This is a genomic window from Bifidobacterium sp. UTBIF-68 (assembly GCF_006408855.1).
In the GTDB taxonomy this organism is placed as follows: domain Bacteria; phylum Actinomycetota; class Actinomycetes; order Actinomycetales; family Bifidobacteriaceae; genus Bifidobacterium; species Bifidobacterium reuteri.
Genome location: NZ_JFAN01000028.1, coordinates 1 through 57,671, shown reverse-complemented (window position 1 = coordinate 57,671; position 57,671 = coordinate 1). Strand labels below are relative to the sequence as shown.

Annotated in this window: 43 protein-coding genes and 2 pseudogenes (1 of these 45 running past the window's edge); 30 read left to right on the top strand and 15 right to left on the bottom strand. The window is 62.8% G+C overall.

Annotation, left to right across the window (positions count from 1 at the left end; all coding sequences use genetic code 11):
- The 6 genes and pseudogenes from glgX to BW14_RS08595 all read right to left on the bottom strand — a co-directional run.
- Window positions 1–354 carry the start of a glycogen debranching protein GlgX gene (gene glgX, locus BW14_RS08615; protein ID WP_181162357.1) on the bottom strand. 1,776 nt of this gene lie to the left of the window's left edge, so 354 of the gene's 2,130 nt are visible here — the first part of the coding sequence; its start codon is at window positions 352–354; the stop codon falls past the left edge of the window.
- Window positions 355–425: 71 nt separating this feature from the next.
- Window positions 426–1,100, bottom strand: coding sequence for an NUDIX hydrolase (locus tag BW14_RS08610; protein WP_044088517.1), 675 nt, complete (start codon window positions 1,098–1,100; stop codon window positions 426–428).
- Window positions 1,101–1,163: 63 nt separating this feature from the next.
- The gene (locus BW14_RS08605; RefSeq protein WP_044088518.1) at window positions 1,164–2,075 is read right to left on the bottom strand and encodes a Nif3-like dinuclear metal center hexameric protein; all 912 of its coding nucleotides are present in this window, start codon (window positions 2,073–2,075) and stop codon (window positions 1,164–1,166) included.
- Between the two features lie 83 nt (window positions 2,076–2,158).
- Window positions 2,159–3,888 (bottom strand): annotated as a pseudogene (locus tag BW14_RS12575) (DNA polymerase); the annotation flags it as partial.
- A gap of 254 nt (window positions 3,889–4,142) precedes the next feature.
- Window positions 4,143–5,061: pseudogene (locus BW14_RS12570) on the bottom strand (5'-3' exonuclease H3TH domain-containing protein); the annotation flags it as partial.
- Complete coding sequence (locus BW14_RS08595; RefSeq protein ID WP_140462467.1) at window positions 5,051–5,836, bottom strand: ANTAR domain-containing response regulator; 786 nt, start codon at window positions 5,834–5,836, stop codon at window positions 5,051–5,053. The pseudogene BW14_RS12570 and the gene BW14_RS08595, both read right to left, overlap by 11 nt.
- 423 nt (window positions 5,837–6,259) lie before the next feature.
- Here BW14_RS08595 and BW14_RS08590 point away from each other — a divergent pair, with 423 nt between their 5' ends.
- The 18 genes from BW14_RS08590 to BW14_RS08505 all read left to right on the top strand — a co-directional run bounded on the left by BW14_RS08590 (window position 6,260) and on the right by BW14_RS08505 (window position 31,061).
- Window positions 6,260–7,639 carry a site-specific integrase gene (locus BW14_RS08590; RefSeq protein ID WP_140490265.1) on the top strand — a complete coding sequence of 460 codons (1,380 nt, stop codon included), beginning with the start codon at window positions 6,260–6,262 and terminating at the stop codon, window positions 7,637–7,639.
- Window positions 7,640–7,933: 294 nt separating this feature from the next.
- Window positions 7,934–9,358, top strand: a complete 1,425-nt coding sequence (locus BW14_RS08585) for a CHAP domain-containing protein (RefSeq protein WP_140490263.1) — start codon at window positions 7,934–7,936, stop codon at window positions 9,356–9,358.
- A 297-nt stretch (window positions 9,359–9,655) separates the two neighbouring features.
- The gene (locus tag BW14_RS08580) at window positions 9,656–10,312 is read left to right on the top strand and encodes a hypothetical protein (RefSeq protein WP_181162356.1); all 657 of its coding nucleotides are present in this window, start codon (window positions 9,656–9,658) and stop codon (window positions 10,310–10,312) included.
- Window positions 10,313–10,329: 17 nt separating this feature from the next.
- Complete coding sequence (locus BW14_RS08575) at window positions 10,330–10,659, top strand: DUF6112 family protein (RefSeq protein WP_140490259.1); 330 nt, start codon at window positions 10,330–10,332, stop codon at window positions 10,657–10,659.
- A gap of 120 nt (window positions 10,660–10,779) precedes the next feature.
- On the top strand, window positions 10,780–12,243 hold the full coding sequence (locus BW14_RS08570; RefSeq protein ID WP_181162355.1) for a type IV secretion system protein: 1,464 nt from the start codon (window positions 10,780–10,782) through the stop codon (window positions 12,241–12,243).
- A gap of 129 nt (window positions 12,244–12,372) precedes the next feature.
- Window positions 12,373–13,830, top strand: a complete 1,458-nt coding sequence (locus BW14_RS08565) for an SCO6880 family protein (RefSeq protein WP_140490254.1) — start codon at window positions 12,373–12,375, stop codon at window positions 13,828–13,830.
- An 11-nt stretch (window positions 13,831–13,841) separates the two neighbouring features.
- On the top strand, window positions 13,842–14,636 hold the full coding sequence (locus BW14_RS08560) for a hypothetical protein (protein WP_181162354.1): 795 nt from the start codon (window positions 13,842–13,844) through the stop codon (window positions 14,634–14,636).
- A gap of 90 nt (window positions 14,637–14,726) precedes the next feature.
- Entirely contained in the window at window positions 14,727–14,948 is a 222-nt protein-coding gene (locus tag BW14_RS08555) for a hypothetical protein (RefSeq protein WP_140490250.1), read from the top strand.
- Entirely contained in the window at window positions 14,929–15,126 is a 198-nt protein-coding gene (locus BW14_RS08550; protein ID WP_140490248.1) for a hypothetical protein, read from the top strand. The genes BW14_RS08555 and BW14_RS08550 overlap by 20 nt, the downstream gene beginning before the upstream one ends.
- Window positions 15,123–15,392 carry a hypothetical protein gene (locus BW14_RS08545; protein WP_140490246.1) on the top strand — a complete coding sequence of 90 codons (270 nt, stop codon included), beginning with the start codon at window positions 15,123–15,125 and terminating at the stop codon, window positions 15,390–15,392. Before BW14_RS08550 ends, BW14_RS08545 begins: the two co-directional genes overlap by 4 nt.
- Before the next feature lie 460 nt (window positions 15,393–15,852).
- Window positions 15,853–16,593 (top strand): CHAP domain-containing protein, encoded by a 741-nt coding sequence (locus BW14_RS08540; RefSeq protein ID WP_258186099.1) that lies wholly within the window; start codon window positions 15,853–15,855, stop codon window positions 16,591–16,593.
- A 19-nt stretch (window positions 16,594–16,612) separates the two neighbouring features.
- A complete protein-coding gene (locus BW14_RS08535) occupies window positions 16,613–17,083 on the top strand; it encodes a DUF4234 domain-containing protein (protein ID WP_140490244.1) in 471 nt (156 codons plus the stop codon).
- 162 nt (window positions 17,084–17,245) lie between these two features.
- On the top strand, window positions 17,246–17,584 hold the full coding sequence (locus BW14_RS08530) for a hypothetical protein (protein WP_140490242.1): 339 nt from the start codon (window positions 17,246–17,248) through the stop codon (window positions 17,582–17,584).
- A 29-nt stretch (window positions 17,585–17,613) separates the two neighbouring features.
- Window positions 17,614–18,588, top strand: coding sequence for a colicin transporter (locus BW14_RS08525; RefSeq protein ID WP_140490240.1), 975 nt, complete (start codon window positions 17,614–17,616; stop codon window positions 18,586–18,588).
- A 219-nt stretch (window positions 18,589–18,807) separates the two neighbouring features.
- Complete coding sequence (locus BW14_RS08520) at window positions 18,808–22,776, top strand: LPXTG cell wall anchor domain-containing protein (RefSeq protein WP_140490238.1); 3,969 nt, start codon at window positions 18,808–18,810, stop codon at window positions 22,774–22,776.
- Between the two features lie 155 nt (window positions 22,777–22,931).
- Window positions 22,932–24,587, top strand: a complete 1,656-nt coding sequence (locus tag BW14_RS08515) for an isopeptide-forming domain-containing fimbrial protein (protein WP_140490277.1) — start codon at window positions 22,932–22,934, stop codon at window positions 24,585–24,587.
- 12 nt (window positions 24,588–24,599) lie between these two features.
- Entirely contained in the window at window positions 24,600–25,523 is a 924-nt protein-coding gene (locus BW14_RS08510; RefSeq protein WP_181162353.1) for a class C sortase, read from the top strand.
- 15 nt (window positions 25,524–25,538) lie between these two features.
- A complete protein-coding gene (locus BW14_RS08505) occupies window positions 25,539–31,061 on the top strand; it encodes an SdrD B-like domain-containing protein (protein ID WP_140490234.1) in 5,523 nt (1,840 codons plus the stop codon).
- A gap of 180 nt (window positions 31,062–31,241) precedes the next feature.
- Here BW14_RS08505 and BW14_RS08500 read toward each other — a convergent pair whose 3' ends face one another.
- Window positions 31,242–31,952, bottom strand: coding sequence for a hypothetical protein (locus BW14_RS08500; RefSeq protein ID WP_140490232.1), 711 nt, complete (start codon window positions 31,950–31,952; stop codon window positions 31,242–31,244).
- Between the two features lie 251 nt (window positions 31,953–32,203).
- Between BW14_RS08500 and BW14_RS08495 the strand changes: the two genes are divergently transcribed.
- The 5 genes from BW14_RS08495 (at window position 32,204) to BW14_RS08475 (ending at window position 40,272) form a co-directional block, all read left to right on the top strand.
- Window positions 32,204–33,226 (top strand): IS1595 family transposase, encoded by a 1,023-nt coding sequence (locus tag BW14_RS08495; RefSeq protein ID WP_258186102.1) that lies wholly within the window; start codon window positions 32,204–32,206, stop codon window positions 33,224–33,226.
- 52 nt (window positions 33,227–33,278) lie between these two features.
- Window positions 33,279–33,464, top strand: coding sequence for a type II toxin-antitoxin system RelB/DinJ family antitoxin (locus BW14_RS08490; protein WP_140490230.1), 186 nt, complete (start codon window positions 33,279–33,281; stop codon window positions 33,462–33,464).
- Entirely contained in the window at window positions 33,461–36,550 is a 3,090-nt protein-coding gene (locus BW14_RS08485) for an N-6 DNA methylase (protein WP_140490228.1), read from the top strand. The genes BW14_RS08490 and BW14_RS08485 overlap by 4 nt, the downstream gene beginning before the upstream one ends.
- Window positions 36,551–36,860: 310 nt before the next feature.
- Window positions 36,861–39,806: a CAP domain-containing protein gene (locus BW14_RS08480; protein ID WP_140490226.1), complete on the top strand. Its 2,946-nt coding sequence runs from the start codon at window positions 36,861–36,863 to the stop codon at window positions 39,804–39,806.
- A 148-nt stretch (window positions 39,807–39,954) separates the two neighbouring features.
- Window positions 39,955–40,272, top strand: a complete 318-nt coding sequence (locus tag BW14_RS08475; protein WP_140490224.1) for a HigA family addiction module antitoxin — start codon at window positions 39,955–39,957, stop codon at window positions 40,270–40,272.
- 11 nt (window positions 40,273–40,283) lie between these two features.
- On the opposite strand, the gene BW14_RS08470 is transcribed toward BW14_RS08475, so the two are convergent.
- From BW14_RS08470 to BW14_RS08455, 4 genes are all read right to left on the bottom strand, one after another.
- Complete coding sequence (locus tag BW14_RS08470; RefSeq protein WP_140490222.1) at window positions 40,284–40,667, bottom strand: hypothetical protein; 384 nt, start codon at window positions 40,665–40,667, stop codon at window positions 40,284–40,286.
- A 200-nt stretch (window positions 40,668–40,867) separates the two neighbouring features.
- Window positions 40,868–41,035 carry an XcyI family restriction endonuclease gene (locus BW14_RS12565; protein ID WP_140490220.1) on the bottom strand — a complete coding sequence of 56 codons (168 nt, stop codon included), beginning with the start codon at window positions 41,033–41,035 and terminating at the stop codon, window positions 40,868–40,870.
- Window positions 41,036–41,113: 78 nt separating this feature from the next.
- Window positions 41,114–43,531 (bottom strand): N-6 DNA methylase, encoded by a 2,418-nt coding sequence (locus BW14_RS08460; protein WP_140490218.1) that lies wholly within the window; start codon window positions 43,529–43,531, stop codon window positions 41,114–41,116.
- Window positions 43,528–43,710: a type II toxin-antitoxin system RelB/DinJ family antitoxin gene (locus BW14_RS08455; protein WP_140490216.1), complete on the bottom strand. Its 183-nt coding sequence runs from the start codon at window positions 43,708–43,710 to the stop codon at window positions 43,528–43,530. The genes BW14_RS08460 and BW14_RS08455 overlap by 4 nt, the downstream gene beginning before the upstream one ends.
- A gap of 164 nt (window positions 43,711–43,874) precedes the next feature.
- On the opposite strand from BW14_RS08455, the gene BW14_RS08450 reads away from it, so the two are divergent.
- The 7 genes from BW14_RS08450 (at window position 43,875) to BW14_RS08420 (ending at window position 51,490) form a co-directional block, all read left to right on the top strand.
- Window positions 43,875–44,132 (top strand): hypothetical protein, encoded by a 258-nt coding sequence (locus BW14_RS08450; RefSeq protein WP_140490214.1) that lies wholly within the window; start codon window positions 43,875–43,877, stop codon window positions 44,130–44,132.
- 56 nt (window positions 44,133–44,188) lie between these two features.
- Window positions 44,189–45,862, top strand: coding sequence for an ATP-binding protein (locus BW14_RS08445; protein ID WP_258186098.1), 1,674 nt, complete (start codon window positions 44,189–44,191; stop codon window positions 45,860–45,862).
- A gap of 53 nt (window positions 45,863–45,915) precedes the next feature.
- A complete protein-coding gene (locus BW14_RS08440; RefSeq protein ID WP_140490212.1) occupies window positions 45,916–47,868 on the top strand; it encodes a type IV secretory system conjugative DNA transfer family protein in 1,953 nt (650 codons plus the stop codon).
- Window positions 47,868–49,175, top strand: coding sequence for a hypothetical protein (locus tag BW14_RS08435; RefSeq protein WP_140490210.1), 1,308 nt, complete (start codon window positions 47,868–47,870; stop codon window positions 49,173–49,175). The genes BW14_RS08440 and BW14_RS08435 overlap by 1 nt, the downstream gene beginning before the upstream one ends.
- A gap of 68 nt (window positions 49,176–49,243) precedes the next feature.
- Entirely contained in the window at window positions 49,244–50,248 is a 1,005-nt protein-coding gene (locus BW14_RS08430) for a hypothetical protein (RefSeq protein ID WP_140490208.1), read from the top strand.
- A gap of 43 nt (window positions 50,249–50,291) precedes the next feature.
- Window positions 50,292–51,089 carry a hypothetical protein gene (locus tag BW14_RS08425; protein WP_140490206.1) on the top strand — a complete coding sequence of 266 codons (798 nt, stop codon included), beginning with the start codon at window positions 50,292–50,294 and terminating at the stop codon, window positions 51,087–51,089.
- The gene (locus BW14_RS08420) at window positions 51,086–51,490 is read left to right on the top strand and encodes a hypothetical protein (RefSeq protein WP_258186097.1); all 405 of its coding nucleotides are present in this window, start codon (window positions 51,086–51,088) and stop codon (window positions 51,488–51,490) included. Before BW14_RS08425 ends, BW14_RS08420 begins: the two co-directional genes overlap by 4 nt.
- Here BW14_RS08420 and BW14_RS08415 read toward each other — a convergent pair.
- The 4 genes from BW14_RS08415 to BW14_RS08400 all read right to left on the bottom strand — a co-directional run bounded on the left by BW14_RS08415 (window position 51,487) and on the right by BW14_RS08400 (window position 57,041).
- Complete coding sequence (locus BW14_RS08415; protein ID WP_140490204.1) at window positions 51,487–51,801, bottom strand: hypothetical protein; 315 nt, start codon at window positions 51,799–51,801, stop codon at window positions 51,487–51,489. The genes BW14_RS08420 and BW14_RS08415 overlap by 4 nt on opposite strands.
- Window positions 51,744–55,952, bottom strand: a complete 4,209-nt coding sequence (gene mobF, locus BW14_RS08410; protein WP_140490202.1) for a MobF family relaxase — start codon at window positions 55,950–55,952, stop codon at window positions 51,744–51,746. The genes BW14_RS08415 and mobF overlap by 58 nt, the downstream gene beginning before the upstream one ends.
- Before the next feature lie 22 nt (window positions 55,953–55,974).
- Complete coding sequence (locus tag BW14_RS08405) at window positions 55,975–56,217, bottom strand: hypothetical protein (RefSeq protein WP_140490200.1); 243 nt, start codon at window positions 56,215–56,217, stop codon at window positions 55,975–55,977.
- 449 nt (window positions 56,218–56,666) lie between these two features.
- Window positions 56,667–57,041, bottom strand: a complete 375-nt coding sequence (locus BW14_RS08400) for a hypothetical protein (protein ID WP_140490198.1) — start codon at window positions 57,039–57,041, stop codon at window positions 56,667–56,669.
- Window positions 57,042–57,671 lie beyond the last annotated feature (630 nt).

The window sequence follows — 57,671 nt, the reverse complement described above, 5'->3', positions numbered from 1 at the left end:
GTCGTTCATCGCCGAGTTGTCGTCAGGACGGTTGAACCAGTAGGAGAACAGGCTTTCATCGCCATCGATGTTGCCTTCGATGGCCTTGGCGTACGGATCGAGCAGCAGTTTGTTCGGATTGCAACGCAGGCCATGCACCGGGTCGTACGGTCCATAGACACGATAGCCATAGCGCTGTCCGGGCTGCAATCCGGAAATGTAGTTATGCCATACGTAGGAATTCTGCTCGGTCATTTCGACGCGAGTCTCTTTGTCGTCGTCATCAAACAGGCACAGTTCCACTTTCTGTGCGACTTGCGAGAACAGCGCGAAATTCACCCCAGCGCCGTCGTAACTGGCCCCCAACGGGTACATTGATCCAGGTCTGATCTGCATAATTCAAGTATCCCACTTTTCTGTGATGGAAAATCGTTTGAAGTTGAACGTCAGGAGAACAAGGTGGGTTTATCCTTGTCCGAGTTTCTGGCGATGAGCCGTCGCAACGCCTCGTGCTGAATGGCGATCATCGAATTCGACGCCGTTATGCGTGTGGCGGCGAGGTCGCTCCAGGGGATCCACGCCGATTCCACATGCTCGTCCGGGTCGAAATGCCGCGCCTCACGCGTGAACGGACCAAGGTGCAGCACCATGATATGGGCCAGCTCGTCGGTCATGCCTTCGGAGGAATAGAAGTCGCCGACGTAGTCCACGCCCATGGTATGTCGATCCGGCACGACCCCGGTCTCTTCGGCGAGCTCCCTCAACGCGGCGTCGAGGATGTCCTCGCCTTCATCCATCAAACCGGCGGGAAGTCCATAGGCGAACATGTCCGAACCGGCCCGATATTCGCGTTCGACCAGATACCGGTCGGTGGACATGTCATGCACGAGCATGACCACGCATGGCGCATGCCTGAGGACCTGACGGCTGATCTCGTGCTTGCCGCCCTTCTTGTCGGTCAGGGCGATCGTCATATCGTCCACATGGAAGATGCGGCCTGTATAAACGGTGGTGCTGCTCACCACCTCGGCTGGGACATCCATGTCGATGCCGTCGGAGCTCTTGTCGAGACTGCGGTCAAGCCTGTGCCGCAGCTGCTCGTTCTTGTCATGGTTGAACATCATGTCTCCTTGCAACGGCCGGCTCATCGAAAGCAATCGCTCGGCCTACCCTACTCTAGTGGCTTATGCTCTCGGCGATGTTATGGACAGCGTCCATGGATCGGTGGTGTCATGAAGCCATTGAACGCCGACTTCCTCCCCGGTGGCCTGGGCTATGGCCTTCGGCACGTCCTCCATCGCATAGTTGAACCAGATGGATTCGATTGCGGCATGCGGCGTGTTGATGAGGTATGGCCTGACCTGGGCGTTCCCTTGTCCCAGTCCGATGCCGCGTGCGCGCATATCGGCTTCATAGCGCGCCTGTTCGATGGCGTCAGTGGTGGGATGATGCCGCAAGTCACTGGTCACGTAGACGTCAACGCCTGCCGCGCGCACCTCATCGAACAACGAATCACCTGATCCGGGGAGTACGGCGACCGTGTGCACCAGAGCATCCAAATCCCCGCACACCTGAACACCAAGGCGGGTTTTCATGCCATGCTCGGTCACCGCATCGAATACACGCTGGGCGAAATCACCCAACGGCAGCGGCTCCTGCAACGCGCCGATCCTACCCAATCCCACAGGATGGCAGGCAGAGGCATCCTCGATCGGCACCAGCGGGCGCTGATCGGTCAACCCCAGATAATCGGCCGCAGCATGGCCGACGCCGCGCCAAGCGGAATCCGCATTGGTATGTCCGACCCACAAGCCGCAGCCATGGGTATAGAGCTTGCGTACGATGTCTCCACGGAATCCGAGACCGCCTACCTCATGCACAGAGCGGAAGAACAACGGATGATGGGTGACCAGCAGGTCGGCACCGGCATCTATGGCCTTATCGACGATGGCTGATGTCGGGTCGGCGGCAAATACGATGCGCCGTACCTCGTGGGTCATGTCGCCGACGATGAGGCCGGGCTCATCCCATTGCTCGGCATATCGCAAAGGGTATAAGGTTTCCAGAACGTCGATGACCTGCTTGAGATTCGCCATACGCCTTATTGTACCGGCGTGCATAACGTATGTATGACGCACGCCGGTATGATCGTACGCGGTCCGGCTTTGCGGAGAACGAATCAGTGCGCGGCAAGCTGCCAATCGGAGCCCATGCCGCACGACACATCCAATGGCACGGCGAGATCGACCGCGTGCTGCATGGCATCCTTCACCAGTTCGGTGACCTGCTCCCCTTCACCCGGCGCGATCTCCACTACAAGTTCGTCATGGATCTGCAGGATGATACGGCTTTTGACATTCGCCTCACGCAGCGCCTGATCGGCACGCACCATGGCAATCTTCATGATATCCGCGGCGGAACCTTGGATGGGCGCGTTCAACGCGGCACGTTCGGCTGCGTCTCGCGCCACCCTGTTGGTCGAACGCAATGCCGGGAAGTAGCGTCTGCGTCCGAACAGCGTTTCCGTGTAGCCTTTCTCGCGTGCCGAGGAGACCAGGGATTCCAGATAGTCGTGCACTTTGCCGAACGTATCGAAATACAGGCTCTTCAACGCTTCCGCCTCGCGTGGGGCTATTTTGAGCTGCTGGGCCAAGCCATACGTGCTCAGACCGTACGCCAGCCCATAGCTCATGGCCTTCACATGGGATCGCTGATCGCCGGTGATCTGGTCGACCGGCAGTTTGTACACCATCGAGGCCACATACTTATGGAAATCAGCGCCGGAACGGAATGCCTCGATCAGCGCCTCGTCTCCTGAAAGGTCGGCCATGACGCGCAACTCAACCTGCGAATAATCGCAGCTCATCAACGCTTCGTATCCTTCGCCCGGCACGAATACGCTGCGAATCTCACGTCCTTCGGCATTCCGGTTCGGGATGTTCTGCAGGTTCGGATCCACGGAGCTCAGACGACCGGTCGCGGTGACGGTCTGTTCGAATGTGGTATGGATGCGCTCGTCATCCCTGTTCACCGCATCGAACAGTGTCTGTACGATCTGCTTGAGCTTGTTGGTCTCCCGGTGACGCAGCAACGCCCTGAGGAACCCATTCGCCCGCTCGTTGTCCACGGATTTGACGTACAGGTCCTGCAATGCCGACGCGTTGGTCGTGTATGAGCCTGATTTCGTACGTTTTGTGGGCTTCAGCCCCATGTCCTCGAACAGTACCTTCTGCAGCTGTTTCGGACTTTGCAGATTGATCTCGGCACCGGCATGGTTCCATGCCTCCTCCTGAGCGAACCGTGCATCCGCCGCGAATTGGTCGCGCATCGAGACCAGACGCATGACGTCGACCTTCGCCCCTGTGGACTCCATGCCGTGCAGCACACGGGAAACCGGAAGTTCGATGGCACGCAACAGCCAGCATTGCTCCCGTTCGTCAAGCATCGGACCGAATGCCGAGGCAAGGTCACGAATGATGGCAAGGTCCCGAAGCCGCTGTTCTTCGGCATTCGGCACATCCTGGTCCTCATCGAAGTCCAATGTACCTTGCGCAGGCTGATCGGCCTGGCTGTAGCTGACATCGAGGAAGTGCTCGGCTTCCTGGTGCAGATCATCGGCGTGGAAATCCGGCTGGATAAGGTATCCGGCGAGTTTGGTGTCCATCATGGGCAGGGGCATGTCCAATCCTGCCGAGCCCAGCATATGCAGCAGCTCCTTATAGCCGTGCACGACGATCCTGCCATGCGAAGAGGTAAGGAACTCCTGCAGCGCCTCTCGAAGATCATCGCGTATGGGTGTGGCTACCATCGCCGCGGAATGAGCCGTCGCTATGGACAAGGCCTGCAGTTTCGCCCGTCCAGGGCGTGCGTCGCCCCAAGCATGCACGGTCCACGCATGATTGGCGCATCATCATATGTAATGTGCCTGGCTTCAGGGTCGCAATCGACTTCAGGGATGAAGGATGCTACGGAATCCGGCACGGCGATAAGCTTCTGCTGCTGGCCCGCCCAGTCACGGAACTGGTCGGCCGAGCCGATGGCGACAGGCTCCGGAATGGCCGGCATGCCGGAACCTGCGGCTTTGTCGTCCTTGTCATCCTTGCCGTTCGATTGGGAGGCTGAGTCCGATGAACGAAGCGAAGAAGGAAGCCGGGTCGTGGAGGACTTGGCGTTGAAGGTTTTCAACACCCGGTTTTTGGTGCGTACACCGAACTCGAGCTCCTTGAACAATACATCGAGCTGTGCAGTGTCCACTTCGCCGAAGCGCAGGTCGTCAAGTCCCACATCGAGTTCCACGTCCCTGACCAGCGCATTGACCTTGCGGTTGAGCATGACCTGATCAATGCTGGAGCGAAGTGCCTCGCCTTTCTTACCGCCTATCTCCTCGGCATGCTCGCAGATGCCATCCAATGAGCCATACTGGTTGATCCACTTGGCGGCAAAACCATCGCCTACGCCAGGCACGCCGGGGATGTTGTCAGCCGTTTCGCCGCGTAAAGCCGCCAGATCAGGGTATTGTGCGGGCGTCACCTTGTACTTGTCCACAATGGCCTGAGGCGTCATGTGCTTGAGCTCTTTGAAATGATGCCCGGGATAGAGGACGGTGACATTGTCGTCGATAAGCTGGAAAGCGTCACGGTCTCCGGACAGCACCAGCGTATGGAAGCCTGCCTTGTCCCCCATGGTGGCGAGAGTGGCGATGATGTCATCCCCCTCGAACCCTGGTTTCTCGATATACGTGACGCCCAGGGCCTTCAGCATCCGTTGAATCAGCGGAAGCTGAGTGAGCAGCTCCTCCGGTGCGGCTTCACGCGTGCCTTTGTATTGGGGCAACATCTCATTGCGGAATGTACCGCCTTTGACATCGAAGGCGACACCGAGACGATCCGGCTTTTCCGCATCGATGACCTGAGCCAGCATGGACGCGAATCCCCAGACGGCATTGGTGGCCTGACCTTCCGAGGTGCTGAAATTATCTACCGGAAGCGCAAAAAAAGCGCGGAACGCCAACGAATGACCGTCTACGACAAGTAGTGTATCGTTGGTCGCCGCGCTTGCAGTCGTCTGCAAATCAGCGTTCATCCGTGCTCGCTGGCTTCGGATCGCCGTACTTGGCGATGATGGCCATGGCAAGACGCTTCTTCGGAATGCGCTGATCCATGGAGGTCTTCTGAATCCAGCGGAATGCACCCTGCTCGGAGAAGTCCGCCTTATCCATCAGCAGACCCTTGGCGCGGTCGACGAGCTTGCGCTCCTCCAAGGAGTCCTCGGCCTTCTTCAGCTTCTCCTCGGCCTCTTTGAGCTGGTCAGTGGTTTCGCGCAGTTTCTGCTCACTACGCTCGACATTGTCCAGAAGGTCGTTGATCTCAGCGAAACGACCCATCGCCACTTCCAAGGTAGGCAGCAGCTTGGATTCCTCATACGGCTTGGTGACATATGCCATGGCACCGGCGCCGGTGGCCTTCTTCACCAGATCGGTCTGGGAGAAGGCAGTGAGCATGACCACGGGGGCGATGTTCTCGTCGCAGATGATGCCGGCTGCGGCGATGCCGTCCATGCGAGGCATCTTGACATCCATGCACACCACATCCGGGCGATACTTGCGGGTCAGTTCCACAGCCTCTTCACCGTTGGCGGCCTGTCCGACGACTTCATAACCGTTGTCTTCCAGCATGGCGACCAAGTCCATGCGGTTGACGGCCTCGTCCTCGGCCACGACCACGGTACGCGGGGCATCCGCCGGCTTTTCCTTACGTCCTGCAGGAGCTTCTTCAGAAGCGGCGGCCCTCAGCTCTTCATCGGTGAGCACCTCGTCAACGTTGATGCTCGGCTCTTCAGACCTCATCCTTGCAGCCATGCCAACCTCTTTCCATTGCGATATTTCGTGTTTGCAGATGTTCAATATACCATGCGCTTACGCATGTCACACATTCGACCCACGTACACATCAATCATATCTTTTGGGTGCCCTCGGTGGGTCTCGAACGGTCTGATCGTGGCTTGCGTTTGAATGCGTCAGAGACCTGCCTCACTGTGTTCACCGTTCTTTTCGTCCTGTTTTCTCGTTCTACCCTGTCTCGTGCTGGTAGATGATGAACGATAACGGCATTCTAACATAGGTTTCAACATAGGTTTTCAGTATCCCCTTTCTTCGGGCTTTCTTTCTTTTGATTCCACTGGACTGTTCCCTCGTTCCTGTTTTCCTGTAGGGAGACGGGGATGGGTGACATTCGCCGGATGGGTTACAACTGCGGAGAACCTGATTGCGGAAGGAGTTCAGATGGTCGATCGCAATGGGCAGAAGACATCCAGACGGCGTAGTTTCGGATGCATCGTGGAGCGTAAGAACCGTGATGGCGAGGTTGTGGGCCTTATCGCCCGGTATGCGTCTCCTGTGGATGGGCGTCGTGTCTATCAGTGTTTTCCCGCGCATTCCTGGCGTCGCGCCGAGGATTGGTTGGACACGGAACGCCTGTATGTGGATCTGCACAAGCGTGGGATCGTCGAATGGATGTCCCCTCGTGAACGTGACGGGAAGACGGACACGCATGCGGTGACGTTCGCGAGTTTCGCGGATGGTTTCATAAGGCGTCATAGGCGGAAGGACGGGGCGGACCTTCAGGGTTCCACGAAGAGGAACCTGCGCAATGACGTGCGGCATCTCAATGAGGTGTTCGGGGATCTGGCGTTGACCGATGTGACGGAGGAGCGTATCCATGACTGGTATTACGGGGAGCATCCGAATGGTGAGTGGCAGTTCCGTTCGGAGTGCATGCGTCTGAAGATGATCCTGCGTGAGGCGTGTAGTCCTGGCGCGAAGGGGGCTCCCCCGTTGTTGGAGTCGAATCCGTTCACGTTGCCTATTCCCCCGGAGCCGGTCGCGGAGTCCTTGGATATCCCGCCGGTCACTCCCGGGGAGTTGTATCGGCTGTATTCCGCGATGCCTTGTTACACGCGTCTGTCCGTGTATCTCGCGGCGTGTGCGGGCGGCATGCGTATCGGCGAGGTGTGTGGTCTGCAGGACACGGATTTCGATCTCGAGCATGGTGTGCTGACGATCCAGCGCAGCGTGAACAGGGGCAGCGAGGATCTGGGGCCGACCGTCACCGGCAGGTTGAAGACGACTGGCTCCCGGCGCACGGTGCCGATCCCGGAATTGCTGAGGCCGTTGATCGTCGCCCACTTGGAGTCCCGTCGGGATCCTTCGAATCATATGTTCTTCCAGGCGAAGATCGGTGACGTGATCTCGCAGAACACCATCCGCAACCAGTTCATGAGGGCCCGGAAGGCCGCCGGACGCGAGGACCTGCAGTTCCGGACGCTGCGTGTCACCCATGCGACCGAACTGATGCTCAATGGTGGGAGTCTGAAGGAGACCATGGACGCTTTGGGGCATGTCAGGGAGCAGACCACGTTGAAGCATTACCTGCGTGTCGTGCCCGAGCATCAGCGTGATGTCTCCGATCGGACGGCCGCGTATCTGCTTTCCGCGGATCCGTCCCTCGCCCTGGCTTCCGCGTCCGGGCCGTCGGCGGCGGTCGCCGATGGTTCCGGCGACCCGTTGTCCTCGATCGTGCTTCTGCTCGGCCAGGTGGCGGATCTGCTGGCCGGTCATGCGGGCGGCAATCATGGTTTGGGCGAGGTCGTCCGGTCCGCTTGACGCCCGTCGGTCGCCGGCCCTGCATGATGGCCGACGGTATTCATGGCGTGGATTATCAACCGCGACATTATGTCGCGGTTGATAATGGTCCTCCTCGGCGCTGTCTCGGTTCCGCCTGTCGGCGTCTGCGCTTCGGCGGTCTTTGGGTTGTTTCTGTTTTTCTGTCGTTCGGGTGTGGGCTCGTTATCGGTTCGTGTGGGCTCGTTATCGGTTCGTGTGGGCTCGTTATCGGTTCGTGTGTGCCCGGGCCGGGTGTGGTCGCCGGGATTGTTGGTCCTATGGAAACGGGTTGTCATGGCTGATGGTGACGGGGATGGGAAGGGCCGGGGGGCCGCCGGCGCGGTCGCGGCGTTCGGCGGCGGCCTGTTCGCGGTGTTGTCGGTCGTCCTGGTGGCTCTTGTCTGTCTGATCGTCCTGGTGGTTGCGGTCCTGAAATCGGATTACGGCTGGTCGAATTGCACTGCGGGCGGCTCCTCGTGGGTCGAGTGGGCCCGTTCCGTGGCGAGGGATGATTCGCATGGGTATTCACAGCGTCATCGTGACGGTGATCCGGATTATGACTGCTCGTCGCTGGTGTGGGCCGCTTTGCGTCAGGCCGGGTTCGATGTGGGTTCCACGGCGTTCGCCACCCCGGGCATGGACGCGGTCCTGACGAAGGCGGGTTTCGAGCGTCTGGATTTCAAGGATGTGGCGTCGTTGCAGACGGGTGACGTGGTCTGGTCGGATTCGCATACGGAGATCTATGCGGGTGACGGCATGTTCGTGGGCGCGCATCACGACGAGCATGGCGGCATCGAGGGGACGGAGGCCGGAGACCAGACGGGTGACGAGATCAGCGAGACCGCGTCCCTGTCCGCGTCGTATACGCGCGTGTACCGGGCTCCGGCGGTCACTGGCTCGCAGGCGGTGTCGGGCGGCACCACGGATTCCGGTTGGGAGGGGTTGACCGTGGCCGCTGCGCGCAGGGAGTGGTCCGGGGTGCCGTATGACGTGTGCGACGCGTATCCGCCCGGGCAGTGCACGTGGGGCGCGTGCGTCCGCGCCTATCGTCTTGGCTGGAAGCATGTGGGTTCGCATTGGGGCAATGGTGCGGATTGGGCTCGGTCCGCTTCCGCTGAGGGGTATCAGGTGACGTCCTCGGCCCCGGTGGCCGGGGCCATCGTGAGTTTCCCGCAGGGCGTGCAGGGCGCCGACCCCGTGTATGGGCATGTGGGTGTGGTCGAGTCCGTGGATACGGCGGAGGGCACGGTCACTATCAGCGAGATGAATGTGAAGGGCCCCTTGTATTCGAAGCGCACCATGCCGATCGTGTCGGGCGCGAGCTACATCCTGCCCAAGGACTCGATCGATGGCGCGGGCGCCGTGGCGGCGGCGTGCACGGCGAACGAGACGGATGGCGACAGGGCGGACGTGGAGGCGGCGCAGCGTATCGCCCGCCGCAAGGTCAGGGAGCATGGCTGGGATGAAGCGCAGATGGAATGCCTTGTCCGATTGTGGGACCACGAGTCGGGGTGGCGTTGGGATGCGGAGAACCCGTCGTCCGGAGCGTATGGGATCCCGCAGTCGTTGCCGGGCTCCAAGATGGCGTCGTCTGGTCAGGATTGGCGGACGAACGCGGCGACTCAGATCGATTGGGGGCTCGGTTACATACAGGACCGTTATCAGACGCCGTGCGGCGCGTGGGGCGTGTGGAACAGCCGCAGCCCGCACTGGTACTGAACCTTTATCGGTTCATTGTCGTCGCTCGTGGGTTCCCGCGCTGTTATCGTCCGGTCTGCGGGTGATCGTATCGGAACAGGGCTCGTTCATTCTCTCTCACTCCCCTGTTTCCTCTGTCGGGATCCGCCCGTCTTCCGGTTGTGTTCGGAGGACGGGCTTTCCTTTTGCCTTGTCCGACGGATGTCTTTCCGATTCAGGGGAACCCGTTTCGGAGAGGCCTTCGCCGTGGCCTTTGACGGCCGTGCTACCTCTGTTATCGGCCTGTATGCTGCGGGGGTTCGTGTGTGGGGCTTGTCTGTGTTCTTTTTGAGAGGGGTGGTCGTCGTGTATGGCGTGAGCGTGGTTCTGGCTGATGACGGGCTGATCGGCCTGGTGCCGGATCCTTCCTGGGATGTGCAGTCGGTGAGGGATTTCGTGGGCGGTGTGGTCGCCGTATGCCTGTATGCGGCGATCGTGATGGTGATCATGGGTGTGCTCACCCTGCTGCCGGGTGTGATCACGAACAACATGATGGAGCGTGCGTTCTCATGGAAGCGCCTGTTGTGCGCGGTGCTGATCCCGTTGACGATCGGGGCGGCCACGTCGGGCCTGTCGTGGTCGTATCTGTCGTTCGGCTCCGAGGGGTTGCGGGCGAACGGCTCGTATCAGACCGATTCCGGGCGGCCTGATTATTCGCAGGCGTATGCGCGGACGGAGAAGCATAGCGATGACCTGTCGAATGTGGTGTCCCAGTTGGGTCGTGATGTCGCGTCGCGTATCGGCAAGGCCGCCGGGGACGCGGTGTCGAAGGGCTTGTCGTCGGGGTCCGCGTTGTGGGATTTCCTGTCGGGCGGAGACGGGAACGGGAACGTGTTCGAGAAGATCGGGTCGGGCTTGTCGTCCCTGTTCCATGTGTCGTCGGGTGTGGCCGTTATCGGTTCGGATCTGCGGTCGGCCCGAGTGTCGTGGTGGTGAAATGAAAGGAGGGCGAAATGTCAATTCACCCAATTATCGACGCGGCCAAGCATCTCGCATTGGAGGATCCTGATCTGGAAAAGCTCAAGGTCGCTCCGAACTACGAGTTCTTCCCGTTCATAGATCTGGTTCAGAAGATTGTGGGCGGACTGTGGGCGTTGGGCCTGTATGTGGCGGTGGGCGCCTGGATCGTCAGCGCCCTGGTGTGGATCGCGTCCAAGGCGATCCACAACAGCCAGATGCAGCAGTACTCCGGCATCGTGTTCGTGTGGATCGCGTTGGGCACGATGGTGCTGGGGTCGTCCATGGCGATCGTGAAGTACTTCGCCGTCCAGCCGTTGTTCTGATCCCTTCCTCCCCATGCCGGCCTTTGGGCCGGCATGTCCTGTGATGCGGGGCCGCGCCGTCGCCGGTGTCGGCCCCGTCCTTTTTCGTGTTCCGGTTTCCCGTGTCCGGGGGTGTTTCCTGTGGGTGAGATCGTCCAGGCTGTGATCGACCAGCTGATACCGTCGATGCTTGATCCGATGGGCAAGGCGTTGCAGGCGATGCTGATGGGCGCGTTCACGCAGGGTGCGGCGTCGATCAGCTTCTCCGAATGGAATGTGGCAATCACCGCGGCGAACCGTATCGGATGGATCATGGGGTTCGTGAACATGGCGGTGTGCATGGTGGGCGCGGTGCATGCGAGCATGCGGGCGAACGTGGCCGAGTCGTTGAAGTCGTTCGCGTTGAGCGTGCTCGCGTGGCCGTTGACCGCGATCTGCGTGAGCGTGATGATCACCGTGGAGGGTGTGGTCGGTCTGGTGACCGGACGCATGCTCCTGGTGGGAGGCTATTCGGTGAAGGAGCGTGGCGCGTCGGACATCATCGCCGCGATGTTCAAGAAGATCCTCACGTCGGCGAACGTGTCCGGCACGCTGCTGATGCTGCTCGTGTACCTGGTACTGTTCGTCGGCGTGCTGCTCCTGTGCTGCATGCTCGCCGCCCGTACCCTGTGCCTGATCCTGTTGGCCGCGGTCGCGCCGGTGCCGGTGATGATGGCGGGTTGGAAGGCGACGCGTCCTGCGATGCGACGCTGGCTGTCGGCCGTGGTGGGCGTGATGCTCGCGAAGCCGTTGGCCGCGCTGGTGGTCGTGGTGGGTTCCGCGCTCATGTCCCAGCAGACGACGAGCTCGTTCGAGGGCGGGAACCTGTGGGACCTGTTCGTCGGCATCGCCTGCATCTTCATGGCCTGCTATTCGCCGAAGCTGGTCATGCCGGTCGTCCAGTTCATCGGGGAGGACCGGAGCATGGGCATGCAGCAGGCCGCATCGCAGGCAGGCCAGAACGCGATAACGACCGCGGTGAGCGTCACCAAGGACGTGGTCATGAAGGCCGCCGCCATGGGTGCCGGCTTCGACGACGCGGTCAAGGAGTCGGGCGGACAGGGCCTGTCGCAGGGAGCGAAGGCCGGTGTGCGCATGATGGCCGGCCAATGGGGTCTGGCCGGCAGCGAATTGGGCACTCCCTCCTCCCCTGACTCCGGTTCCGGATCCGATTCCGGACGGCAGGGTGGCGGGGATGCTTCCGAGCCTGTCCGCGCGGACGCATCCCATGCCTTCCCGTCGGAAGCCGGTCCGGACCATACCGGCCCGCAGGTCTCGGTCGACGGGGCCGACCGTTCCGTGCCGCCGGCGTCCGCTCCCGTGCCGGCTCCCGGCCAGGGAGGCCAGGGTGGTTCCGGCGGCATGGGTGTGGCCGGCCGGGATGGCGCGGACGGTGTCGGCGGCGTGGGCGGTTCCGGCGGAGATGGCGGCGCTGGTGGTGCCGGTTCGGCCGGGGCAGGCGGCAATGGTCCCGATGGGCGTGAAGGCGTCCGCGGCGTGGGCGGCCTTGGCGGTTCGACGGGCCAGGATGGACAGGGTGGACAGTCTGGGCCGATCCTGGCCTGACCCCGCCGGTATCGGCCCGGCTGCCGGTGACCGTCACGGGGCCGGACCGCCCTTCTGTTTCCTCAGCGGCCGGCCCCTCCCCTTCCCCTTCTGATCCTTTCCCGTGATGTTGATTGGTGGTGGTTTCCCATGGCTTCCAATGATGGTGACGTGAAGGTCCCCATGGCGACGTTCTCGAGGCTGAGCGCCACGAACGTGCTGTTCGGGTGGACATGGCCGCAGATTATCGTCGGCCTGGTCGGCCTGGTCATGGTGGTGGCCGGCGGCGCTTCGGGGTTCAATCTGCCGGTCATGGCCGCTGGCGGCGTGGTCATGGCGTATGGTCTGCTCAGGTTCGAGGGGCTGAGCCTCCTGTCGTGGACGTATGTGTGGTTCTCGTGGCGTCGCCGGCGTCGTGACGGGTCGATGGCGTGGGCGGATTCGCCGTTGTCCGCGGGCAGGACGTCCGGCGTTCTGGGCGTGTGGTCGCAGGTCGAGGACCGTGCCCGTGTGATGGACGCGTCCTCGGTGGAGGTGGTGGGCACCCGGTTCGGTGACGCGTGTTTCCTCTTCGACCCGGACCGGCGGCGGGCTACCGCCGTGCTGGCGTTCAAGGTCGAGGAGTGGAGTCTGAGCACGGATGGGAGCAAGCGTTCTCGTGCCATGGCGTTGAACGATCTGACGATGACGTTGGCCGGCACTCCGGGCGTGGTCGAGTTGAAGGAGACCAGTCTGCTGATGCCGTGCAGGACGCCCGCTCCACCGGATCTGGATGATCCGGCGCTGCCCGGCTGGGCGCGCGGCGATCTGGCGGAATTGTGGTCGCTTCCGGAGATCGCGACCCCGTTGGCGTACGTGTCGTGGGTGAGCGTGGGCGTGGATGTGGATCGTCTCGTGGCGCGCCGGCGGGGCGATGCCGTGACCGAGCGGGCGCGTGTGGCCGGCGCGTTGGGCGATCTGGTGTATGACGTGGTGGCGCCCGCCCTGTTGGAGTGCGGCGCGCGTCGTGGCACGGTGCGTTGGTGCAGCCGCGCGGATCTGCGTGAGATGATCCGCAGCGTGTCCGATCCGGAGCATAACAGGGATCGTCAGCCGGTGCGCGCGGACGAGCCCACGTTGGGCGTGTGCGAGGAGAGCGATGACGGCGAGTACCTGACCCTGGAGTCGTGCGTGGCGCGTTCCTGGTGGGTGACTCAGTGGCCGGACCGTCCCGTCCCGGCCGGTTGGACGCGTGACCTGCTGACCGGCGGGAGGATGATCGCGTTGACGCATGTGTGGCGTCCCCTGTCGATGGAGAAGAGCGAGAAGGATCTGGCGGACAAGCAGTCCAGCATCATGCAGCGCAGCCGTATAGCGGACCAGAAGCGCCTGTCGAGGGACGAACGCCGGGAACGCCGGGAGCAGGCGCAGCGCGAGCTCGAACAGGATGCGAACTGGCCGGACACCGACCATCAGGGGTATATCACCCTGTTCGCGCCCGACAAGCCCACGTTGGACGTGCTGGAGCGTGGCCTGCGCATGGAGACCGGCAAATACCATCTGCAGTTGAACGCGTTGACGGGCCAGCAGGCGAAGGCGCTGGCCACGGTCCTTCCCTTGGGGGTGTGAGCATGCGTCGTATGGAACATGGCGAGGACCCGTTCGCCCCGATGACGTTCCATGGGGAGGATCCCGCCCCGGCGGACGGTGCCGGCGATGCCGATGGTGTGGATTGGCGTGCCGCAGGCCGTCGCATGGGCGGATGGCTCTCCCGGCATACGCCGTCGGCACGCCGTCCGATGACGGCGCTCATCGCCGTGTCCGCATGTTGCATGTTGCTCGGCCTGACGGTGCTCACGGTGCAGCGGTCCGCCGGCGAGAAGCGGGATCAGGCGTATGCGGCGTGCACCACGGCCCGTGACCGTTGGCAGGATGAGGCGTCCCGGTTCAGCCGTTCCGTGGAGGGCGTCCTGGATCCGCTTGACATGGACGCGCTGCGGGACGCGGATCCTGCGGGCGCGGAGCGCATCACCCGACTGGCAGCGGAACCCAGGCCTCCGGCTTCCTGCGAGGGGACAATGGGCGTGAAGGACCTCGAGACGGCGGCATCCTCGTTCGATGATGCGTCCGACTCGTTCGACGACCGCGTCTCCTCTCTCAGGAAGGCCGTCGCCGACACGTCCGCGTCCATGGAGGACACCGCACGCGCCAAGGCGCGCGAAAGCCTGTCCGAGGCGGCCTCCCAGGCAAGGGAGACATTATCCCGGACTGCCGGCGTGCAGCTGCGCGTCCCTTATCTGCGTGACCGTCTGTCCAGGCTTGTCGATGACGCGGATACGATGCTCGCCGATCACGAGGCGTCCGCCGATGACATGGACCGGCTCGCGTCGAACGTGGCGCATTCCGAGGAGTGGCTGCTCGACAGCATCCGCTGAACCGTGTCCCGTGGCGGCGCGTCCTCCTTATCGCCGGCCTGTCGGGTGATGGTGCCGTACCGTTGTTTCCCCGTGTTCTGGAGGCTGCCCATGAGTGGAAGGAACCATGGCTCCGCGTCCGGTCCGTCCAGGCCCGACCGGATCGTGTCGACGGGATTGTTCGACGAGCAGGCGATGGCGCGCATCGCCTCCCGTCCGGTCGTCCAGCCGAAGGCCGATGCCGCGCCCGTGCGTGGCAGTGATGGTCGCTTGTCCCTCGCGGATCGTGTGCTCGCCTGGTTTGTCGGTCGTGATGGACGCGCGGACTCGTGACCTGTGGGTGTGGCTGGAACGCCGGCGGGAGTCGATGGCGGCGAAGGCGGCGGAATGCCATGCGCAGGGTCTGCATATGACGGCGCAACGCTATGAGGGGATGATGGACGCGCTCCTCGACGTGAGGACCCACATCGAGTCGACGGAGCGTGGCCTGTCGGAAAGGGATGGTGTGTGATGGACGGTATGGTGACCGATACGAGGATCGACCTGGATTGCCCGGGTCTGCCGGGAGGCAGGTTCTCCTGCATGATGGTGAACGGCCCGGACGGGACCCCCGTGTTCTTCGTGTCCGTCGTGGGATCCCTCGCCGCGCAGGAGCGTCTGATCGACGGGGCCGGCAATCCCGTGGCGGCCTCCGGACTGGACCGGGAGTCCATGCGCAGTCTGCGCGACTGGTTGGACGACCGTCTGTCCGGACGGGTGACGCCTGGCCTTGTGTGATTTCCTTCCCTGGCAGGTGCGCCGGTATGTGCAATGGTGCCGTTCCGGTGCGCCGCAGCGCGAGCGACTGCTTGGATCCGGCTCCCCGGAGCCCCGCGTGTGCGGGCGATGCGGGAAACGTCGTTGCCGTGATGGCGAGCCCCTGTGCGGCTTCTGCCTGCGGTACGAGCATATGCCGGAATGCAGGCGGTGCGGGCGGAAGCGTTCCACGTCCTCGCCTGATGGATTGTGTTCGAGATGCCGTCACGCCCTCTCGTACCGGAAGGATCCCGCGTCGAAGGTGAAGGCGGGAAGGCCCAGGATCGGTTGAACCCTTCTTCCGGACGTGGCGCCGCTCCTTTATCGGCGGTCCTTCCCGTCCCCTGCGGGTGTGGGGCACGGATGGGGAGGCCGGCTCGCATGCCAGCCAGCCGCTCCCTCCGGTGATGCTTCCGTTCGGTTCAGGGAAGGTGGGCAGGCTGTGGCGCGTCATGCTGTCGTACCGCATGTGCGGGGCAGGCATTCCGTGGTGGGGGTGCGCACGGCTCCGCGGCGTCTCCTCCCCCTGCTCCTGTCCGTCATCCTGCTGGCCGCGTCCGCCATGTCGCTCATGCTGCTTCCCCGTGGAGTGAGCGCATACGCGGACGAACGCCGTATGCCATCGACGGCATCGGGTTTGACGGTGTCCGGCTCATGGGATGCATCACGGGGGCAGACGACGCGCGTCATGGCGTGGGGCTCCTCCGATGACTCGATAGACGTGTCCAGAGTGAGCCGCGCCCGGTCACCGTATCCACAGGTAGCTGATCTGATGGACGGGCGGGACCATGACTCCCTGCCCTCCGGGTTCGACCCGGCCCATGCGACCGGAGATGAGGGCAACGGGTACGCGTACGGCCAGTGCACTTGGTGGGCGTACACGCGCCGCCATGAGCTTGGCCTACCCGTCGGGAGTCGGTTCGGTGACGGCCGACAGTGGGCGGATTCCGCCCGTGCCTTGGGTTATTGGGTGGATGCGTCGCCGCGTGAAGGTGACATCGTCGTGTTCCGGCCCGGACAGGCTGGCGCTGACCCGGTGTACGGGCATGTGGCCGTTGTGGAGCATGTGGATGCGAGTGGGGGCATTCGGATCAGCGAAGCGAATATCAGTGGCCGGGTGGGGCCGTTCCAACGTGATCTGGATGCCCGCCAGGCCGGGGAGCTTGAATACATCCATTATTGAAGGGAAAGGAATCAGAGGGATGAGTAATGTGAACATCACGGTCACGCCCAATCCGGGCGTCCGGGCCGCGCAGCCTGCGCCGCCTGTACGGCATGCGGCGTTGAACACGAGGCGCAGCCTCCTCAAATACGTGCTGCTCGGCCTCGTCACGTTCGGAATCTACGACCTGTGGCAGATGGCCGAGATCACGAACACGGTGAACCTGGTCTGCACGCGCCGCGACGGGAAACGCACCATGAACTATCTGCTCATGTTCCTGCTCGTCGGCTGGCTCACCTTGGGGGTCGGCTGGCTCGTCTGGGGGCACCGGTTGAGCGCGCGCATCGGCATGGAACAGGCGGCCCGACGCCTGCCGGTCACGATGACCGCATCCACGTTCTGGCTGTGGAACATCCTGGGCGCGCTGATCGTCGTCGGCCCGTTCGTCTACACGTACCGGCTCCTGCACGCCATGAACGACGTGTGCGCCGACTACAACCAGCGCGGCTGAAAACGGAAAACACATATGTGAAAGGAGCCTGCCAAATGGCGGGCTCCTTTCACATATCCCCCTTTCTTCTGCCCCGTTATCGGGGGTTGCGGGGGTGGGTTGGCTGACGGGAGGCGTCTCATCGTCCATGCTCCTGTCGTGTGTGTCGATTGGAGGATTGTCATGAGTGTGTTGTCCGATGAGTTGGAGGAACGGTATCCGTTCGACAGGGATTCGATCATCGTCCCGTTGAGCCGTGTGCAGGCCGCCTCCGCGAGCCGGAAGGCGTATGCGGCGGGCAGGACCGCCCAGCCTACCGGCATGGAGGTCGAAGCGGGGGCCGAGGCGTTGTACACGGCGCGGCTGCATGCTTCGTCTGCGGCGGATCCGGCTCCTCTTCCCTTCTCCGGACTGCCCGAGCCGGTGCGCGCGCCGTATCTGGAGGAGGCTCGTCTCGTGCTTGCTGCGGCCCGTGGGGCCGTGTCCGTCGACAGCGTGCCGGCTGCGGGCGCTGTTGTATGATGCAACCATATGGATCCAAGGAGTGAATCATGAGTGGAGAGAAGGATATGCGGAGTACGAGCCGTCCCAAGTGGCTGGTCCCGGCCGTGGCTGCCGGAGTCGCGGTGATCGTGGTCGTCGCCGGCGTGGGTGGTTGGGCAGCTTGGTCGGCCCGTGAACGGTCGGCGGCGTCCGCGGCGTGCGCGACGGCGGCGGACCATACGCGGGAGGCGATGAACGCGTACAACCTGCTGCGTGACGGTGACGCCGCCGAGGCGTCGAAGACGGCGAAGGACCAGGTGAAGGACGCGAACACCCTGGATGTGCTGTCCAAGGCGTTGAAGGCGGAGGCGCCGGAATACGCGGGCTGCACGGCCGACAGCGTGAAGGGTTTGAAGGCTGCCGCGAACACGTTGGCCGAGCAGACCACATGGTACGAAACGCATGAGGATGATCTGTCGAAGGCGGTGAAGGCGGTCAACGAATCCAAGGCCGCGAAGACCCTGGACACGGCGCGCGCGAACCTGAAGGCGAAACTGGAGGAAGCGTCCAAATTGCTCGCGGATTCGGACGGCAAGGTGCAGGACAACGCGGTGCGTGACGTGTTGTCGAAGGCCATCGACGCCGGGAACAAGCTTGTGGACGGGAATGATCCGTCGAAGCTGGATGAGGCGCGCACATCGTTGGAGGATGCGGTCGGCAAGGTCAACGACAGCGTGAAAGCCAAGGCGGATGCGGATGCCAGGGCCGCGGCCGAGGCGCAGGAGGCCGCCGAAGCCGCCGCGGCAGCGCAGGCGCAGGCCTCCCAGTCGTCCGGCTATGGTTGGACGGGCGGCGGCTGGACCGGCTCCTCCGGTTCGGGCTGGTCCGGATCTTCCGGTTCGTCCGGTTCGGGTTCGGGTGGGCTTGGCGGGTTCCCCGGCGCCGATCCCAATTACCGCGGACAGGCCCACGGCACGGGCCGTCCGGTAGATGGCACGGAGTCCGCCTGCAACCCCGTCACCGGGGTGTGCGGCATAGGCTGAACCGTTCCGTTCCTCTCTTATCGCCCTCATGCTGGTTTTCTGGCATGGGGGCTTTCCTGTGTTCCGATCCTGTCGTCCTCGTCTTTCGCGCGTTATCGGCGTCCGTGTGGTGGCCGCGTGTGTGGGTGAAGGGAACGGGCCCGCATGGTTGTGGCCCGCACAGGAATGCACGGGCGGGTGTCCCCCGCGTCGTGCGACGATGACAGGGAGGAAAATCCTATGGGATTCGATGATCGCAGGCCGGGCCGTCGGGCCCGTGTCGGGCTGGCCGCTCTGGCCGCGGCGGCGACGCTCGCCTCGGGCGGGCTGGTCGCCGCGACCGCGTTCGCGGGCGGCGGCGGCGGCAACGCGGGCGGCGGCATGATGACGCCCGACGGCAATTTCAACTTGGTCTGGCAGTATTCCGACAACGACAACGGAGGGTTCGGCCCGTCCTCGGATTGGCATTCCACGGAGAAGGCCGTGAAGATCGACTGGTACAACCTGGGAGGCCAGGCCGAGCAGTTGATGCAGGAGGCCACCGCCGAGGCGGACAAGAACTGCTCCGACCGTTTCGACGAGGCGCATCCGGACCAGCAGGGGCAGGCCAACTGCCGTGTCGTGTCCGTGGGCACCGTGGGCCCGGCGAACTCGCGCACATGGACCGGCATCGGCGGCGCGACCCATGATCTTTGGATGGATGCCTGGCACAAGGTCGTGGACAACGTCCAGTTCTCCAACAACAAGACGAAGTACGTGACCAGTACGGAATTCTCGGATCAGGCGGGCTGGTCGGTGGACAAGCTCGCGGACACGTATGCGCCGGATTATGTGAACGGCGCGTCCACTGGGTCGATCGTGGTGATCGCGTTGAACCAGTACGAGCCGAAGGGCGAGCAGCCGCCGGCCGCGCCGGAGAAGACCATCGAGAAGGGCACGAGCGCGGATTCGATGGCGAACGAGACGGTCATCACGACCGGTACCGGCCGTCTGGGCACGAAGATGACGATCACGGACACGATCGACGCGCATGGCATGAAGTACACGGTGTCCGGGCAGAAGGTCGTGGATGTGACCGATGGCGGCAAGGACGTGAGCGGACAGTTCACGTTCAACACGCCTGACGGGCAGGCGGCGCCGGGCGACAAGGCGACCGCCACGTGGAACGGCGGCAGTCTGCCGGACGATCACAGGTTCGCGTATCATCTGACGATCACGGTCGAGGCCCCGAAGACCGACAAGGTCACGGACACGCCGTCGGTCACGTGGAACGACAAGGGCACCGGCCAGGCGGACGGGCACGAGTTCCCGACCTGGGCGCCGAACCCGGACAAGAGCTGGATCCTGTACCGCAACGGCAAGTGGCAGGCCGTGGTGGATCCTGCCGAATCGAACCGTACCGGCGCGGACGAGATGAAGTTCCTCGACGGGGACACGGTCGGCAGCGCGGTGAACGCGACCGTCGACCCGGACCTGATCGAGACGCCCACACGGTTCGTCCTGACCGACGACTGGGCGGCGGCCGACTATCTGGTCGACCCGCAGGACGCGTCCGATATCCGCGTGTACGCGCATGAGGCCGAACCCGATTCCACCGTCACGGTGGACGGGCGTGAGGTGAAGCATTACACGCAGACGTCCGTCGCGGACATCGCGAACACCGGCAAGGACGTCACCTCCATGTTCGACGTCCGGATCGACGGGACCGTGGCGACCGCCACGGCGAAGCCCGAATACCTGAAGACCCTCAAGGGCATGGCCAAGGGCCTGCAGGTGACCATGATCGTCCCGTTCACCGTGAACATGGCGAACGGGAAGGGCGCCGAACAGGTGCGCAAGGACTTCGGCCGCCAGCCGGGCGACGAGCTCACGTTCTGCACGAACCCGACCGACGGGAAGGATGACAAGGGGCCTGGTCTGACGAACAAGGGCAGCGAGGGTGTGAACGGCGTGACCGTCCCGACCAACGAGCCGCGCATCTGCGGCTACGTGCCGCCCGCTTCCAAGGACGTGATCGGCGAATCCTCCCAGGGCGGCGACCAGGCGAGCGTGGACGGCAAGACCGTGTATCCGGGACAGAGGGTCGAATACCAGTTGACCACGCAGCCCAAGCTGCCGGCCGACCTGGCGACCGAGGTGACCGGTGTGGCGTTCACCGACCAGTACGACCAGTATCTGCTGCCGGACAAGCAGACCGTCGAGATGATGGACCTGTCCACCGGCAAGGTCGTGCCGAAGTCCAAGTACGAGACCAAGTGGGATGAGGACAACCACCTGTTCCGCCTGTCCGTGACGGACAAGACGCTGCTCGGCCAGTGGCGCGCCGACTCCAACCCGCGCATCCAGATCCGGTTCGAGGGCACCGTGGCCGAGGACGCGCCCGCCGACCATCGGGTCGACAACAAGTGGGTGCTCACGATCAACAACAGTCTGACCCCGTCGAACGAGGTGTTCAACCTTCCGCCCGACTTCAAGCCGTCCAAGAAGGACACCCAGTCCGAGGGGCAGGGAGATCCGGCCGTCAGCATCGACGGGAAGACCATGCTCCTGGGCGACACCGGCAACTACACGGTCACCCTTGACGCCAACCAGAAGGACACCGCGTACAAGGTGTGGCGTCTGGGCGTCGTGGACGACTACGACGAGCAGTACGTGGACATCGACCCGTCCAAGGTCGAGGTCATCGGCTCGGACGGCAAGGACTGGACCAAGTCGTTCAACGTGCAGGTCCGGAATGGTGTCGTGTATGTGTTCGCCAGGACCGTGGACACTCAGGTGCCCGCGACCGGCGAGACCGTGAAGGGCGACCCGCAGCCCGAGGACCTGAAGGCGTATTCGGAGCTCACGGACAAGGACCACGACCCGTTGAAGGATCCGGCGATCGACCAGGCGCTGCTCGGCCGCTCCTATGAGATCGTCATGCCGTACAAGGTCGTCAAGGTCACCGACGGGTACGTGGTGAAGAACACCGCCACCCAGATCACCAACAACGTGAGCAGGAAGACCAACACGGTGTCCAACCCGTTGAAGCCGATCAACCCGGTGAAGGACGTGACCGTGAAGGTCGGCGGCGACAGCATCGACGGCAGGAGCGTGTACCTCGACAGCACGTTCCTCTACCAGCTGGATTCCAGCGTCATCCCCGCCGACCGCGCGTATCCGACCGTGGCGAACTGGGGCATCAGCGACCAGCTCGACCCGCAGTACGACAAGGCCACCGGCCAGTGGGCCGTGTACGCGACCCGCGACCTGTACCGTGACGGCAAGGTGATCGCCGCGAAGGGCGAGCGTATCGCCGGCAGCGGGTTCGACAGTTCCAAGCTGGGCGGCGACCTGTTCACCGGTTCGATCGACCCGGCCACCGGCAAGGTCGACATCCAGGCCACCCAGGCGTACCTCGACCTCGTGTCCAAGGACACGCAGCATGAGCAGGCGTGGCGCGCGTACATCCAGGTCAAGCGCGTGAAGGTCACAGAACGCCATGAGAACGTGTTCACCGAGCATTACAACGGCAAGGACCTCACGAGCAACATCGTGTGGACCCGCACCCCGGACCTCACCCCGTCCATCAGCATCGAGAAATGGGACAAGGCCAGCGGCTTCCCGAAGGGCGACCGCGACCAGTCCAAGGACGCGTTGAAGGGCGCGAAGGACGGTGACGTGATCGTGTTCACGATCACGAACACCAGCAAGGACGAGGACGGCCACGGCGCCTGGTACAAGGCGTCCGACCTGAAGCTCGAGGACCACACCATCGTGGGCGACGGCACCGTCACCGGCCTGAAGTATCCGGCGGGCTGGGACACGCTCGTCCTCAAGCCCGGCCAGAGCGTCGACGTGGAGGGCGTGCTCACCGGGTTCACCCAGGACACGCACACCGACCGCGCCAAGGTGACCGGCATCCCGCTCGTGGAATGCCCCGCCACCGACAACGACCCGTTCGGCACCCCCGCTGCGGGCGACGACGGTGAGGCGGACGGTCCGAAGCAGGTGACCATCGACGGCGTGACCCGCTGCGAGGACACCAAGGTCGAATCCAGGACCGACGACTGGAACGGCGAATCCGTCAGGCTCGCCATCACCGGTGCGGGCATCCTGCCCGCCATCCTGGTCGGCGTGCTCCTGCTCGGCGCAGGCGGCGCTCTCCTCGCCTTCACCGTACGGTCCAAGACGAAGGACGGGCAGCGTCCCGCCCACTCCGGCAAGTAATCCCATAAGGCCATCCACGGGGATGGCCCGTCACATGCGCCGCGCCCTTCCATGACCGGGCGCGGCCCCTGAACAATCCCATTCCCTTTCACAAAAACAGAGGGTTCCGTCGGGTCCGGACGATCCGGCGGAACCCTCAAGGAGGAGAAAAAACCATGTCCAGACAAGCACTCTTCAAGGCTGTGGCCGCCGTCGCGTCGGCGGTCTCCGCCATGACGCTCATGGCCGTCCCAGCCCTGGCGGCAGACACCCAGATCCCGTCCGCGTCCCTGACCAAGGTCCAACCGTTGACGGTCACCGCGTCGGAGGACATCTCCGCGAAGACGCTGAAGGCCGTGCCGCTCGCCAACTACAGCGCCGCCACGACGAACGGCACCGACATCACCGGATTCGACCTGTCCGACGCCGGACACGCATCGCAGGTCGACAAGGCCCTGACGTCCGCCGGCATCGCCCACGCGACCGAATACAACGCGTCCAACCCGATGCAATGGGTGTCGAAGAACCTCCTCGATTCCGCGTCCAGCCCGTATGCGGGCAAGCTGCGCAATCTCCTGACCGCCCTGGCGAAGGACGGTTCGCTCGCCTCGGGCTCCGACGCGGTCGCATTGGCGAAGGGTGCGAACGCGCAGACCATGACCGCGAACGTGCGCCCCGGCATCTGGCTCATCGTGGACGCGACCGCCAAGGGCAAGGCTTCCCTGCCGATGCTCGTGGGCACCGGCATCGACGGGAAGACCACTTTGCGCAACGGGGACGCGACGATGAAGCTCGGCACCGTGGAATACAAGCCGAACTCGACCACCGTCAGCAAGAAGATCCTGACCGGCGGACAGGAGACCGACTCCTCGAAGAACGCGATCGGCTCGACCGTCTCGTACCGTCTGAAGACGACCGTGCCCAACTGGACCGGCTATGGCAAGTTCCAGTTGAAGCTCTCCGACACCCTCGGCAAGGGCCTGACCTATTCGTCGGTCACCAAGGTGACGGTCGGCGGCGCCGATCTCGACAAGACCCTGTACAAGGTGAACGGTCCGACTGCGGACAACCAGCTCGAGATCGTGTTCTCGCCTGACGCCTCCGGCGTGAGCGACCTGATCGCGCACAAGGACAAGTTCCCTGTCGGCGCGGCGATCGTCGTGGAATACAACGCGATCCTCAACAAGGACGCGCTGATAAGCACCGGTCAGGGACTGAAGGGCAATCCGAACAGCGTGAGCGTCCAGTACTCCCACAATCCCAATGTAAGCACCGATCTGGAGACCGTTCCCGGCAATACCGTGAACACGTACACCGGACGCTTCCTCCTCGTCAAGCATGATTCCTCCGGCGCCCCGCTCGCCGACGCGACCTTCAACATCACCGCCGCCGGCGCGACGAGCCCGTTGAACCTGGTCCAGGTGTCCAAGGCGACCGACAACCAGTCGGCCAACGTCTACCGTCCCGCCCTGGCCGGAGAACAGGGGTCCCCGACCATCACCACCCCCGCATCCGGCCTTGTGACCGTACAGGGGCTCCAGGGATCCTATACGGTCGCCGAGAAGTCCAGCCCGTTCGGCACCGCCCTGCTCCCGTCCTTCACGCTCCAGATCGATGCCGCCAAGGATGGAAAGAACCAGATCGTCCAGTTCAATGGTGACGCGAACAAACTGGCCACCTCCACAATCGGACAGGAGACCGTGACCGTGGTCAACGTCAGGAACCTGGCCGAGATGCCCAAGACCGGCGCCGCATGGATGGCGGTCTTCGCCATCGGGGCCGGCCTGTGCGCCACGGGGGCCGGGCTGCTGCTGTCCCGCCGTCGCGTCTGACGGATGGTGGGCATGAGACATCATCCATCATCCGGACCCCGGTTCGATAGGAGGCTGGTCGCCGGCCTGCTGCTTCTGACGATGGCCTGCCTGCTGGCGACCATGCCGTTCTGCCTCATGCTCATCAACCAAAGAGCCGCCTCGACGGTCTCCGAATCCCATTCGCAGGCGGTGGGCCTGTTGAGGGAATCGGAGACGCGTGGCGAACTGGATTCGGCACACGAATACAACCGGCGGCTCTTCTCCGACGGGTCCACGGTCCTCGGCGAGGCCGTGGACCCCTGGTCGGGAAGCCCGTCATCCGTCAGCGAACAGGATGACGCCTACCAGTCGCAGCTCGACTCGCCTGCGGACGGGATCATGGCGACCATCTCCTATCCGAGGCTGGGAATCGACCTTCCGGTCCGGCACGGCACCTCGTCATCAGTGCTCGCGGCCGGCGCGGGCCACCTGTACGGTACGAGCCTGCCGGTCGGCGGCAACTCGACGCACAGTGTCATCAGCGCCCATTCCGGCCTGGCCGACCAGCTGATGTTCGACCGACTCAGCCTGAGACAGGGCAGGATAGGCGATGTCTTCTATATCAAGGTGGCCGGCCGGACGCTCGCCTACAAGGTCACGAGCATCGAGGTCATCGACCCGGGCGATTTCACCCGTTTCGCCATCGTCAAGGGACACGACCAGGTCACGCTGCTGACCTGCACCCCGTACGGCGTCAACAACAAACGTCTTCTGGTGACCGGGGAACGGGCGTCGATGCCCGTCCAGGCCCCGGAGCCGAAGGATGCGCCCGGGGATGATTCGGGCATCTGGATCATCGTGTGGATCATGGCGGTCTGGCTCGCCTCCATGACGGCCGCCTTCAAGGCCGTATGTTCGCACATCCGCCCCGGCGGCGTCAGACGTGCCGTGCGCGGTCAACATCTCATGCATTGAGGAAGAGGAGCAATAATGAAGAACACAGGCTTGACACGGGCCGTCTCGGCCCTGTCCGTCATAGCGACGCTCGCCCTCGGACTGGCGGCCGGCACTGCCGGCAGCCGGCCCGTCACGGCTTCGGCCGCGGAACCCAAACCGATGTACGCCACCGCCACGTTGAAACGCGTGTCCGACGGCACCGGCCACGGGACAGCGGCGCAGACGTTCATCAACTCGAGGAACGGATTCGCCACGGGCGACGATTCACCCACCGACGGGATAGTCTCGAGCGGCGACACCGTGGAGTATGATCTGCGGCTTTCCGTCACCGCCGCCTCGAAACGACGCCTGAAGGTCTCATGGAACCTCACGGACGCGCCGTACCTGCAGGCTGCCGACTCCCAGGGAGTGTTGACCTGCCAGTCCGGCCGTCTGGTCACCGGGGAGCCGCAGTCGGACGGCTCATGCATCTACACGGTGCCCGCAGGCGCGGTCGAGACGTTGGACCAGCGGATCACCCTGACCGCCAAGGACACGGGGGGTCTCGTCAAAACCGGGCAGAAGCCCAAGCTCACCGTGAGCCGCATGGACGGCGGCGAATCCGTCACGTTCCCCGCCGATGAGACCACGGTGGTCTCGGCCCCCGCCGCCGACCTGGTCGTGGACAACGGCGGCCTTCCCGACAAGCAGGACACCACGGAACGCCGCAACACCTGGGCGGCGTCCGGCACGCTCGACGGGTATTTCGACCTCAAGGTCAAGCCACTCACCTATCCGGGGTACACGTCGACCCATGGCGCCTCCACCGGCGGATCCTGGTCGGCCGACGTGGACGTCTCCCGGTTCCCCGCAGGCACCGTCTGGAAGCTCGACGGCGCGGCCATCACCGCCAACGGAGGGCATCTGCGTCTCACGGGACTGAAGGGCGACCATCGGCTCGCATACACGCTCCAGGCGTCGTCACTGTCCGGGGTCAAGGAGAACTCCATGGCCTACTATGACATCCAGGTCACCCCCGACCCGGGCTCCTTCGCGTCCGGTTCCGGCCCCGACGCATTGCAGAACATGGGCGTGGGCGACGAGCCCGGCCGCGGCAAGGGGCGGGACGAGTCGCCCGACCAGTCCACCGGCGCGATGAAGGGCTACCCATACGCGAACAACGATTGGAGCCGGGCCATCGTGTCACGCCCGCAGGATCCCGACGGCTACATCTACTGGAAGCGCCTCTACCGTCCTTCCACGCCGGGCAAGACGCTGTTCGACCCGGAGAACCTTGATTTCTCCAGATCCGACAGGGAGGAATGGATCTGGCATGAGGACGGCAAGACGCGGGGCGACTCCGTGGCCGTTGGAAGCCAGCTGAAGGTGGAGATGGGCGCCCTGGCCAAGAACATGCGGTACATGGTCGCCGGATACCATCCATGGATGCAGGACAAGTGGGATCCGTCCCAGCAGCGCTGGGAGGGAGGCTTCACCGTCCAGCAGGGCTCCACGCAGCTCGTCTACGGGCGCGACTACACGGTGCGATGGACCGAGCATGATCCCGGCGAATACGACACGGACAACGGGTCGACCACCGACGCGGCCTGGCATGACGGCATCCCGTCCGACTCGCAGTCCGACGTACGCGCCATCCGCGTCACCCTCAACCAGGGTTCGGGCGTCCGCTACGGGGACGGAGCGGAACCCATCATCGCGAACTTCATGCTGCGCGTCGTCTCCACGGCGTCCTCCGGCAACGTCCAGCTGAAGGACCGTCTGGACGCGGAGATCCGCAGCACCGGCGGCGGCATATCGCACGGATACGACGACGAATACGTGTGGGCCGTCGCACCCGCCCGCCCCGCCGCATCCATCACCAACGAGGTCAAGGTCACCGACTCCCAGGGCAACGAACGCAAGGCCGACGAGATCCAGCCCGGAGACTTCGCCGACTACACGCTCACCCCGAAGATGTCCCAGATACAGCTCTCCGGCACGTCGGTGAAACCCGTCGTCACCATCCCCTATCCGGTCGGCCTGACCGACCCCGAGGACACGGACGGCAACTGGCTTCTGACCGTCAACGGCTCGGGAAAGGCCCGTACGCTGACGTTCACCTGGAACGCCGACTCCGGTCTGCTCGTCCCCGCCCTGGACATGTTCGGAGCGGCCGAACTGCCGCAGATCACATTCCGCGCGAAGGTCGGCAACAAGGCGGCCGGCACCGTGACCGCCGCCGCCACACTGACCGCGGACACCGGCAGGAACGGTGTCATCCCCTCCTACAGCGTGAAGTCGAACACGGCGACCGCCCTGTTCTCAGTGTCCTCCCGGTCGGGCGAAAGCGGATCCCTGTCCGCGGACCCCGGCAAGACGGAGATAGGCGACCCCCTGCATTATTCGTTCAACTTCTACGCGCGAGGCGCCGGCCGTTCCGGACAGGCCGTCACCGTCATCCACGCCCCGTCGAACGACGACGCCCGTCTCGAGGGCACCGGTCATACCGGCATCGATGGCAGCTGGAACGACTACGACCGGGGACACTCCTCCTACCATGGGACATGGTCCATGCTCGACCCGGTCGCCCTGGACCAGGACGACTCCACCTCCACGACGGTCGCCTATTCCACGACCGTCGCATGGGACGACGACCCCTCCTCCTACCAGTGGAAGGCATGGGACCTCCTGTCCGATCAGGAGAGGAAGGCCATCACCGCCATCCGCGTGACCTCCGTGTTCGAATCCACAGGCGGGGCCACGACCGCCGCCGCCTCGGGCACCATCACCATCCGCCCCGACGGCAACCGCAAGGACGACCAATACAACATGTGGCCCGGCCGCACCCGGTTCACGAACGGCCACGCCATGGGCAACCTGCCCTGGGCCGACCGGAACACCGTGGTCGCCGCAAGCATCACCGGCACCATCTGGTGGGACCAGGACGGGGACACGGCCATCGACACCGACGAGCCGCGAGCCGAAGGCGTGCAGGTGTCCCTGTGGAAGGCCGACGGATCAGGCAACCCGATCGGAGACAAACCCCTGGACACCACGACGACCGGACATGACGGATCCTACGGCTTCACCCTGCTGCGCGCAGGCCACTACATGACCGAGGTGAAACGCGGCACGACCGGGGACGCGATACCCGAATCCGCTTCCACCTACTACGGGAAGGATGTCTCCGTATCAAACACGAGCTCCTGGCTCGGCAAGGTGAAAAGCCAGGCGCATGACCGTTCCGACGACATCGGACTCGAGATCGGCCAGGACCTGCCCGGCGTCGATTTCGGTTACATGAAACCCGATCCGAAGGTCACGCTCGACAAGACCCAGTCGAGACTCGACTGCGACGACACGGCATGCACGGTGAACTGGGACGTGAAGGTCACGAACGCAGGCAACACGACCCTGCCCGCCGACTCCACGATCACCGACCGCTCCTCCACCACCGTCAGGGACGTGAAGGCCACGGCAGGAACGGTCAGCAAGACCGAAGACCAGTACAGGCGATACACGCAGATAGCCGCCGGACTCGGTTATGCCCACGCCATCGACACGGAGGGCCGACTGTGGGCCTGGGGCACGAACTCCGTTGGTGATTTAGGCGACGGAACCACGACCGACCGCCTCAAGCCCGTGCAGATCATGCCCGGCCGCACGTTCAAATGGACATCGTCAACCAAGGCCATCGACTCCGACGGACACCTCTGGTCCTGGCGCTGGAATGTCAGAGGCCAGCTTGGCACCGGCACCAAAGACAAGAACCCCCATCCGACCCCGGTCATGATCACCCCGGAACGGACATACACAAAGGTCTCGGAAGACGGAGAGTTCGTCATGGCGCTCGACACCGACGGACACCTATGGGTCTGGGGCTACGGAAATGATATAGGCACCGACCCCGCCCCCTGGCGGCCTGCACAGGTCATGCCCGGCCGCACGTTCACGGACATCTCCGCATCTAATGTCACCGGCATGGCTCTGGACTCCGACGGCCGTGTATGGACAATGGGACGCTCCATCTCCGGCACTCTGGGCAACGGGCAGATGGAAGGGGAGCATTTCAGCGACATGGTGCAGATCTCGTCAAGCCGCACCTTCACCCAAATCCACATGGATAGTAGAAGTGCCTTCGCAATCGACTCCACCGGTCACCTGTGGGCATGGGGCGAGAACACCTATGGTAATCTCGGTGACGGCTCCACCACGAACCGTTCCACCCCCGTCCAGATCACCCCGACCCGGACCTACAAGTCTATCAGCGACTCCAGGGCCATCGACACCCAAGGCGGACTCTGGTCCTGGGGCTTCAACGGCTATGGTGCCGTCGGCGACGGCACCACCACGAACCGTTCCACCCCCGTCCAGATCATCAAGGACCGGACGTTCCTGTCCACCAACGACTCCTTCGCGATCGACACCCGGGGAAGGCTCTGGGCTTGGGGGCCGAACTATTTCGGCCAGTTCGGTACGGGCACGAAGGATAATGTCAAGCATTCCACGCCTTCCGATGTCACACCCCTCGAGGCTCCGGGCAACAGCGTGGACCCGACCGAGGTGCCTGTCGCCCCGGAATCCCAACGGGACGCCGACGGGATGACGGAACGCGTGTACACGCTCCCGTACGGGATCGCGCCAGGAGGACACATCATCCTCCACCTGACCGGTCGCGTCACCCGCACCGCATCCGCGCAGAAGATCTCGAACCAGGCATGGTTCGACTCGACGGACACCCCCTATCAGGGGACGCCGCACGCCAGACAGGAGAAGACAACCCGGCCCACGCCACCCGTCACGGCGAGACTGGACGAATCATCCCATGACATCACGGGCAACGCGTCCTGCCGGACCGGCTCCGACTATACGAAACCTGACATGGAGCACCTGTTCTCCAACGGCAACGAGGACTCGTGCGACCAGGTGGGCGGCTCCATCCCCGCGGCGCCCATCGCCCAGTCCCCGGATCTAGGCAGCATCTCCGGCATCTACTGGCGGGACACGGACCGCAACGGCGTCCGCGGCTCCACCGAGACCGACAGGATCGGAGGACAGACGGTGATCCTCGAGAGCCAGGCCGGCAACCAGCTCGACACGACCGTCACGAACGATGACGGCTCCTACAGGTTCGACCAATTGCAGCCGGGCACATACAGGATTCGTTTCAGCCGTGTCGACCGCAGCGACTTCACCAAGCCCGACGCAGACGACGCCCAGCCGGGCACGGATCAGAGTTCCGACGACTCCGATGCGTCGGTCTCCGACAGTGATTACGGTCTGGGCACCCCTCTGGTCGAACTGGCGAAGGGACGTATGGACAAGGATCATGTGGACGCCGGCGTCCTGCCGGAGAAGCCCCTGATCGGCCGCATGCCAAGCACCGGTCTGATGCTCCTGCCCCTCCTGCTGCTCCTGGGCATGGGCTGTCTCGTCGGAGCGGTCCTGCTGCTGCGTCCAAGCAAGCACGACTCCACCGACCCCGATGCCACTCCCGAGGCCCGAGGATCGCTACCGTCAACGGACCGTGATGGCGCTCCGCGCCATTCAGGCGATCATCACACCGATCAGGCATGACAACAGGTGAGGAGGGACGGACACGAACCGGTCGGACGTCGGCAAGACGTCCCCGAATCGGGGTCCATCCCTCCTCTTTTGCCATGTCGGCGGCATTCCTGCCGACAATCATGTTATCCGGCGAACGTCCACGTAGGCGGCATGGGACCCCCAGACGGCCCCGGCAGCCCCGATGAACCGTCATACGCCGGCCGGGCCTGTTTGATCTCCCCGACGGGCCGGTACTTCGAAACTGTGCAGGTCGAGGGCGAGGAGGGTTTCGATAAGCGGATCCTTCACACCCTTGGCCTTAGCCGCAGCCGCCTTCTTCTTCGCAACCTCGTACCGCCGGAACGGGCTGGTTTTGCAATCCGACGGCCAATCGTTCTTGTCGCGTTCGCCGTACTTGTCGATGGCCTTGGCCTCATCGGAGGTGAGCACCACGAGACGGTACGCGTTCGTCAGGTATCTGACCGACTCTGAATGCCAATCGCCATCGTCTTCGGCTTCTTCGTCGAGCTTGACGAGCTGATCCCACATGGCCTTTATCGGTGTGGCATGCTCAAGCAAGAGGCCTTTCACACTATTATTGTTTCTCTTGAACGATGCGAACGCGGCCGGGGACCATGGGATGAGTAACAGTTTCGACCCCATGTCGGGCTTTTTGCCCTTGCTGAACTCGGCCATCATGTCCTTGTGAAACTCGGTGCGCGGCGTCTCCCAGTATGTGGTGAGCGCCGTACGGGACACGTCGATCCCGTCGCGTTCGTATATGCCTTCCGTGTTCTGTCCCGCCAGCGCCTTGCACATGTGGATGATCCGACGCAGGTTGTCCACATCTTTCTTATCAATCGTTACATCAAGCGGGTCGAGCCTGCCCGCGAGCTCGTAATGCAGCAGATCCACTGTCATTTTTTCTGATTCCTCATCCACTGTCATTTTTCCTGATTCTTCTCTTTGGAAACCATACGACTCCGTATCATGGCATACCGGCAGGATCCCACACACCTGTCATTCGGACCGGTGTTCTGGGCATTTTTCATACGTTGTCGATCTGGCTCACAATGGGTGAGGGAAAAAATTTGGCTCTGTTAAACCAGAATTGACATAGCCGCCTAAAAGTCCAATACTGTAGTTACACTGAGACTACAGTATTGGAGGTGATGGCGATGAGGCTTGCCGATGCGGTACGCAGACAGCTCAAGGATATGGGTCCTGTCGAGCGTGAGAACGCGGTGCGTGAACTGCGCGAAGTCCTGTACGAGGACGCCTACGACACGATCACCATGCACAACGATGTACTCGCCTGTCCTCGTTGCGGTTCCGTCTCCCTCGTCAGGAAGGGCCATAACCCGGACGGCTCCCAGCGTTGGATGTGCAAGGATTGCCGGCGCACGTTCTCGCAGACAAGGGATACGCTGATCGGCCGGTCGAAGCTGCCGGCCGCCAAGTGGATGATGTACGTCGAATGCTTCGTGGACTGCCTTCCGTTGCGCGAATGCTCTTCTCGCTGCAAGGTGTCGTTGCGCACCGCGTGGCTCATGCGCCGCAGATTGCTCAAGTGCCTCGAACGGTTCCTTCCGAAGTTTATGGCCGGATCGGGCGTGTCCGTCCAGTTGGACGAGACGTATCTGCGCGAAAGCTTCAAGGGCAACCACAGGAAAGGCAAGTTCCGGCTTCCGCGTCCCGCCCGTCATCGTGGAGGCTCCCTGCGCAAGCGCGGGCTGTCGAAGGAGCAGATCTGCGTGATGACCGGCGTAGCCGATTCCGGCACGGCGTTCGCCATGTTGAGCGGACGCGGCGTCATCTCCAAGCGGCGCGCCGTCGAATCGCTCGCCGGATGCATCGGCAGGGGCGCGCTCGTCATGGCCGACGAGGCCGCCGCCTATCCGGGCGCGATGGAAGTATTGGGGGCCGCGTTCGAGCAGGTGGACGCGAAATCGCATCGCATCAACCGGGTCAACGCGCTCCACTCGAACCTCGACGGGTTCCTCACCGGATTCAAGGGCGTGAGCACGAAGCACCTGCAATCGTATCTGACATGGTTCCTGTGGCGACGCTCGTTCCGCGACGACCGGAACGACAGCATCATCCGTCAGGTGGACGCCCAGCCCTGCCCCGGCGTGACGCGCGACTGGACTCACGTGTTCCCGCCGTACATGGACTACTGGGGCATGGCCGCATAACGAATGCAAGTACACTGTACATATCTATGTAGCGAACAGGAAGGAGACGGGCATGGCGAACACACCGACCACGACCATGCGCCTCGACCCCGAATTGAAGAACGAGGCCATGAAGATATTGGAGCCACTGGGTTTGAGCATGACCAGTGCCGTCACCATATTCCTCAAAGCTGTAGTAAGGAAGAATGGGATGCCATTCGACGTGACACTGGACGACGAATCAGGAAAGGCGATATGAGCGAGGTTTTACTGTCGGAGACCGACGTGTTGGACAGCGTCGGGAAACTGTTGGATGCGGCTCGGGTCTCTGCAAACGAAGAACAACTCAAGATCAATGCGGAAACAATCCTTGAAAAGCTTTGCATTGAACATGGAATCTTCTGGAACTCGTACACTTACGAGCATAGTTTCGATTCCGGGCGCAGAAGGATCGACGCCGTTCATGGCTCCACAGTTATAGAATACGAGCCTCCACGCTCGTTCAAAGGGATGGATAATGCACAGCTGAAACATGCTCGAAAGCAAGCCGAAGAATACGTCGTCTTGCTTTCCGAAGAAGAAGGACGACAGATAAGCAGGTATTCACTCGTCGCATGGGATGGGGAGACGATAACCTTCGGTCGTCCTGCTGACAATGGTTTCATCTGGGAGCCGGCACGTCCGTTTGACAGTCTTTGTTTGAATCGTCTGCTGACGTTGATTGCTGACGGTGGGCGTCCGTTGGTCAGCCCGATGCTGCTCAAACAGTTCATCGGACCGGATACAGAAGTCGGTCGGCGCCTGCTCCCCGCGCTGTTCCGAGCCATACGTAGCGCCCAGACGGCAGAATCCCCGACTAGGACAAAACTGATTTACACCGAATGGACACGCCTTTTCGGTCAGGTCGACGGAACGGAAACGGAAAGATTGTCCCGTTATCTGGAGGACGCGAGCCGCAGCCACGGAATTGATTACAGAATCAACCCGCAAGCGTACGTTTTCGCACTGAGTACGTATATCGCGCTTGTGGCGAAAACCTGTGCAGTTTACGCCCTCGCCTCCCACTCCGATGAGGTCCTTAGCCCTTCCTCTGATCCGAGGACATTCCTAAGAAGTATTGAGACCGGTGAATATTTCAGAATGTTCGGCATCGAAAACATGCTCGGAACGGACTTTTTCTCTTGGTATCTCGGTGACGACGTAACGGAGAATCTGGACGAGCCGCTTGGCCTCCTCCTCGAACGACTACGAACCATCGATTTCGATGTCACGCAGAAAAGCCCTGAATCAGTGCGGGATTTGTTCAAGGGCTTGTATATGGGATTCACCCCCGCACCTATGCGACATGCGTTAGGAGAGTATTACACGCCGGACTGGCTGGCGTCACACGTTATGAATACGGCGGGTTGGTCCCCGACACAGTCTTTGTTGGACCCTACTTGCGGCAGTGGAACATTCATTTTGGAAGGGTTACGCCGACGGTTAGAAACCGCCTCGGAATCCGCGCCTGCACGGGAACTGCTGCACGGTCTGTACGGATTTGACCTCAATCCTCTGGCTGTGCTTACCGCCAGAGCGTCAATCGTCGTTTTTCTGTCAGGACGTTTCGACGCGTCCGATCCGGTATTGCTTCCGGTATTTCTGGCGGATGCGATCAACACCGCCGACCCAGTTGACGGTGTGTTCACTCATTCGATACTGACGGAAAAAGGGGAACGCTCGTTCTCCATCCCCGCATGTTTGGCTGAATCCGCTGATTTCTTCCCCGTTATGGATCAACTTAGGGTATGCATCGATGCGGGGCTGGAACGTCCTGACATCGAAACGTCGTTGAAGGCATTATCACCCGTAATACGTGGTTTCGAGGCTTCCTCTGCAACGGTATTCGAGCAGACCATTGAAGACCTGATAGACCTTCATCGCAATCATTGGAACGGTATTTGGTGCCTGATTCTGTTTGACCGAATCGAAGCCGGTTGCGTCAAGGACATCGACTTGGTCGTAGGAAATCCACCATGGGTCAAATGGAGCAACCTTCCCCGTCCTTACGCGGAATTCATCAAGCCTATCTGTGATCGTATGGACATCTTCAGCGAGGACGTATGGGTTGGCGGCATCCAATCGGACATCTCGACCGTTGTGACATACCACGCTTTGGAACGTTTTGTGAGAAAGTCGGGAAGCTTGGCATTCCTCATCACCGGAACGGTATTCAAGAACGAATCCAGCCAAGGATTCCGACGTTGGAAGCTCCGTCTCGATAACATTGATGAACCTATGACGGTGGAAACGGTGGAAGATTATGCCGCCCTCCGGCCATTCGAGGGCGTGGCGAACTGGCCCACCCTGCTGCTGATCCGACGCAATGGCAAGGCAACGAACTACCCGGTCAAATACCGACGCTTCACCAGCCCGAAGAGAGGAGCTGCGCCGAGCCTTGACTCTTATGACGATCTTCAGGCGATGCCCGTACCCGGAACCGATGCCGGTCCCTGGCTGGTGGGAACCGAAGAAGAGGTGAAGGCATGGCCGGATTTATTCAACGCTTCCGGAGAATCCGTCTATCGCGCCCGAAAGGGAGTGACCACCGACGTCAACGGTATCTTCTTCGTGACCGCACAGCAGGCATCGGACAAGAAAATGGTTCGTATTGCGAACGATCCTCGCAACGGTCGTCGACGCGATGTTACAGCAACGAGTGCCGTCGTGGAAAAAGACGATGTATTCCCGTTGCTCAGAGGCCGTGACGTGCATAGGTTCGTCGCCACTCCACAAGCGGGTCAATGCGTAATCGTTCCGCAACGGGGAATGTTCGGCGACGAGAGTCTGCCGACGAGCCGTCCGCGTATGTTCAAGTTCCTCAGTCAATTCCGAGCCATTCTCGAACAGCGGTCCAGTTACCGACGCTTCCAGCAGGGCAAACCGTTCTGGTCCATCTGGTCAACAGGCGAATACACTTTCTCGCCATACAAGGTCGTCTGGAAGGAAATGTCCGGCGGTGGTTTCGTCGCGGCATACGTAGACTCCAGTGAATTCTGTGGAGGAACGAAGATGGTGATACCTGACCATAAGGTCTACTTCGTTCCGGTAGAATCCGAAGACGAGGCTGCCTATCTGACCGCCTTCTTGAATGCCAGCATGGTCTCTGATGCAATCAACGCATACTCCTCGGCATTGAGCCTAGGAACAAGTGTTACAGACTACCTCAATATCCCCGGTTTCGATGAGCACAATGAGACCATGATGTTTATGGCTTCAATGGCAAAACGCTTCAAGCATGGCGATAAACCCACCCAAGAAGACGAAGCAACCTTGGACTCAATGGTCGGCAGGCTAATCAAGTAAGGATATGGCTGACGGGTCTTGCCTTTTGTCGGGCAGAACCATCAGCCATATTCATAAGTATGTCAATTCTGGTTTAACAGAGCCAAAAAATTTACCCTGCCCGGGAACCGTGTCTAGCATGAAACCGCAGGCCGATATCGGCGGCGTCGTGTCGTGGACGACATGTCGCTTGCGACACGAGAAACAATACTTATATTTTGTATTAGTAATGCATTGTATTAGTATTGTTGGCGGGACGAGGAACATCACTCCCCCTTATCCGCGCCGTCCCGAAGGCGGCCGGAGGATCCGACAGAGAAAGGATGGGATCATGGCGAACAAATTCATGAAGGCGGGTGTGGCCGCGGTGACGGTGGCGGCGTCGTTGGCGGCTCCGGCCGTGGCGATGGCCGACGAGACCGCGACCACGCAGAGCGATGCGGCAGTGCAGGCGGTCAGCCAGGCGCAGGAGGCCGTTCAGGCGGCGCAGGAGAGCGCCACTCAGGCGGCTCAGGCCGCGCCGACCGGTGTGACCGAGGCGCAGGCGAAGGCCGATGCGGCCGCCGGCGCATTGGATACGGCCAAGCAGAACCTGGATGCGGCCGCGTCCTCCCAGCAGCAGGCAGCGCAGGAGCAGACGAACGCGCAGCAGGCGGCCGACCAGGCCAGTGTCGAACGTGATCAGGCCGCGAAGGATGTGCAGGACGCGCCCGAGAAGATCGAGCAGGCGCAGCAGGCCGTCACCCAGGCGCAGCAGGCGATAGACCAGTCCCAGGAGGCCATGAAGCAGGCGCAGGCCGACCAGAAGGCCGCCGAATCGGACAAGACGCAGGCCCAATCCGAACTGGACAAGGCGAAGCAGGAGTCCGCCCAGCATCAGGCGGTCGTGGACAAGGCGCAGCAGACGGTCGACCAGGCCGTGAAGGACCAGGACGCCGCCCAGTCGAAGGCCGACAACGCGGACAAGACCATCACCGACGCCCAGGCGAAGGCGGACAAGGCCGACGAGACGCTGAAGCAGGCCGAACAGGCACGCAAGCAGGCCCAGACGGACCTCGACAAGGCCAAAACGGAGCAGGCCGCGGCCAAGGGCGACAAGACGCATGCCGACGAGCAGGTGAAGACGGCGCAGGCCGCTCTGGACAAGGCCAAGCAGGCGGAAGCGGCGGCGAAGGCGGCGAAGGAGAAGGCGGACGCCAAGGTCGACCAACTGTCGAAGGATGACGGCGGCCTGTCGGATCTGCTCGCCCAGCTGAAGGCCGCCCAACAGGCCGAACAGGATGCGAAGGAGGCGCAGGCGAAGGCGGAATCCGCCTCCAAGACCGCGGCCGACACCGTGAACGCGTACTCCGAGGACGCGCAGGCCAAGCAGCAGGCGGCCGACCAGGCGAAGCAGGATGCTGAGTCGAAGAAGCAGATCGCGGACGGCGCGCAGGCGAAACTCCAGCAGGGCGCGGTCGCCTACTTCGGCGACAAGAACGCGACGGACGCAGTCAAGGTGCTCACCGACCCGACCGTCACCAAGTACTTGGAGTATGTGCATAACGGTGCGGAGGGTGACGCGACCACAGTGGACAACATGATCAAGGCGCTCGGGTTCATCAAGCAGGTCAACGAGCTGCGCGCCAAGGAGGGGCTGCCGCCCGTGCAGGTGTCTGACACGCTCATGGCGATCGGCATGGCCGACGCCGACTACGCGTCCCAGAACTTCGAGCACCCGCTCCAGTTCAACACTTCGGAGAACCTGGCCTGGGGCTATCAGGACCCGTTCGACGGCTGGTATGTGAAGGAGAAGGAGAACTACGACGCGTACCAGGCCGGAAAGTGGACGCTCGACGACCCGTCGGGATGCCCTAACCCCACCGACTGGGGCAACGGCAGCGTCTCATGCCAGACCGGCCATTACACGAACATCGTCGGCAAGGACTGGACCACCGCCGGCTTCGGCTTCAGCCAGAACGGCAACCTCGGCTTCGGCAGCACCGTGCACGCGCTTGAATTCCACGGCAATGGCGGCCTCTGGTCGTCCGTCCGTCTCGATCAGGGACGCATCCTCGACGTGGACGCGTATCTCAAGGATCTGACCGACTGGAAGACCGGTTTGGAGAATGCGGGCTCCGTCTATCAGGACGCGTTGGCGAAGAGCCAGACCGCCGCCAAGACCGCGCAGGAGGCCGCCGACAAGCTGGCCGCCGCCAAGACCGCCGCCGACAAGGCCGCCAAGGAAGCCCAGGAAGCCAAGGCGAAGGCCGACCGGGCGGCTCAGGCGGCCAGGGAGGCGCAGGCCGCGTACGACGAGGCCGTCAAGGCCCAGGGCGACAAGGCGCACGCGTTGGAGCAGGCCCGCAAGGACCAGGACGCGAAGACCAAGGCGTGGCAGACGGCCAAGCAGGACACCGCAGCCAAGCAGTCGGCCGTGGAGACGGCGGTGAAGGCGCAGGCGTCGGCGCAGCAGCGTGTGGAAGCAGCCGACAAGGCCGTCCAGGCCGCGCAGGCCGACGTGGACAAGGCCGCCGCCCAGGCCGACCAGGCGAAGCAGGACAAGACCCAGGCGTTGGCCGCCATCGACCAGGCGAAACTGGACAAGACCCAAGCCCTGAAGGACCTTGACGCCGCAAAGTCCGCGAAGGCGAAGGCCGAAGCCGACAGGCAGCAGGCTCTCGACGCGAAGGCCGGCTCCGACAAGACGGCGGCCGAAGCGCAGGAGAAGGTCGACGAGGCGCAGGCCAGGGCCGACGAGGCGCAGAAGCGTTACGATTCGGCCAAGGCCGCGTACGACAAGGCCAAGTCGGACAAGACGAAGGCGGAGGACGCCATCGCCTGGTACGAGGACGCGCAGAACCGTCTCACGGCCAAGCAGACGGCATATCAGGCCGCGAAGACCCGTCTGGAAGCCGCCAACACGGCGAAAACCAAGGCCGACAAGGCGTACGGGACCGCGAAGGCCGCATACGAGTCTGCCAAGGCGGACAAGGAGCAGGCCGACAAGGAGCTCGCCGCCGCTCTGAAGGCCCAGGCGGATGCGGACAAGGCCAAGCAGGACGCCGAAGCCAAGAAGGATCAGGCCGACCAAGCGGCCGACCAGGCGAAGCAGGACGCGGCCGCCAAGCAAGCCAAGGCCGACCGGCTGTTCGGCGCCGACCCGCTCGCCACGACCGGCACGGACACTGCCACAGTCCTCACCCTGACCGCGATCCTCACCCTGGCCGGCGCCGGATGCGTGCTCACGCGCGTCCGCACCGCCAAGCACACGGACGGATGGCGGCTGGACGACTGACGCCACCCGTCACCTCCGCGGATCCCGCCCCGTCGACCTGCCGTCCCTATTGGGGGCAGGTCGACGGGGCGTCCCGTTTCACGCCGCGCATCACGGCTTGGTATCATCCCGTACAGCCACCATATCGGCAGACAAAGGAGGAACCCCAATGGACGTCCAGCCCGCGCGCCGTCCCGGCGACGTGCTCCTTCACGACTGGCTCGAACCGTTCGGCATCAGCATGTACCGGCTAGCGAAGGCCATGAAGGTGCCGCAGGTGTACGTGTCCGACATCATCCATGGGAACAAGCGGATCAGCACGCAGGCCGCGTTCAAGCTCGCCAAGGTGCTGGGCACCACCCCCGAATACTGGCTCGACCTGCAGGTCGCCTGGGATGTCGCCAACTACGACAGCCGCGACATGTCCGAACTGGAACGCATCACCCTCGACCTGATCAACAGGAAAACAGGACACGACACTCCGTGATGCCGTCGGCGTCAATGTCCTTCATGGCGTCGCCCCTCCCCGAACAGATGGTCGAAAAGCGCCTCGCCCGCCTCCCGTTCATCAAGCACACCGGCCCCATACTCCTCGAGGATCAGATTCGTCCTCGACATACGCTCCCTGACTTCGGGTGGAACGAGATCGCCCGGCTTGACGGTCGGATCATAGTCGATGGAGCACGGGACATCGAACAATTCGAGGTCGCTGATCCCCTCGGGCATGGTCCCGTCCGGGTAGGAGACGACGATCGTCTCGCCTTCATCGTTCAGATCCGGCACACGGCATATTCCCGTACCATCATCCAATCGGACGTACTCCCCCATCTCCGGCATGCCGTCCCGCTCGAAACGGCACATACGCAGGCTCTCCGACATCATTCCCATTCTCCTTCCCCTGGTTCCGGTCCAACAGAACCCTATTCTTTGGCTCTGTTAAACCTGCTTCGACATAAGACAGGGACAATCTCTGACATGATTGCTCCTCTGTCTTACTAAATCCCCATTGCCGATCGAACCAGCCGTTTCATGGTATCCCAGCTTTTCCCCTGATGACTGGTGATCGAGGAAAGGCCGAACCATTACCTTGTCGATGGAGATTCCTGTCTTAGCTTCTCTATATCCACCCCTTGCAGATGGATTACCGTCCAGCAATCCTGCGCACCGTATTGATGCGCCTTTTGATGGCTCTTCTCCGCATCCCTCCCCCCTCTCTGGTCTGGTACGCATACGGTCCAGGCATATTTCATGGCTCTGTTAAACCAGCTTTGACATGAATGAGGTCAGGCTCTCTTCCTCGAAGAGAGCCTGACCTCATTCATACGGCATCACTGGATACGATCCCCGTAATTCATCGAACGCATATACTCTTCCATCCGTTTCCAATCAGGTTCGCCATTTTGCGTAGCGGGCAATCTGATAATGGTGGAGGCAAGAGTCTGCTTCAGCTTCCTTCCCCAAGAGTAACGAGGACGTTCAAGCCCAAAGACGGTAGCGATAAAAAGCCCTGATAACGCGGTTAAATGAGGGTTATAGCCTGCTACGATGTCGCTTGTACCTATAAAGCTTCGATCCATATAGTTCGCATATCCGACAGATCCTTCACCGTTGCAGATAAAGACGATGCAGTTCCCTTGGCTTTCCAAATTCGGTACTGACCGAACATGCTTCATGATGCCGTTTCCATCTTTTTTAGCCCCGACGTATACGGTTTCATCACCTTCCTCCAAGTCGGCGGCACTTTTGTTCTTGCCGTTTTCCAAAGTGAATAGGGAGTCGATGCGAAACGGCTTCCAACCAGTCATATCCATCGACGAGGTATCCTGCGACACCGGATTCTCTTTGATGAGATACGACATGTAATCATTCATGGAGCGCTGAAAATCGGCAGGACGTAGTTTGGAATAATCGGTTTCCATATAAGCTTCCGCCAGCCATTCATCATGCCCTGTAACCGCATGCATGGCACTGTAACCGGCTTCTATTGTTTTGTTTCGGTACAAATCCAACCATTTTCTCTCGGTCTGTTTCCAAAGACTATGACCATCCTTGTCAAATAGTTCCACACGTCCAAGATTCTTGCGCTTGATGAACCCGTCGTCCTTGCAGTAACCGAAGAACGTCTTTCGATTCGGAGTGCAACCGTCATCCCCATAGTGAGGTTTATTGAGGGTGAACAACATGCATACCGCAGTGATTGATGCACCCGGATAGAATACGTCCGCTGGAAGTGAGAATACTGCTTCCAGAGTGTTATCGGCCAACAATGACTCTTTCATGTCCGTCAATCGTTCTTTACTACCGATAGCGGCTCCCATGGGGAGCAGTACCGCGAGTTTTACGCCATCCCAGTCCTGTTCCTTCGCGATGTCGGACAGGTATTTCACGAATACCATGCCTTTTGTCGGGTCTGATTTCCCCTCTTTCTCGGCGTTGGTCCAGTCTCTTTTGTACCGATCAGGTATGCTTCGAGGTTTGGCGTTATAAGGCGGATTCATAAGGATTACGGTGGGTTTCGCGTTTTCGATGAATTCCTTCTTGTCAAAGCATGATCCGAATTCGACATTGCTGTTCCCATCTCCATGGATAAGCATGTTGGTGGTTGAAAGTCCGTATGCCTTTTCTTCGTTTTCGATTCCGAAAATATGCTTTTGCTTGATGGTGTCGGCCAGTTCTTTGAATTCATGATCGGTATGCCCGCGACGTGCGGCCGCAAGTTCGTGAACCATAGCCTGCACAAGGAACGACCCGGAACCGCAGCATTCATCAAGCACTTTGTCTTTGAAGGTGACCTCACATAGTCTGGTCATGAAATCAGCAATATGATCCGGGGTAAATGCTTGGTTTTTATCAGCTTTGCCGACGTATTTGTTGAAAGTGATGAAGAACAGATTGAGGATGTCCTGTCCCTCGGATGAATCCGCGTCGATAAAACGGTAGATATTCATAAGGATGCTGCCAAGAATCTCCACCCAGTCATTGCAATTCAGGGAGCGTACTTTCTGGTCTTCCAGTACGTCTCTTTTAAGCAGACGGATTTTGGTCTCTTTGTTTCTGCTCCCATCAAGCAGGTCCTCAAGCACCTCGCCTATTCCATTGCGAATTTGCGTCGGGGAGAACTCGCGCCAGCGGTTCTGTAGACGCTGTTTCATTGATTCGTTGACCCGTCCCCCATGACAACGTTTCTGAACCTCATCCTTAACATACAAAAGACAGGTTCCCACAAATTGGCTTCGATTCCGTTCATCAATATCCTTGCGATGCAACAACTCGTTCAGTGCATAGGTATTACGCATGACGGCTTCGCGATCATTCTGTCGGTCGGTGGAAAACAATCTCTTATAGTGAGCCATATCGTCAAGGACTGTTTCATTGCGGAGAAGATGTTCGTCATCGACTTCCGATTTCCATACCTTGATGCGATCGTCGTTTGTGTCAGCAAGGATAGCTACGATTTTCACTCCACGATGCAGTGCATATTCCTCTTCGACATAAGAGGCAAGTTGTTTTTCGTCCCCGTCAGTGAAATGTTGCTTTGTTTCAACCAATACTGCATATGAACCTGTGTCATCCTGATCCGTGAAGCGTCGATCTAGTTTGAAATGCGCAGGACGTTCACCCCCCCCTAGTAGCTCCGTAAGACGACCAAGAGTGCCTGCGTCTTTGGCGTAACTCCATTCGTCTTCTTCTATGTTCGCGCGATGATATTCCGCTCCGATTGTTTCGACTATCTGATGACGGTTCATCTCTCTGCTTCCTCTCTTCCCATTTTCACCTCGAACGGCAGTCCGTTCTCTCGTATGACTGCTTTGAGGAATATGGTGACGGCTCCGGTCATGCTCAACCCCAACGGTTCGAGTATCCGCATGGCCTCGTCCTTCAATTCGGGGTCGAGGCGCATGGTCGTGGTGGGTGTGTTCGCCATGCCCGTCTCCTTCCTGTTCGATACATAGATATGTACAGTGTACTTGCATCCGCATCCGATATCGGTCGGGATCATGGTGGCTGGGTTGGATCAGGCGATATGAATCCGCCCCCGCCGTTCCACGTATTCCGATCAATCCGGGGCGGATGATCGTGGGGTCCTTCATGTCATCGCTTCTGCCTCCCCTGCTGGTTGTACTGCTCGCCGCCGGCGCGGCGACGTTCCTGTACCGTGCGTTCTGGTTCCTGTTCGCCAAGGATGGCAGCAGCTATCTGGGACGTCGGTTCCGTGAGAGCATTCTGTCGCGCAGTCATTCGCAGCGGTTGAAGGCGTTCTGGGGGAATCTTCTTCTGGCGTTGCTGTGCTTCGGACTGATTGTGGCCTTGGGGCTGATGCTGGGGTCGTCCGGCTATTCCATCTGATTCTTTCCGTCGCTTCGGGGTGGCGGCCTTGTCTTTGTTTCTGGTGGTGAAGGCCAATGGGTTATTCGATCGGTTCCGGATTGTCCGGCGCGCACAGGCTTGGCTCGGCGCGGCGGCGGTCTCTGATGGCGCTGGCTTTGATGCCGGTCCCGACGGGGTTGAATCTGCGTGAGGCCATGTGGTTCGAACGTGATCTGTTGTTCGGCAGGGCTGCGGCAGGACCGTTGCCGGCGCACCGTTTCTCCCGCGCGGACGGGAGGGCCGTGGGTGATGCGCGCGCGGCAGCTTCTGCCGTGCTGCGCGATGTGGCGGATCGTGAGCGTCGTCGGCGTCGCGATGTCGCCGCGGACGAGGAGGGTCGTCTTCCTGTCGCGTCCGCGTCGCCCATCGATATGCTGACCCGTGAGTTCAGCATCCGTCCGGTGACCGCATGGCATCAGACGAGCACGGGCCGGGCCGGTGTGCTTACCACGATGACTGCCGGATCGGGGTCCCCGATGATCGACGGTCCGGTGATCGGCGTGGATGTGCTCACGCATGAGTTGTTCCGGTTCGACTGCTGGGCCACGTATGACGCCTATGGTGTGGCGGGACGGCATATGACCACGAGTCCGGATGTGTTCGTATGCGGTTTGCGAGGCAATGGAAAATCGTATCTGGTGAAGATACTCGCGATCCGTGAGATCGAATGGGGTCGTCACGTCATAGTCCAGTCCGACCGAAATGGCGAGTGGGGCCGGGTTGCCGGGTTCGTCGGCGGTCAGGTGGTCTCCCCCGGTGGCGGCCGTTATCTGAATCCCTTCGCCCTGCCCGACCGTCCGGCGGAGGGCATGGACGACCTCTGGCGGCAGGAGGTCGTTTCGGGACGGAAGGCCGCGTTCCTGAGTCTTGCCGAGGCGCTGCGCGACCCGGGCAAGCCGTTTCCTTTGGATACCGCGATGCAGGCTGTCGTCGACCGTGTGGTCACGTCGTTCGGCACCGGCCCCATGACGTTGGAGGCTGCGGTGGACCGTCTCACCGATCAGGATTGGGTGGACCGGGAGTCTCCGTCGATCACCGGTTTCGAGCATGACCCTGATCTGGCCAGATTGTCCGCCGCCGCGGCCGCGCGCGTGTTCGCCCCGATGGTCCGTGGAGGCACCCTGTCGGGGTTGTTCGACAGGGAGTCCACGGTCACGCTGGATCCTTCGAGCCCGATGATCGTCTTCGATACGAGTTCCCCCGCGTTGAACGACGAGAAGCTGCGCCGCGTGTATACGGCGGCGGTGAGCTCGTGGATAGACCGTCTTCTTCAGGGGCGTGACGGCCTGCGGCGAATCGTGGTCGGTGAGGAGGCGTGGTGGCTGTTGTCGAACGAGCGTCTGGTCGATTCGTTGCAGACCAGGCAGCGGTCAGCCGGGCATTGGGGGTGCGCCACCTGGCTGATCGTGCATGGCATGAACGATATGACGAGGGTGTTCGGCGAGGGGTCCGCGTTGCGTGGCCGTGTCGAGGAGATCCTGAACCAGACACAGACGAAGATCATTTTCCGTCAGGGCGGCACGAACGTGGATCTGCTGCATGAGCTGATACCCACGTTGAGCGAGGACGAGTCGACGTTGATCCCGGTCCTCGCCCAGGGGCAGGCGATCTGGCGTATCGGCGCCGAGCATCCGCGTCTCATACGTGGTCTCGCAGGCCCGACGCTCGACCGCCTGTTGGATACGAGCGGACTGCGTTCCGCGGGTTGACCGGTCTTCCTTGTCGTCGTCTTTGTCGTTTTCCGGTTGTTGGAGGTGCCGTGATGGTTGGAGCATCCGATCGAGATTGGTATGACCGTCTTCGTCCCGAGGGGGATGATGATGCGTATGGCGGCGAGGAGCTGCGGTCCGATTCCCGTCGCCGTGTGATGGAGGGGTGGCGCCGTTGGGAGGATTCCCCGTCAGGCTCGTGGATTGTGGAGCATACCGGTCTTCTGTCCGCATTGTCGCGGGAGGGTTCGCTGCTGGCTCGGCGGCTCGGGGTCGGTGTCGTCGCCGCCGGTGCGGCGGTCATGCTGGTGGTGTTCCTCGCCAGTGGCGGCGGGCTTCTGGCGTCGTTCCTGTTGTCCTTCCCGCTGGTGCTTCTTGCGTTCATGGCGGGCATGGCCGTGTGGGTATTCTGGGATGCCTATCGCGATTCGCCGGAGCGTCTGGTCGATAGGATCGCGTCGCGTCCGGGCATGGCGACACGTCGTCAGGTGGCCGAATCGTTGGGGCCGAGGGCGGTCATGCGGTCCGTGGTCCCGAGCGTGCTGCCCGGCATGCTCGCCGACGCGCGCGCGGGCCTCCGCCCGTCGTGGCCGCAGCCATGGCAGGCTGCGATGCTTGTGGGGTACAGCCATCGTATCCAGGTGTGGCTGTCCGACGAATTGCACGTGTATCTGCTCGGCCCGGCGCGAAGCGGCAAGACGGTGTCCGTGGTGATTCCCGCGGTCGTGGAGGCTCCGGGGTTCTGTCTGGTGACGTCCACCAGGAGTGACGTGGTGTCCGCCACGAGACGGCTGCGGGATTCGCGCGCATGGGTGGATGGGCGCTTCTCCTCCGCTCCTGTGTCCGACGATGAGGCGTCGTTTCCCGCGCGTGGGCGCACGTTCGTGTTCGACCCGGAAGGGCTGGGGTCGTCGGATGCGTTGACCATGCATGACATGAGGTGGACTCCGTTGCAGGGTTGCGATGATCCGACCACGGCGATGCGTCGCGCGCAGACGCTGCTTGGCGTAGGCGGTCTCGGTCAGGGTTCCCATAACCGAGAATGGGGTGTGAGCGCAGGCGGCTATATCCAGGCGCTTCTGTATGCGGCGGCGATATCGAACCTGCCGGTGTCCCGTTGCTTCGAATGGTCCACGAGTCCGAAACGCGCCATGGAGGCCGCACGTCTGATCCGCGAGCATACGTCGGACCGGGACATGCTGCAGTGGGCGGACACGCTCCGCGCGTTGGAGACCATGGATTCGCGGCAGCGTTCCTCGGAATGGTTCGGCGTGAGGAACGCCTTCGCCATCCTCGCCGATCCGAAGGTGCGGGCGACGATGGATCTTCCTCCCCGTGATCCGCGTCTCATCGACCCGGAGCGCATGGTGAGGGACGGATGCACGGTGTATGCGCTGTCCCGCCCCAAGTCGCAGGCCGGCGGCGGTGTGAACGCCGGCCTGTTCGTCGCCCTGCTTCTGGACACGTTCCAGGAGGCGTGCCAGGATCTCGCCATGTCCGCGGCACCGACGGGCAGCGGGTCGAACCTGCGCAAGATCGAACCTCCCGCCCGGTTCGTACTGGACGAGCTGAGCAACATCGAGACGTGGGGCGGGTTGCGCAACGCCGTCACCCAGGGTGGCGGCAACGGCTACCAGCTGCTCATCGTGGAGCAGGACCGCAACCAGATGAGACGCGACTACGACACGGAGACCGAGGCCACGGTCTGGTCGAACTGCAACAGGATCATGCTCGGCGGCGTCACCGACCGGGAATCCCTGGAATGGTGGGGCGTGCAGATAGGCCGTCATGAGACGACGCGCAGGGAATCGACATGGAATCCCGGCCAGGGTCCGTTGGGCGGGTTCATGGAGCGGACGCAGGTCGAGGAGAGCGTCATGCCGTACGAGTTGTCCCAGCTGCCGCGCGGCTGGATGATCGTCCAGCCGTTGCATATGCCGCCCGTGCTCGTACGCTCGTTGCATTTCATGGACAGGAGCTGGTGGCATGAGGGGAAGGAGGCCTGATGAACGGCGATGATGTGCACGTCGATGGTTTGGATGCGATGCTGTCGGATGTCGGCGGTTCCGAACCTGCAGCGGCCCCGGAGTCCTCTTCCCCGCCGCCTGCGGCCTTGTCGGCCGGCGCCCTGTCTGGTCTGCTGGATGGCATGTACCGTTCCCGCCACAACGGGCGGTCCCCTTCGCCGGCCCTTGCGTCCATGATCGAACGGATCGTGAGGGAGACGGCGGGCGCCCCTCCCCGCGAACCCGGATACGGGCCGGGCCTGTGGTCCGATGTGCCGTGTATCGAAGCCGATTCCATGGCCTCCGCGCGTCCGCTGGCGTGGACGGCGGACCCGTCGGACGGTCTGGTGGATCTGGCGATGCTGCACACGATACGTTACGGCGAATGGCTGTGCCGCGTATTCCCCGATTGGGAGGAGACCCTTCCGTCCTGCTGGATCAGGCATGACGCCGTGGTCCAGGAGGTGTATGCGCTGAAATGCTTCGCGGACGCGATCGCCTGCGATCCGTCGGGAGGCATGCAGGCGCCCGCGCTCATGCAGCACATCAGGTCCGCCTTGGACCGTGTCAGATCGTATCTCGCCGACGAGCATGCCGAGCAGGAGACGCATGGTCATCACATGGACGATCCGGCCTCTCGCCGCCGGCGTGACGACCGTTTCATGGAATACCAGTCGTGGTTCGACCGTCAGGCCGGATGGCATGGCATGGATCCCGTTCCCGGTTCATGGGGTGCGGGACCGGATTTCGTCGCAGGCGTGCTGCTCGCCTATGGTGCTCCGCCGCAGCCTGCGGCATATGAGGCGCCATCCCCGCTTGGGCTGCGTTCGGGATTGGAGGAGAGCCAGGAGGCGCTTGACGGGTATCGCCGGAGGCACGACGAGATCTCCCGGCTGCCGGCCGGCGATGACCGCCGTAGCCAGGAGGCGCGTCTCGCCAATGACTCCTCCACCAGTCTCGCCAAGCTCAGCAGACTGTGGGATGACTACCGTCAGGCCGAATTGCAGGCCCGGGACCGGTTGGAGCGTGCGGTGGCCGAAGGCGACCGCCGGCTCGCGGACCGGAACCGTCCGGTCTCCCCGGATACCGCCGAACGCATACGCGGCCTGCAACGGCAGGCCGACATGCTGATGGCTGACGCCGGCGACCCCCGTCTGGACAGGGATTCGTATCGTCCGGCCGACCTGGCCAAGGAGACCAGGATGGCTGACAGTCTGGAGCATCTGACGCATGACGAGGCGTTGGATGCGCTCGAACGCCTGTCCCGTCTCATCCCCGAGATCCGAGACACGATCAGGGAGGCATAGTGGAGTGGGGAGGCGACGATCTGTTCGCCCAGCGGGATGCTGCCGCGCGGGCGGATGGGGATAGTTGGGTGGCTGGACTGTTGGACGGCGTCAGGCCGCCGGGCCCCGCCGCGAAACCGGCGTCCGGCCGACCGCAGGAGGCTTCCGCGTTCCCGGAGCTTTCGGACGCCGGCCCCGATGCCGTGGAGGATGCGCTGGCCTTGGTGGCCGACCCGATCGGGCGGGACGTCGTCCAGGAACCGTCGGGACGGCGCACATGGCCATGGATCGTGTCCGCCGCAGTGGTGATAGCCGCCGTCGCGTGCATCATCCTCGCATTGGCGGGCGCCGGCGTTTCGCAGGCCCGCACGGACGCGGCCTCGGCGGCGGATGGTCTCGGGAAGGCCGACCATCAGGCGTCCGTGTTCCTCGACGCGCATTCCGCGTCCGAACTGCACGAACCCGGCCTGTGGCATGACCTGTCCTCGCGGCGCAAGGCCAACCAAAGCCTGCTCGGACAGGATGTGTCCTCCATGGACGCGGACACGGCGCGCGGCTTCGCCTCCCGGGCCGGTGAGGCCGAGGCGGCCACCACACGGCTGACCGTCCGCGCCAGGAAGTCCCTGACCGAGAAACGCGACGCGGACGCGGCGGACGCCTTGGCCGACGCGGTGACGTCGGCGCGCGGCCTGCTCGGCTCCACGGTGGAGGACGATGACACCCGTTCCTCGATCACGGCGCTGCGCGCGATCGTGGACGAGGCGGGACATCTCGACGCCTCTTCGGGCGCGGAACGCCTCGACGCCATGCGCTCCCGCGTGGACAAGGCGCGCGACGCCCTGTCCGACGCGGTGTCGGTCCAATCCCGCCGCGCCCAGGAGAAGGCCCAACAGGAAAAAGCCCAACAGGAGCAGGCGCAGACGCAGGAACAAGAGCAGCAGCCCGTACAGCCCGCGCCGCAATCAGGGTCGACCGGGTCGAACGGTTCCGGCCCGAGTGCGGGCTCGGGCCAGCAGCAGTCCGGTTCTTCGGGTTGGAGCGTGCCCGCACCCGATGACGGATCGGGGTTCCCCGGCTCCGACCCGACGCTGTGACGGCAGGTTTTCGGTTATGCCCAACGGCAGGAAGGAATGATGGATGATGAACGAACGCAACAGGAAGGGACGCGGCCCTCTGGCCGCGTTGCGGGGATGGTGGGAGTCGGCCGGCCCGAAGGCCCAGGCGGGGACGCTCGTCGCCCTGGCGGTGCTGGCGGTATTGGCCATGGTCATGCTCAACCCGTTGCACCCGCTGGTATCCGCGCCGTCCGACGATACCGCCGGCGTCTCCTCCGCCTCTCCGACGCAGGGGGAAGCGCGAACGGACGCCGATGACGGTTCGTCTGATTCGAAGGCATCTGATTCCCGGACAGCGGATGATGCGTTCGACGGGGACACCGAGGACATCGCGGACAAGGTGCGCGCCCTGCTGAACTCGCCCTCCGGCGGGAACATCGACACGTTGGGCCAGCTGCTGATCCGGCATGGGGACCAGTCATTGGGCGACGCTTCGGACGTGTTCGCGGCGGTGGGCCGTCAGGAGCCTGCGGACACGGTGCGTCCCCTCGCCGAGGCATGGTACGGAAAGGCCATGCGGGCGGCGGCGGGGTACCGTCGCGCCGATCTGCGTTCCACGCTGCCGAACACGGAGGCCGCCGTCGGCCGGCTCCCCTCCCCCATGCCGTCGGGATGCGCCGGAATGGGGAGTGCCGTGCAGGCGGCTCGGGCCGCGGCGGATGACACGTCAGCCGCGTATGACGCGCTGACCGACGCGCAGCAGGGGTTGACGAAGGCCGTGGTATCCTGCACCAGTGATCTGGACGCCGATCAGATAGGACAGGTGTTCCCGCAGGATACCCCCTCAGCCACCATCCCCGACGATGGGAAGGGGGAATGATGGTGCCGGGACAGCATATGGTCGGCGAGGCGGCCGCCCCCGTCCGGCTCGCGTTGGGCGAATGCCGTGGCGTGGCCCGCATCCTGCCGACCGGCGTGCGGAGCACGACCATGCAGGATGGGACCCGCATACGGGTGCTGCGCTGCGTCACCGTCGAGTCGGGGCGTGAGACGCCTGTGGCGTTGATTCCCGCCAGCGGCAGGATCCATAACCTGATGATGGGCGCGACGGGAGGCCAGATCGTGCGGTTCGCCGGCCGTCCGCGCCTGTGGTCGCAATCCGAGGTGGCGGTGCTGGCGTTCACGGTCACGGCATTGGAGCTCGAGGACACCGACGAGTCGCGCATGCTGCGAGGACGCGCGGCGAAGCCCTCCGGCAGGGCGGGCGTGCGCCGCGGCTAGTCCATGCCCGTGGACTGAATGGCGGCGAATCGTTGCAGCATGCCGGTGAGCTCCGGTATGGGCAGATACCGTGCGGCGAGGACCCAGACGACGACGATGGAGCACAATGTGAGGATCGTCGTCGTCATGACCCACAGGGTCTGACGCAGGATCCCGCCGCCGGTGACGGCGCGGCCGGTGACCCCCGCCAGGACGGTGAGCGTGATGGCGAGGGCTATGAGGAGCGACGTGTCCCATGAGGCGAGCATGTCCGTCAGACCGACGGCCCATCGTACGAGCTGTTCGGCGAGGGTTCTTGCTGCATGTTCCATTGCGTTCTCCTTTCCTGCCGGATCGTGTCCGGCCGTGTCCCATGTCCTGGTGCGGGATGGTTCTGCATATCCACCCGCAGCGGTGCCGTGGTCTGCCGATTCTTGGCTCGTTTCGGCGGGTTGGCCACGCCCGCACCCTGTCCGGTGAGCCTGGCGTCGATGTTGCACCAGTGCTGCTCCTGCCGTCCGGAACTGGTCGGAGGCCGTTGGCCTATGGGCTGCGTCCTGTCCGTGACCCCCCACATGGCGCGGTAGACGGCGATGTCGCGCAGCAGCGTCGGATCGTTTCGGATGTCGGCCGCCTGCCGCGCCTGGGTGGCCCAGGGTTGCGTGGAGGCGCGGGCCTGTCCGGTGAGTCGTTCCGCCTCCTGTTCGATGAGTCTGTCGCTCTGACGTATCAGGTCGAGGGTGTGCGGATGCGTCGAGGACCTGATCGGTGGTATGACGCCTGCCGTCCACTGGTCGTGGATGACGCCGTTGACCCGGTCGAGCATTCCGTTGTTGAGCCTTCCCGCGATGACGGCCGCGTAGTCCACACGGCCTGCTGGCACGCGTGGCGTACCGATGGGCCGACCGTTCTCATGTTTCGTGGTCCGGTCGAATTCCTTCCAGTCGGGTATGGCCGTTTGGCTCATGGCCTTGTTGTCGATGTAGGTGCCGATGAGCGCGTCCACGGCGGGCGCGTATGTCTTGTCGAACCGAATGGCGACCATTCCCTTGGCGTCGGGTTCGCCTATGTCGTGGGGTACGCCGAGCCGTGCGAGCCGGTCGCCCATGGCCTTCGCCCTGGGGTCGAGCCGGTCGGCGTGGACATGGATCATGGTCTCGCCCTTGTCCGGTGTTCCCGGTCGTGGCATATGCTTGCGGGCCGTCCGGAGCGCGTAGGGTGTGGCCTGTTCCATGGTGGGATGGCCGGCGGAGAGCCGTCTGGGGTTTATGGGCCGGCTGAGGATGGCGAGGGCGCGTTTCGGGTCGGTCATGTAGGCGCGGGACCATGTGGCGCGCAGCCATTCGAAGCTGGGTGAGGTTTGGATCATCCTCATCTCCCCGTTGTTGTGGTGTCGGCGGAGGCTGGCGAGGAGATGGTCCTGGGCTATGTATCCCCCGAGGTATTGGCGTTCGCGGATGAGCCGGGGCAGGCTGTGCCGCTCCTCCCGTTCGTCGCGCATCGTCTCGGTCGCGGTCCTGGTGTCCGCGTGCGCGGTGAGCGCGGTGAGCATGCGTGTGCGCGCCAGCTTCGCCGGGTCGGTGTCCGTGCCGTACAGGTCATGGTCGGTGCGGCGTTCCTCGAGGCTCTTGCATGCCCAGTATGCATGGTTCTCCTCCCTTCCTCGGGTGAGCGCCACGTAGAGGAGTTCGCACATCGTGCGCGCCGTGCTGGATACGACGACGGCGCACCTGTCGACCGTCATGCCCTGGGCGCGGTGGATGGTGGCGGCGTAGCCGGCCTCGCAATGCTGGTTCGCCCATTCGCGTGGGATCGTCCATCGTCCTCCGTCCGTGTCGATGCAGGTGAGCGTCCGTCTTTCCACGCTTTCGATGGTGTAGTTGCGGCCGTTCTCGATTTTCCGCCCGTCGGGTCCTTTGATCGTGGAGTCGGGCATGCGGGCCACGATCTGGTCTCCCCTGCCTACGGCGAGCCCGTCGGAAAGGGTGGCGAGCCTGTCGGGGTCGCCGTCGGAGAGGCCTTGCGCGCGGCGTTCGAGGATGGTGCGTCGGTTCAGGTCGCGCACCTGCTCGTTGGTTCCGGCGATCAGCAGCGTGGTCTTGCCTTGTTTCTGCCATCGTATGGTGTCCAGGTAGGCCTCCTGTTCGCATTCGTCGTCCTCGCCCCAGTGGATGCGGTGGTGGTCGGCGTATTCCCCGATGAGGCGGTTGCATGCGGCGATGCTGCCCGGTTCGGCGCGGTCGCCGCCTTCGCGTAATCGGAGTGTGGCCTGAGCCTCGCTCTCCCATCGGCATGCGTCGCCTTTCGGGTCGTTCCTCCACAGTTCCGGGTCGTGGCGGAATCTCCATATGCTGGTGAGCATGACGCCTCTGCCTTCCCGGTCCGCCCAGGCGAGGATTCCTCCGGGCCCGTCCGGGGCTGACAGCTGTTTGGGGTCGCCGACGAGCAGCAGCCGCGCTCCGGCCTGTTCCACGAGCCGGCTGACCTGTTCGAGGTTCCTGGTGCCCACCATGCCGGCCTCGTCCACGATGACGAGGTCGCCGGCGTGGATGCGTGCCGTCTGGTCCTGCATGTCGAATGAGGTGATGCCCCGTCGTATGCGGTCGCGTTCGTGGGGTGTCGCCGCTGCGGCGAGCCGGCATGCGAGGGATCGGCGTATGGCGTTGCCCCGTGCGATGGCGTCATTGTTGTTGTTGGCGAGGAGGTGGGCTATGGTGCACGCGTTGCCGATGCTGTCGGCGAGTTCGTCCCTGGCCCTTGCGGACAGGGCGAGGCCGATGACCTGTCCGCCGTTCGACCGCCATGCGTCGGCGACGGCGCGCATGGTGGTCGTCTTTCCGGTGCCGGCCGGTCCGATGAGCGCGCTGGCCTGCCGTGGGTTCTCGAGAAGGTGGATGGCCGCCGTCATCTGGTCGCCGCTCAATGGGCGTGCCGGATCCTGCTGGTGTTCGAGGATGGCGCGGGCCGTCCCCTGTCTCCATGCGAGCGGGTCGGCATGGTCGAACATGGACATCACATGCGCTTCGGCGGCGAGGATTTCCCGGCTGGTGTACCGGTCGAGGTTCGGGTCGTCCAGCACACTGCGTCCGGGTTCCATGACGAGCGCCGGGTCACGGAGGGTTTCGGCCACCCGGTAGCGGGTGGGTGTGATGCTCACGCAATGGCCGATGGCGAGGTCGGCTATCCTGTTGGCCGTCTCCGCTCGTCTCGAGGGATCCATCCTCACGTCGGCGAGGAGCCGTTGCGCTTCGGCGCGGATGTTGCTGCGCGTCCATGATGCGCGTGTCCGGGTCATGTTCTCATACGCCGTGCGTGCGAGCCGTTCCATGTCCCCTTGTGGCGCCTGTCGTTCAGCGAGCTGTCCCGCCAGCCGGATTCCCGCCGCCCGCATGGCCGCCTCGGCCGGGGCGAGTGTTTCGCCGCGATGAGCCCGTACGGCGTCCATCATGGCCCGGATGCTCTGATCCGGAGCCTCTGCGGCGAGCTTCGCCTTCCAATGCCGGCGTTTTTCGGCGAGGCTGGGTTGGATCTCGGGTTTCGACTTCCTGGTTTCCAGCCACACCTGCTTGTCTATCTCCGCCCGCCGCCGCCAGTCGACCGGCCGGCCGAGGCGTAGTTCCTCTTCCGTCACGCGCCGGTCCACTTCGTGCGCTATCTCCTGATGGCGTCCGCTGAACAGGTCGATGAGTTCCTGCGGCACGCCTTCGACCTCGAGCCCTATGGCCTTGGTGCCGTTGGTGTTCTCCTTCTCCCGCCAGGAGAATCCGAGCCGCTCGGTGAGCAGGTCGCGGAGGATGTTGCTGTTGTATTCGCTCAGTTCGACGGATGCCGCGTACACCTTCCGCCCATCGAGCGCCGTCCATTGCCCGTCGGATGACCTGCGGACGCGGTTGCTGATGAACAGGTGCGTATGCGGGTGCGGGTCGCCGTCACGGGAGTCGTAATGGTCGAAAGCGAATCCGGCGACGCCGTCGCATCGTACCGATGCGACTCCGCCCTGTCCCGCCCGCGTGGACGCGTATTCCCGTTCGAAATACTCCATGGTCATCGTGGACGCCTCGTGGAGGCATTCCTCGATAATCCTGCGGGTCTCGGGGTCGGCGAACGCCCATATCACCGCCACGCTTTTGGGCACGGTCTGGGTCAGGTCGAAGCCCGCGTTGGGTGCCTCCCCGCCGTCACCGGCCTGCATGTCGGTCTCGCCGAGGAGTTTGCCGTCCACGGGGTTGCGGCGTTCGTTGATGAGCATGCGTACGGTGTCCGCGCCCGCCTCTTGTCCGGGTTCGCCGCCTAGCAGTCTGCTCGCCGAGCCGATCCACCGTCCGGGCGGGTTGCCTTCGGCGGTGTAGTAGGAGGCCGGGTTCGGGCCGGCGATGGCGTTGGGCGCGTCCATGTCGCCGATGGCCCCGTCCGCCTGCAACGGTTCGCGTGCCGTGGACAACGGGTATTCCGCGCTGGTGATCTTGGTCATGCTGATGGTCATGCGTGTCTCTCCTCTTGTCCTGTCAGTCGTCCGCCAGGCGGTTGTGTTCGATGATCCTGTCTGAGGTTCCGGCGCCGTTGGCCTGTTCGCATTCGGCGCGGAGCCTGCCGACGAACCCATTCGGGTCGGGATCCTGTATCGTATCGGGCGCGTGACGGGTGGCGAGCATGAGCATTCGGGCGATCATGTCCCCTGTGCGCGTCCTGCTGGTTTCATCCTGCCGGTGGAGGCGGCCCGCCTCCCGGACGATGTCGTCGGTTCGCATGCTCAGATCTTCTGCAGCTGTATCGAGTCTGCTTATCATGTCCGTATTCTGCATGGTCCTGCGTCCCGACTTGTCTCGTCGCTCTTTTCGCCGGTGGCGTTGGGCGCAGTTTCTCGAGCAGTAGGCAGGTTCGGGGCCACGCTGTCCCAAGGGGATGGGTTCGCCGCATTCCCGGCATCTGTCTCCTGTGCCGTTGAGCGAGTGTTCCCGGTTCCAGATGAGCCGGCATTTTGGCCCGCACCAATCCGGAGTGGGCCCGACCGGGGGTTTGCGGATGGGTTTGCCGCAGTTGCGGCAGTAGGCTGCCGGGATCCGGTCCGGATGGGCCGCGCGGGCCTGTTGCCTGCAACGGTTGGAGCAGAACCCATCGGGCCATACCGGCTGCTCCCTGTCATGGTCCGGGCAATGCTCCCACCTGCAGTAGCCCATCCGCCAGGTATCCTGTCTTTTCATCGTTGCCTTCTTTCGAGGGACCACCATCCGTGGTCCCTGCTGTTACGGCCTGTGTGGTCCTCCTGCCAGATTCGGTCCACGATATCGGTCATATCGATGGTCCTGCGGGCCAGGGAGTCCTCCTGGACCAGGTCGGACCTCCATTCGGTCCACTCCTCCGGACCGGGTTCGGCCCACTGGCCCGCCAGAGTCCGGGCCGGACCGTCCGGCCCGATATCGGGGTCGGTGGTCCAGGGCCGGGCGTCCCTCCAGCCCATCAGGTCCGCGATGCGGTCCATGGCCCTCCTGCCGACGGACCGGGCCAGGTCCCTGGCCCACGGCTCCCGGTAGTCGACCAGGGTCATCGGCTCGAGGGCCATGAGGGCCACCATGAGCCGGACCGACCAATAGCATTCCCGGACCAGGGACCGGTCGGCCCGGGCCGCCTCCTCGTTGCGGTCCGCGACCGCCCGGCCCAGCCCGCGGCCCGCCGCGACCAGCCGGGCCCGTGCCATCAGGAGCCTGTCCTCCTCGGCTAGCCGCAGCCTCCACGCACGCTCCCTATCCCTTTGTCTCCACCAGCGGTCGCGGCATCCCCTATGCACATGCAACGGCCGTCCGGTCCACGAATCGTGCTCCTCCACGGTCCGCCCGCATGCCGGGCAGACCGGCGTGGCCCTGTCGTTTTCATCGCTCATGCGGGCCCCACCCACCGTTTCCGCTCCTCCGCCCGTTATCGTCATGACGCGATATCGGCCGAAAACTGGCTTCGCGTAATCATTAACGTTGGAATTCCGCCGTTTCGGCGGTGCCCGGAGGGCATGGGTGCAAGAAGTGCATATCGTTTTTATTTTGTTCATAGTTCTGTTTTTCTGTGGAATTCTGGTGGAATATGGCTATGTGGGCTTTTAGATGGAATGTGTTGTAGTGGGATTGCTTTTCTGTTGGATGCTGTGTGGTGTATTTGCTTAAGCATTTGGCTTTTAATCCTGGTATAGGCATTCCTGTTGCCGGTTAATAGA

Excerpts from the sequence above, each read along its gene's own strand:
- BW14_RS08610 (WP_044088517.1), bottom strand. The coding sequence starts at position 1,100 with ATGTTCAACCATGACAAGAACGAGCAGCTGCGGCACAGGCTTGACCGC.
- BW14_RS08605 (WP_044088518.1), bottom strand. The coding sequence starts at position 2,075 with ATGGCGAATCTCAAGCAGGTCATCGACGTTCTGGAAACCTTATACCCT.
- BW14_RS08595 (WP_140462467.1), bottom strand. The coding sequence starts at position 5,836 with ATGGCTGCAAGGATGAGGTCTGAAGAGCCGAGCATCAACGTTGACGAG.
- BW14_RS08590 (WP_140490265.1), top strand. The coding sequence starts at position 6,260 with ATGGTCGATCGCAATGGGCAGAAGACATCCAGACGGCGTAGTTTCGGA.
- BW14_RS08585 (WP_140490263.1), top strand. The coding sequence starts at position 7,934 with ATGGCTGATGGTGACGGGGATGGGAAGGGCCGGGGGGCCGCCGGCGCG.
- BW14_RS08575 (WP_140490259.1), top strand. The coding sequence starts at position 10,330 with ATGTCAATTCACCCAATTATCGACGCGGCCAAGCATCTCGCATTGGAG.
- BW14_RS08565 (WP_140490254.1), top strand. The coding sequence starts at position 12,373 with ATGGCTTCCAATGATGGTGACGTGAAGGTCCCCATGGCGACGTTCTCG.
- BW14_RS08560 (WP_181162354.1), top strand. The coding sequence starts at position 13,842 with ATGGAACATGGCGAGGACCCGTTCGCCCCGATGACGTTCCATGGGGAG.
- BW14_RS08555 (WP_140490250.1), top strand. The coding sequence starts at position 14,727 with ATGAGTGGAAGGAACCATGGCTCCGCGTCCGGTCCGTCCAGGCCCGAC.
- BW14_RS08550 (WP_140490248.1), top strand. The coding sequence starts at position 14,929 with ATGGACGCGCGGACTCGTGACCTGTGGGTGTGGCTGGAACGCCGGCGG.
- BW14_RS08535 (WP_140490244.1), top strand. The coding sequence starts at position 16,613 with ATGAGTAATGTGAACATCACGGTCACGCCCAATCCGGGCGTCCGGGCC.
- BW14_RS08530 (WP_140490242.1), top strand. The coding sequence starts at position 17,246 with ATGAGTGTGTTGTCCGATGAGTTGGAGGAACGGTATCCGTTCGACAGG.
- BW14_RS08525 (WP_140490240.1), top strand. The coding sequence starts at position 17,614 with ATGAGTGGAGAGAAGGATATGCGGAGTACGAGCCGTCCCAAGTGGCTG.
- BW14_RS08520 (WP_140490238.1), top strand. The coding sequence starts at position 18,808 with ATGGGATTCGATGATCGCAGGCCGGGCCGTCGGGCCCGTGTCGGGCTG.
- BW14_RS08515 (WP_140490277.1), top strand. The coding sequence starts at position 22,932 with ATGTCCAGACAAGCACTCTTCAAGGCTGTGGCCGCCGTCGCGTCGGCG.
- BW14_RS08510 (WP_181162353.1), top strand. The coding sequence starts at position 24,600 with ATGAGACATCATCCATCATCCGGACCCCGGTTCGATAGGAGGCTGGTC.
- BW14_RS08505 (WP_140490234.1), top strand. The coding sequence starts at position 25,539 with ATGAAGAACACAGGCTTGACACGGGCCGTCTCGGCCCTGTCCGTCATA.
- BW14_RS08500 (WP_140490232.1), bottom strand. The coding sequence starts at position 31,952 with ATGACAGTGGATCTGCTGCATTACGAGCTCGCGGGCAGGCTCGACCCG.
- BW14_RS08495 (WP_258186102.1), top strand. The coding sequence starts at position 32,204 with ATGGCGATGAGGCTTGCCGATGCGGTACGCAGACAGCTCAAGGATATG.
- BW14_RS08490 (WP_140490230.1), top strand. The coding sequence starts at position 33,279 with ATGGCGAACACACCGACCACGACCATGCGCCTCGACCCCGAATTGAAG.
- BW14_RS08485 (WP_140490228.1), top strand. The coding sequence starts at position 33,461 with ATGAGCGAGGTTTTACTGTCGGAGACCGACGTGTTGGACAGCGTCGGG.
- BW14_RS08480 (WP_140490226.1), top strand. The coding sequence starts at position 36,861 with ATGGCGAACAAATTCATGAAGGCGGGTGTGGCCGCGGTGACGGTGGCG.
- BW14_RS08475 (WP_140490224.1), top strand. The coding sequence starts at position 39,955 with ATGGACGTCCAGCCCGCGCGCCGTCCCGGCGACGTGCTCCTTCACGAC.
- BW14_RS08470 (WP_140490222.1), bottom strand. The coding sequence starts at position 40,667 with ATGATGTCGGAGAGCCTGCGTATGTGCCGTTTCGAGCGGGACGGCATG.
- BW14_RS12565 (WP_140490220.1), bottom strand. The coding sequence starts at position 41,035 with ATGAAATATGCCTGGACCGTATGCGTACCAGACCAGAGAGGGGGGAGG.
- BW14_RS08460 (WP_140490218.1), bottom strand. The coding sequence starts at position 43,531 with ATGAACCGTCATCAGATAGTCGAAACAATCGGAGCGGAATATCATCGC.
- BW14_RS08455 (WP_140490216.1), bottom strand. The coding sequence starts at position 43,710 with ATGGCGAACACACCCACCACGACCATGCGCCTCGACCCCGAATTGAAG.
- BW14_RS08450 (WP_140490214.1), top strand. The coding sequence starts at position 43,875 with ATGTCATCGCTTCTGCCTCCCCTGCTGGTTGTACTGCTCGCCGCCGGC.
- BW14_RS08445 (WP_258186098.1), top strand. The coding sequence starts at position 44,189 with ATGGGTTATTCGATCGGTTCCGGATTGTCCGGCGCGCACAGGCTTGGC.
- BW14_RS08440 (WP_140490212.1), top strand. The coding sequence starts at position 45,916 with ATGGTTGGAGCATCCGATCGAGATTGGTATGACCGTCTTCGTCCCGAG.
- BW14_RS08435 (WP_140490210.1), top strand. The coding sequence starts at position 47,868 with ATGAACGGCGATGATGTGCACGTCGATGGTTTGGATGCGATGCTGTCG.
- BW14_RS08425 (WP_140490206.1), top strand. The coding sequence starts at position 50,292 with ATGATGAACGAACGCAACAGGAAGGGACGCGGCCCTCTGGCCGCGTTG.
- BW14_RS08420 (WP_258186097.1), top strand. The coding sequence starts at position 51,086 with ATGATGGTGCCGGGACAGCATATGGTCGGCGAGGCGGCCGCCCCCGTC.
- BW14_RS08415 (WP_140490204.1), bottom strand. The coding sequence starts at position 51,801 with ATGGAACATGCAGCAAGAACCCTCGCCGAACAGCTCGTACGATGGGCC.
- mobF (WP_140490202.1), bottom strand. The coding sequence starts at position 55,952 with ATGACCATCAGCATGACCAAGATCACCAGCGCGGAATACCCGTTGTCC.
- BW14_RS08405 (WP_140490200.1), bottom strand. The coding sequence starts at position 56,217 with ATGCGAACCGACGACATCGTCCGGGAGGCGGGCCGCCTCCACCGGCAG.
- BW14_RS08400 (WP_140490198.1), bottom strand. The coding sequence starts at position 57,041 with ATGGTGGCCCTCATGGCCCTCGAGCCGATGACCCTGGTCGACTACCGG.